Genomic DNA, 56,716 nt, shown 5'->3' on the forward strand with positions numbered 1-56,716 from the left:
CGGGAGTCACCCCCACCCGCACCTCAGCCCCCACTCTGGGCCAGCCCCCACGCACCCCGGCCCGCACTCCGCGGACGGCGACCGCCCCGGCCCTCTCCCCGTCAGCTCCCGCTCCAGCTGACCCCGACCCACCCGCGCCCGCGCTCCAGGCCGTGCCAGCAGCCAGCCCGACCCAGGTCCTCGACCCGCAACTCCCGTTCCAGCGCCGTCGGGAGTCACCCCCACCCGCACCTCCGCCCCCACTTTGTGTCGACCCCGGTCCGCCGACCCGCAACTCCCGCTCCAGCCGCGTCGGGAATCACACCCACCCGCACCTCAGCCCCCAACTCTGTACCGGCCCCCACCCGACCCCGGCCCTCACCCCGTCAGCTCCCGCTCCAGCGGGGTGCGGAAGCGGGGCGTGACACGGGTCGTGCCCAGCCACTCCCGCAACCGCTCCGCCTCGGCCGAGATTGCCGTCTGTGCCTCCCCGCCCACCCCGGAGGAATCCAGCAGGCGCCACACGATCTCCCCGTCAGGGCGCTGCGCCCACCCCCCGACCACCCGTCCGTCCCACCACACCGTCGGCCCCACGTTCCCGCTCCGGTCGAACAACGCCCCCCGCAGCGACGGCGCCAGATACCAGTCCCGCCCCTGCCACCCCATCGCCGTGGGATCCAGCCCCGGCAACAGCGCCGCCCACGGCCGCCGCGGCTCCGCCACCGGCCCGGCGTCCCCGGCGACGACATATCCGGTGCCCTCGTCCAGCCCCACCGCCTCCGCCCCGATCGCCGCCAGCGCCCGCCGCACCTCGGTCACCCGCCACCCCGTCCACCACTTCAGATCCGCCTCCGTGGCAGGCCCGCACACCGCCAGCCACCGCCGCAGCAGCTCCGCCTGTGCCCCGGCAGGGTCCAGCTCGGGATGCTCCGGCGCCGGCGCCCACCGGAACTGCGTCGACGTCCACGAGCCGAGCGGCCGCCCCCGTACGACCTTCCCCTCGATCCCCAGCACCCTCAGCAGCCGCGACGAAACGGTGTGCACCCCCTCGTAGCTCTTCCCGGCCGCGTACACGAACTGCTCCCGCAACCGCGGCTCGTCCCGGGCCAGTTCGGCCGCCGTCGCCTCCCCGCGCCGCGCCAGCGCGGACAGCGCCGACGCCTCCACCTCCCGCAGCCACTCCGCGTCCGGCGCCTCCGCCTTCGCCATGTCCTTGACCAGCGAGGCGCGTTCCCGGGCGGCGACCGCGAGCCCGGTGGAGGCGTGCACGACGGCGGTCAGCTCGGTCGGGAACACGAACACCGTGTGCCGCATGCCGTGCATCCGCACCAGTGAACGGTCCTCGTACAGCGCCTGCTCCGTACCGGCGACGGTCTTCGCCGGGTCCGCCAGCCGCGCCCCGACGGCGAGGAACACCGTCGCCGGATCGGTACCGTGCAGCGCCACCAGCGACCCGGCGACCTCCTCCGGACTCCCCGCCCGCGCCTCCCCGGCCAGCCGATGCCGCACCGCCAGCCGGGCCCGCCGCTCGGCCACCCCGATGTACCGCGGCCCGCCGTCACCCATGTCCGACCTCCACCCGTCACAGCCGTCACCACATCCTGACGGAAGCCACTGACAGTCCCGGCGGGGCGAGTCCGGACAAGGGGCCTAGACCTGCGCCGTCACGCGGGCTCCGTCTTCCGCGTCGCCGCCGCGATGGCCTCCCGCAGATGGTCCTCGTCGGCCTTGCTGAGCGAGGTCTGCACCAACTCACCGCCGTACGGCGTCAGTTGCGGGATCACCTTGTCGTCGGCCGCCTTCTTCACCAGTACGAACAGCGCGGCGGCACCCGGCCGCAGATTCGCGCTGAGGTCCTTCATGAAGTCGTCGTTGATGCCCGTGTCGGTGACCGCGCCCCCGGCCGCACCGGCCGCCGCGCCCACCGCCGCCCCCAGCAGCGGGGCCAGGAAGAGCAGTCCGATCACACCGCCCCACAGCGCACCGCCGGCCGCGCCCACGGCCGTGTGGTTGACCGCCTGATGCAGTTTGATCTTTCCGTCCTGGTGGCGCTCGACGACCACCGCGTCCTCCAGCTCCACCAGATGCTGCTTGGACAGCTCGAACAGCTTGTCGCGGACCTGGCTCGCGGTGGCGACGTCCTTATAGGCGATGACGAAGAGATCGCTCATGGTGGGGCACCCCTTGTTTCCCGTACGGCATCGTCCCGCACGTCCGTATTGCGGCATTTGCGCAATCGATCCGACTCTAGGCCGGTGGAAAAGGGGATGCACGCCGAGTGCTCGGCTCCCTAGCCTGGACTAATCTCAGCCACCCACGCCCATGGAGGGGAGGCCGTCATGGGCACCATCGTTCTTTCCGGGACCGTCGTCCTGGTTGTCATGGGATTCGGGAACCCTCTCTACTGGCTCGCCGCCGTCGCCGTGCTCTTCCTGTACGTGCGGTACGGGCGCGTCGCGTCGCCGACCCCCCGGTCGGGCGGCGGATCCGGCTCGATGCCGTCGGACTACCGCGCGTACCGGCAGCGTCGTGACACGCAGGCCAAGTGGGAGCGCCGCTACCGCCGCGAGCGGCCCATGCAGTTCCGCCGCCAGGACCGCGGCCGTAACAGCTGAGAGCCGGTCAGAAGTTGGAGATCACGCTGGTGATCACCTGCTCGATCGTATCGGCGTCACGTGCGTCGTACGCCTGCCCGTCGCCGGCGTCCGCGATCCGCTGGAGCACGCTCCTGCCCCTTCGGTCGCGGTCGTCGGCCTCGCTGCCGTAGGCGATGGTGAAGACACGCACCAGAGGCTTGGACGTGTCCCCGATGCGCCGCAGCAGCTCCTCCTCGGTCAGACTGCCCCGGTCCTCGTTGCGGCCGTCGGTGAGCAGGACGATCGCGTTGATGGCGCTCGGGTCGTAGTCCGCCCGCATGGCCTTGGCCGCCGCGTCCAGCGTGTCGTACAGACCGGTCGCGCCCTCCGCCGCCAAGGCCCGGAAGTTCTCGGACAGCAGCTTGCTCCGAGTGCCGTCGGGCAGTTTCTGGTGGTAGGGGCCGAGCGGGACGAGTTCCCGGTAGTCCGTGCCGCCGCCCAGATCCTCGGCGTCGGAGAACTTCCACAGCCCGACCTTGTCCGACCCGGTGAACTCTCCGAACAGCTCGGTGTCCGCTCGCTTCAGACGCTGCAGTTTGCTCTGCTTCGTGCCCCGGATCTCGTCGTTCATCGACCCCGAGGTGTCGATGACGAGGAGCACATTGGCGGGCCGGCGCAGCACGGGCCAGATGTCCAGCAGGTGCTTGAGCACGTCGTCCTCGGGCGTGGACAGAGGGTCGAGTCGGGTCTTGGGCAGGACTCCGTGAGCCTCGTCGATGAGCGGGGAGTTCTTCGGGACCGCACCCTCGTGGGTGCGGAAGCCGTAGGGCGCGAAGTCACGGGTGAAGGTCTCGGGGGCGTGCAGGTAGGTGAGGAAGTCGTCGGCCACCGCCTCCTTCGCCGCGGTCATGCCGTTCAGCTTGATGTAGGGGTGGTCGGAGAACAGGATGCCGTCCGTCGGATAGAACGACACCAGCGGCGTCTCCGGCTTGGTGGTCTTCGCGCACTCATTCTCCCCGCTGAGCGCGCCGCACGGGTAGCCCGCGTTGTAGGCCGCCACGGTGTTCTCCTCCAGCGTGACGGCGGAGATGTACGACATGGCCTTGAGGTCGCTCTCCTCGTCGGCCCGGCGGAGATTGGCGGTGAAAGTCAGCGTGGTGTCGCCGTAGTGCACCGCAGACCGCTCGATGTCCTTGACGAACGCGCGGTTGCCGGAGTCGTCGAGGCGGGCCTCGCTCAGCTCGCCGCTGGTGCCGGTCGCGGCGTAGAAGGCGCCGATCGTCGCGTTGAGCCCAGAGGTGGAGTACTCGGGATTGGTCTTGCCGAGTGTGAAGTCCCCCCACTCCGGCTTGCCCCGGTCCTTCTGACCCCAGAACCCCTTGGCGTTCCTCGACCATCCGGCCAGTTCACTCCAGCTGAACCGGTTCTCCGGCCACTCCAGCACCTCGCCCATCGGCTGGGGCATGGCGATGGTGAGCGGACTCGTGATGATCGGCTCCGCCCGCTCCGGGAACAGGCCCTTGGTCTTGCCCGTCGCGTTCGTCCGGGCCAACGACAGCCACGCGCCCCCGGCCGGCGACCACACGTCCGGCCGCGGCCCGTCGTCCTCCTCCCAGCCCCGGGCCAGTGCCCGCATCGCCTCGCCCGAGTTCGTGTCGCCGACGACGACCTCCACGCACGCGCCGCCACTGCGCCGGGGACCGTAGGTCTGCGCGGCGCGCCGCAAGGATTCCGACTTGTCGACGGAAGCGGCGATGCGCAGTGCGGTGTCGGCCTTGTCGCAGCTCGCCAGGGAGGCGGAGGGCGGCTGGTCGTCGTCGGCCGTCGAGTCACCGCTGCCGCAGGACTGCACCGCCACGACGGCGATCACCGTCGCCGTGGCGACCAGCGGCACCCCCCACAGCAGCCGCCGCCGACGCGCGCCGGAGACGGCCCGCCTCCGCGGAGCCCTGGGCGGGACGGGAGGCCGGCCCGGCTTCCGGGGCATCCGTAAGGACAGGGTCGCGGCGGGGCGGGCAGCCTGAGCGGACGGCTCGATCTCGAGCGCGAGGAGGATACGTACGGCCACGTGCGCCGCGTTGAGCGCGGCGTCCTGCTGCCCGCCGGCCGCCTCCAGCCCCTTCTTCTCCCCGTCCGCCAGGTCGCTGATCCCACGGATGAGGAGCCACTTGAGCCCCGTGGAGGCACGGCTCTGGACCGCCCGGGCGAAACCGGCGCCCTCCGTCTCGATCGCCGCCGTGTCCTCGTAATGCGTCCGGATGATCCCGTGCTCGGGGGCGTACGAGGAATCGATCACCGTGTCCCCGGACGCGATCGGCTTGACATGGATGCGGCCGGTGAGCAGCGGGGCCAGCTCGTGCGCCACCTGTTCCGCGGTGCTGAGGACCTCACCCGGGGGTTCCCAGCTCCTGGGTCGGGCGTGGAATCCCTGTTCCGACTGCTTGCCCCGCTGGTAGTCGTACACGATGTCGGCGATGACGACGTCCCGGGGGACGGCGTCCTTGCGGCCGGCGGCGATGCCGACGAAGAAGGCGGCGTCCGGCTGCACCTTGGCCAGCCAGCTGCTCACCGCCGTGGCGGTCGTGGTGTTGCCGGTCCCGGTCTTGGCCAGGTACACCCGCCAGAGGACCCGGCCGCTCAGCTCGTAGACGGCCGCGCGCGTTCCGCCGTCCAGTTCGTCGGGCCCGGTTTTTGTCGCACCGGCCTCCGTGAGATGGGCTTCGACCTTCAGGTACTCCACATCAAGGGCCGTGAAGATTATCGCTGTGCGGGTACGGGCCACTGCCACCGAACCAACCGATCATGAGGCGGACTGGGAAGCGGATCGCCCAAATGGCGAAGCAACATCATGCAGCCCAATGCCGCTGCGAGGCACGGGGATCGGCCGAAGCGCCCGCCAAAGAAGCCGCTTCTTAATAACCCGCCCGGAATCCGCTGTACCCGAGCAGCACGATGATCGCCGCGACGCTCCCCAGGACCACGGCGGTGGATATCCAGGACCGCCGCCGGCTGTGCCGCACCGGGTCCGGATCGCCCCGGAACGGCACGGGACCGGGCGGGTTCTCCTTCCACCGGGCGGCCAGCATCCGCGCCCGTGCGGACGGCTCCTTGTGCGCGGCCGCGTCCGCCCACATGATGTCGAACTCCCGCTCGCCGTCGTCCCGTTCGGACATCCCCGTAGCCCTTCTCGAACAGCCGTACCCCCACGATACGACGACGCCCCCGCCCTGAGAAACAGGAACGGGGGCGCCGGCACAACGGCTCAGGCGTCGATCACACGTCGAAGTACAGCTCGAACTCGTGCGGGTGCGGACGCAGCTGGAGCGGGGCGATCTCGTTGGCGCGCTTGAAGTCGATCCACGTCTCGATCAGGTCGGACGTGAAGACGTCACCGGCGAGCAGGAACTCGTGGTCGCGCTCCAGGGAGTCGAGGACGGCCGGGAGGGAGGTCGGGACCTGGGCGACGTTCGCGTGCTCCTCGGGAGCCAGCTCGTACAGGTCCTTGTCGATCGGCTCGGCCGGCTCGATCTTGTTCTTGATGCCGTCCAGGCCCGCGAGGAGCAGGGCCGAGAAGGCCAGGTACGGGTTGCCGGAGGAGTCGGGCGCGCGGAACTCGACGCGCTTGGCCTTCGGGTTGGAGCCCGTGATCGGGATGCGCATGGCAGCGGAGCGGTTGCGCTGCGAGTACACCAGGTTGATCGGCGCCTCGAAGCCCGGCACCAGGCGGTGGTAGGAGTTCACCGTCGGGTTGGTGAAGGCCAGCAGCGACGGGGCGTGCTTGAGGATGCCGCCGATGTAGTAGCGCGCCATGTCCGACAGGCCCGCGTAGCCGGCCTCGTCGTAGAACAGCGGGTCGCCGTTGCTCCACAGCGACTGGTGGACGTGCATGCCCGAGCCGTTGTCACCGAAGATCGGCTTCGGCATGAAGGTCGCGGTCTTGCCGTTGCGCCAGGCCACGTTCTTCACGATGTACTTGAAGAGCTGGAGGTCGTCGGCCGCGGCGAGCAGCGTGTTGAACTTGTAGTTGATCTCGGCCTGGCCGGCGGTGCCCACCTCGTGGTGCTGGCGCTCGACCTTCAGGCCCTGCTTGTCCAGCTCCAGGGAGATCTCGGCGCGCAGGTCGGCGAAGTGGTCGACCGGCGGGACCGGGAAGTAGCCGCCCTTGTAGCGGACCTTGTAGCCGCGGTTGTCCTCCAGCGCACCGGTGTTCCAGGCGCCCGCCTCGGAGTCGATGTGGTAGAAGGACTCGTTCGCGGAGGTCGCGAAGCGGACCGAGTCGAAGACGTAGAACTCGGCCTCGGGACCGAAGTACGCGGTGTCCGCGATACCGGTCGAGGCGAGGTAGGCCTCCGCCTTCTTCGCCACGTTCCGCGGGTCACGGGAGTACTGCTCGCCCGTGATCGGGTCGTGGATGAAGAAGTTGACGTTCAGCGTCTTGTCGCGGCGGAACGGGTCGACCCGGGCGGTCGACAGGTCCGCGCGCAGCGCCATGTCGGACTCGTGGATGGCCTGGAAGCCGCGGATCGACGACCCGTCGAAGGCGAGCTCCTCGTCCGGGTCGAACGCCTCGACGGGCACCGTGAAGTGCTGCATGACGCCCGGCAGGTCGCAGAAGCGGACGTCGACGAACTTGACCTCCTCGTCCGCGATGAACTTCTTGGCCTCGTCGGCGTTCTGGAACATCCAGCTCCTCCTACTCCCGACGGTCCGTGCCGGGGTGGTAGTTCGTTCGTGCGGCCAGTGCGGTGGCACACGCTGACCTCGACCCTAGGGACGCGTGATTTCTCTGGCGTGACCCATTTGTTTCGCACAAGTTAACCGGCCCTCGTTCCACCGTAGCCCCGACGCACCCCGACTGTCCTCGGTCATATGGGGGCGCAGTACCGTGGACGGGTGGACAACAGGCAAGCAATCGGATCGTGGCTCTCCGGGCCCCGCGCGGCCATGGAGGACGCCGGTATCGACCTCGGATACCGGGGTGAGCAACTCGGTCTGCCCGAGCACGGGCCCGGTTCCATCGCCCGTCCGGGCAGGCGCCTGGGCGCCCTCGCCGTGGACTGGGGCCTGTGTCTCTTGATCGCATACGGCCTGATCACGGAGGGCTACGACAGCACCACCGGCAACTGGGCGCTGCTGATCCTGTTCGTGATGAGCGCCCTGACCCTCGGCAGCGTCGGCTTCACGCCCGGCAAGCGCCTGTTCGGTCTGCGGGTGCTCGCCCTGGACACCGGCCGGGTCAATCCGCTGCGCGCCCTGCTGCGCACGGTCCTGCTCTGCCTCGCCGTCCCGGCCCTGATCTGGGACCGCGACGGCCGCGGCCTGCACGACCGGCTGGCCCGCACGGTCGAGGTCCGGATCTGACGCCGGTCGGGTGACCGTCGCGGCGGTCACGGCCCGGGGTCCCCGCCACGTCGAATGTTGTTCGAAACACTGCCGCCAACTCTGGCGGAGGTGGTTGGACAGTGTCGTACGACAGCACGTCGACGATCGTGGACCGGGCGACCGAGGTCGCCGACATCGCGGCCCGGCACAGCGAGGAGGCCGAGGCCGCACGGCGGCTCTCGCCCCAGGTGGTGCACGCGGTGCGGGACGCCGGTTTCGCCCGGCACTTCGTTCCCCTCGCCCACGGCGGCACGGCCGGCGGCTTCACCGAACTGACCTCGGCGGTCTTCCGGGTCGGCGAGGGCTGCACCTCCGCGGCCTGGGCGGCCTCCCTGGCGGCCTACGCCGGACGCTACGCGGCGTTCCTGCCCGAGCGGGGGCAGGCGGAGATCTGGGCGGCCGGACCCGACGCCCTGCTCGCCGCGGCGCTGATGCCGTCCGGCACCGCCCGCCGCGTCGACGGCGGCTGGCGGCTGAGCGGTGAGTGGAAGTACATCAGCGGGGTGCACTTCGCCGACTGGGCGCTCGCCTGCGCGCCCGTCCCCGACGAGCCGTCGGCGGACCCCGAGGGGCGGCCCGAGGTGCGGTACTTCGCGGTGCCGCGGGACGACTTCACCATCGCCGACAGCTGGTACTCCGTGGGCATGCGGGGCACCGGCAGCGACACCCTGGTGCTCTCCGACGTCTTCGTGCCCGGGCACCGCACCCTGGCCCGCTCCGCCGTCCACGCCGGCCGCGCCCCCGCCTCGGACGCCCGCTGCCACATCGTGCCGATGTACGCCGTGAACGCGCTGCCCTTCGCCGCCCCGCTGGTCGGCGCCGTGCGGGGCGCCATGCGGGCCTGGGTCGAGCGGACCGGATCACGGGTCGACCGGCGGGGGAGGGCCGTACGGGAGATGCCCTCGGCGCAGGTCTCGCTGGCCCGCTCGGCCGCCGAGGCGGACGCCGCGGAACTCCTCGTCCGGCGTACCGCGGCGGTCGCCGACGGAACGGAGTCCCCGGCCGAGGGCGAGGCGGCGGTCCGCGGGGCCCGGGACCTGGCGCTGGCGGTGGAACTGCTGGTCTCGGCCGTCGACCGGGTCTTCCGCAGCAGCGGAACCTCCGGCCAGTCCTCGACCGACCCGGTGCAGCGCTTCTGGCGGGACGTGAACAGCGCCGCCTCCCACGTGGCGCTCTCCTTCGAGTCCACGGGCGCCGCCTACGGTGCCTGGGCCCTGTCCGACCGGAGCTGACGTCCGGTTGCCGGGGCGGCGGGGCTCGCGGATAGTCGCGTCATGACCGAGCTGGACACAGACATACCGGACACGACGCTGGCATCCGAGGTGGCATCCGAGGAGTTCCGGGCCGCGATGGGCCGCTTCCCCTCGGGTGTCGTGGTGGTGACCACCCGGTGCCCGGACGGCACCCCCCGCGGCTTCACCGCGAGCTCGTTCTGCTCGGTGTCGCTGGAGCCGCCGATGGTCCTGGTGTGCCTGGCGGACTCGGCCGACTCGGCCGCGTCCTTCGCCCGCTGCGACCGCTTCGCGGTGAGCGTGCTCTCCCCGGTCCACCGCCCGCTCGCGGAGCGCTTCGCCACCAGGGGCGCCGACAAGTTCGGCTCCGCCGGACTGCGGCTGAGCCCCGGCGGACTGCCGACGGTCGAGCGGGCCCCGTCCGTGCTGGAATGCGCCGTACACGCACGTCACCCGGCCGGGGACCATACGGTCCTGATCGGCCGGGTGACGGGTGTACGACTGGGTGAAGGAGCCCCGATGGTCTATTACGACCGGTCCTTCAGAACGCTGGCCTGAGGCTCAGCGGGCCTCAGGCTCAGCGGGCCTTCGGGCCGCCCTTGGGAAGCTTCATGCCCTTGGGCATCGGCCCCTTCGGCAGCGGCATGTTGCTCATCAGGTCGCCCATGGCCTTCAGGCGGTCGTTGGTCGCGGTCACCTGGGGGCCCGAGAGCACCCGCGGCAGCTTCAGCATGGTCGTCCGCAGCTTCTTCAGCTCGACCCGGCCCTCGCCGACGCCCACGATCAGATCGTGCACCGGCACGTCCGCCACGATGCGGTTCATCTTCCTCTTCTCGGCCGCCAGCAGGCTCTTCACCCGGTTCGGGTTGCCCTCGGCGACCAGCACGATCCCGGCCTTGCCGACCGCCCGGTGCACCACGTCCTGGCTGCGGTTCATCGCCACCGCGGGGGTGGTCGTCCAGCCCCGGCCGATGTTGTCCAGTACGGCGGCGGCCGCGCCCGGCTGGCCCTCCATCTGACCGAAGGCGGCCCGCTCGGCCCGCCGCCCGAACACGATCGCCGTGCCGAGGAAGGCGAGCAGCACTCCCAGGATGCCGAGGTAGATCGGGTGACCGATCAGGAAGCCGATCGCGAGAAAGACACCGAGGATGAGGAGGAAGACGCCCGCCAGCACGAAGCCGATCTTCTTGTCGGCCCTGCGAGTCATCTTGTACGTCAGGGCGATCTGCTTCAGACGCCCGGGGTTAGCGGCATCCGCCGCGCTGTCACTTCTCGCCATGGCACGAAGTCTACGTGGCCCCGTGAGCGCCGACGACGGCAGTGCCGGTCACCGAACGGTCAGGGACCGGGGGTGAGCACCCGCTCCAGGATCTGCTGCGCCTCGACCCGGTCCTTGGCCCGGCGGCGGTCCTCCAGGACGGACGTCCAGGCGTTGCGGCGGGCGGTGCGCTGGCCGCCGCTCAGGAGCAGCGACTCGACGGCACGGAGTGCAGTGCTGACGGACGGAATGGCGGTGGCGCGTACCGGCGCGGCCTGCATGGGTGAGGTCCCCCCTCGGAGTGGGTTCGGATGTACGTGATGTGAGTCCAGCGTCACTGTTTGGTGTTACCAGGGCGTGACCGGCCGGTCAAACGCGAATGAAGCCCCGAGGAGTGGCCCGAAAACGCCGACGCGGTCCTGAAGCGCCCCCATCTGCGGGGACACCCAGGACCGCGTCAATCGGCCGCTACCGGGCGGTAGTTGCTTGTGCGCAGGTTCACACGCGCACGGTGGCACCGCGTGCCGTCAGACCGCCTGCGAGGCGACGTACGAACCGCGCTTTTCCACGGCCATCTGGTACAGCCGTCCGGCGCGGTAGGACGAGCGCACCAGCGGCCCGGACATCACGCCGGAGAAGCCGATCTGCTCGGCCTCCTCCTTCAGCTCCACGAACTCGTGCGGCTTGACCCAGCGTTCCACGGGGTGGTGGCGCACGGAGGGGCGCAGGTACTGGGTGATGGTGATCAGCTCGCAGCCGGCCTCGTGCAGCTGCCGCAGCGCCTCGCTGACCTCCTCGCGGGTCTCGCCCATGCCGAGGATCAGGTTCGACTTGGTCACCAGGCCGAAGTCGCGGGCCTCGGTGATGACCTTCAGGGAGCGCTCGTAGCGGAAGCCGGGACGGATGCGCTTGAAGATCCGCGGGACGGTCTCGACGTTGTGCGCGAAGACCTCGGGGCGGGACTCGAAGACCTGCCGCAGCAGCTCCGGCACGGCGTTGAAGTCGGGGGCCAGCAGCTCGACCTTGGTGCGGCCGGCCTCGCGGCCCGCGGTCTGCTGGTGGATCTGGCGGACCGTCTCGGCGTACAGCCAGGCGCCGCCGTCCTCCAGGTCGTCGCGGGCGACGCCGGTGATGGTGGCGTAGTTCAGGTCCATGGTGACCACGGACTCACCCACGCGGCGCGGCTCGTCGCGGTCGAGGGCCTCGGGCTTGCCGGTGTCGATCTGGCAGAAGTCACAGCGCCGGGTGCACTGGTCGCCGCCGATGAGGAAGGTCGCCTCGCGGTCCTCCCAGCACTCGTAGATGTTGGGACAGCCGGCTTCCTGGCAGACCGTGTGCAGGCCCTCGCTCTTCACGAGGTTCTGCATCTTGGTGTACTCGGGACCCATTTTCGCCCGGGTCTTGATCCACTCGGGCTTGCGCTCGATGGGGGTCTGGGCGTTCCGGACCTCAAGGCGCAGCATCTTGCGTCCGTCGGGTGTGACTGCGGACACATCGGCTCCCTGTAGCTTCGATTCTTCGGCGTACACCAGGGTACGCCCGTGTTTACTCAGCCCTGCTGTCAGGCCAACCCCACGGCCCGATGGCGGATTCCCGGCGTCAGACGGCCGCCCGCTCGATCTCCCGCGGCTTCAGCTCCGCGTTCCGCAGCACGTCGGTCAGGTGCCGCTCGACGACCGGCAGCACCTCGCCGATGGTCACGTCCCGGCCCAGCTCGGCGGCGAGGGAGGCGACGCCCGCGTCCCGGATGCCGCACGGGATGATGCGGTCGAACCACTTGTTGTCGGGGTTCACGTTCAGCGCGAAGCCGTGCATCGTGACGCCCTTGGCGACCCGGATGCCGATCGCGGCGATCTTGCGGTCCTCGCGGCGCTGGCCCGCGTTGGACGGGGCGTACTCGGGGCCGTTCAGCCGCGGGTCGAACTCCTCGTCCTGCAGCCGGGGGTCGAAGTCGAGCGAGAGGCCGCCGAGCACGGGACGCTGCTCGACCGGGTCGCCGAGCACCCACACTCCGCTGCGGCCCTCGACGCGGGTGGTCTCCAGGCCGAACTCCGCGCAGGTGCGGATCAGGGCCTCCTCCAGCCGCCGTACATGCGCCACGACGTCCACCGGGCGCGGGAGCTTCTGGATCGGGTAGCCGACCAGCTGGCCCGGGCCGTGCCAGGTGATCTTGCCGCCGCGGTCCACGTCGATCACCGGGGTGCCGTCCAGCGGCCGCTCGTTGTCCGCCGTGCGCCGGCCGGCCGTGTAGACCGGCGGGTGTTCGAGGAACAGCACGGTGTCGGGGATCTCGTCGGCGAACCGGGCCGCGTGCACCCGGCGCTGCTCGTCCCACGCCTCCTGGTACTCGACGGCGTTCGCTCCGAACCCCATCCGGACGAACCGCAACTCACTCACGGCAAGCGCCTCCCTGGACGTCGTAAGGCACGAAGGGTGCCTACGCCACTGTACGACTGCCGGTCGAGCGTCAGTCTTGCGGCCAATCCTCACACGATCGGATGAACGGGTGACGAAATGTGCGATGGCCTGCTCACTCTCCGCTACATTCGCGCCGTTCACTGAGGCCATAAGGGCTGCTCACAGGCAATCCGGGCAAGTCAGAGGCCTGGAAGGCAGGAGACCGCACCGCAGATGACGGAACGACCCGCGCAGCGCACCCCCAACCGCCAGCTCGCCGCGCTCATCGCAGAAGCGGGGTTCTCCAACGCGGGTCTCGCCCGTCGCGTGGACCAGCTCGGACTCGAACACGGGCTGGACCTGAGATACGACAAGACATCCGTGACCCGCTGGCTGCGCGGACAGCAGCCGCGCGGCACCACCCCCGCCCTGATCGCCGAGGTCTTCACCCGCCGCCTCGGCCGCCGGCTCACCGCCCAGGACCTCGGCCTGGACGCCTGCGCCCCCGTCTACGCGGGCCTGGAGTTCGCCGCGACCCCCGAGGAGGCCGTCGACATCGTCAGCGGGCTGTGGCGCAAGGACTCCGGCAGCCATGCCGAGCTGCGCAAGATCGCCTTCACCCCGGCCGGACTGGTGGTGCCGAGCCGGGACTGGCTGATCGGCCGGCCCGACGACCGGGTCGCGCACGGCGAGGCGCCGGTCCGGGTGCCGGTGCAGAACCGCCCCTCGGTGCCCCGGCAGCGCGGCGCCGAGCGCGGCCCCGGCCAGAAGGTCACCGCCGGCGACATCAACGCCCTGCGCTCGGTCGGTGAGCTCTTCCGCACCCTGGACAACATGTACGGCGGCGGCCACGCCCGCCAGGCCCTCGTGCGCTACCTGGAGCACGAGTGCGAGCCGATGCTGCGCGGCACCTACGGCGAGCAGACCGGCCGCCGCCTGTTCGCCGCGGCCGCCGACCTGACCCGGCTCGCGGGCTGGACGTCGTACGACATCGCAGCCCACGGGCTCGCGCAGCGGTACTACGTCCAGTCGCTGCGGCTGGCCCAGGCGGCCGGGGACCGGGCGTACGGCTCGTACGTGCTGGTCACCATGAGCCGGCAGGCCGTCTACCTCGGGCACGGGCGGGAGGCGGTGCAGCTCGCGCGGGTGGCCCAGCAGGGCGTCGGCACGACCGCCCCGCCCACCGTCCAGGCCCTGCTGCACGCGGCCGAGGCCCGCGGGCACGGGGTGCTGGGGGAGGTACGGGCCTGTACGGCGTCCCTGGCCCGCGCCGAGCGCGCCCTGGAGGCGGCGCGGCCCGGCGACGAGGTGCCGCACTGGGCCCGGTTCTTCGACGAGGCGCAGCTGGCCGACGAGCTCGGCCACTGCCACCGCGACCTGCAGCAGTTCCGGGCGGCGGCGCAGCACGCCGAGCGCTCCCTGCAGCTGCGGGCCCCCGCCTTCGCCCGCAGCCGCCTGTTCTGCCGCGTGGTCCTCGCCACCGCACGCCTGGGCCTCGGCGAACTCGACCAGGCGTGCGCGCTGGGCGTGGAGGCCGCGGGCCAGGCGGCGGAGATGCGGTCGGTACGGGCGGTGGAGTACATCCGGGACTTCGAGCGAAGGCTGGAGCCGTACAAGGACGCCGCCCCGGTGCGCGGGTACCGGGACAGGGTGGCCGCGCTGGGGTAGGCCGGCCGGCCCGCCTCAGGCCGCCTGGGCCGTCGGCAGGGGGTCCGCCCGGTGCAGGGAGCCGGTCACTCCCAGGTCGCTCACGATCGACCCCGCCGCGCGGCGGGCCGAGTGCAGGGCGCCCTGGACGGTGCTGGTGTCCCGGTGGTCGCCGCAGACGTACAGGCCCGCCAGCAGGCGCACCGGGCGGTGCGGGTCGTGCGGGGGGCGCATGGACGGCACCGCGTCCGCCGTGTGGTGGACCGCCAGGGTCTCCCAGCGGGTGGTGGACGTGCCGTACAGGCGGGCCAGATGCCTGCGGACCGCCGTGTCGAGGTCCGCGGGCGGTGCGCCGAGCACCGTCGACGACACCAGGGCGCGGCCCGCCGGGGCCCGGGCCGGGTCCACCGCGCTGGCCACCGCCGTGTGCGCCACCGGGCCGCCCCGGTCGGCGTCGAGGAGCAGTGCGGCGCCGCTCGACGGCGGCTCGTCCGTCGTGTGGTGGACGACCGTCACCGGATGGAAGTCCGGGACCCGCAGCCCGGGCAGCAGGCCGGCGGCGGTGCGTGCGCCGGTGGCGAGGAGCACGGCACGGCAGCGGTACACCCCGTGCTCCGCGGTGGTCACCGAGGTCGTGGAGACCGAGGTGACCCGCACCCCGGTGTGCACGGTCCCGGCGGGCAGGGACCGGGCGAGCAGCCGGGGCAGGGTCTCCGCGCCTCCCTCCGGCACGCACAGCCGCCCCCTGGCGAAGGAGTGCAGCGCCAGGTCCGCGCACCGGCTGGAGACCGTCAGCTCCGGATCGCCCAGCAGGGCCGAGAGCAGCGGCCGTACGAAGTTGTCGACCGTGCGGGCGGGCAGGGCTCGGGCCGTCAGCGACCGCCCGGCCGTCGACTCCGGGCGGGCCAGCAGGCGGGCGGCCGGGGTGCCCGCGAGCCGGGCCAGCGCGGCGGCGAGCCGCGCCTGGTCGACCGCCGTGCCCAGCGGCGCACGGGGCGCCGACGTCGGCCGGGGGGCGCTCGCCAGGGCGCGCACCGTGTGGAGTGCGCCCCTTGCGCCACCGTGGGATGCCGGAGCGCCGACGCGATGGTGGCGTCCGTCGCTGTGCAGCAGGATGTCGGGGGCGAAGGTGCGCAGGGCGAGCGCGTCGAGTCCCGGGGTCAGTCTCAGCTCGGGGTACGACGTGGACATCAGCTGCCCGACGCGGTCGAGCCGGAAGCCGTCCACCTTCTCGGTCGACATGCGGCCGCCCACCTCATGGGCGGCCTCCAGGACTGTGACGCTCACTCCTGCACTGATCAGCCGTTGCGCCGCCGCGAGGCCGGCGATCCCGGCTCCCACCACGACGACGTCCGCCTGGTACGCGGGCTCAAGCACGTGCCCCTCCTCGAGGTTGCGCGGCCGGTGGAGACGTCATGCCCCCAACAGGCTCCGGGGATACCCGAGTTCGGGTCGAGGTTAGGGCGGCAATCGGTCAGCGGAAGTCGCGCATCGACAGGGCACGGTCGCACAACGGTCGCATGCGGGCGGCGAACCGGGCTCACCTCGTCACAGCGCGGCCCGTACGGCCGCCTCCGCATCGGGGAACGCGAAGCTGAACCCCGACTCCAGCAGCCGCTTCGGCACCACCCGTGCGCTGCCGAGCACATCCCCGGCCATCTCCCCGAGCACCGTCCGCAACACCGGCGCCGGCACCGCGAACAGCGTCGGCCGGCGCAGCACCCGCCCCATCACCTCGGTGATCTCACGGTTCGTCAGCGGCTCGGGCGCGGTCACGTTGAACGGCCCCGACAGCCCGTCGGCCGCCATCAGATGCCGGATCGCCGCCACCTCGTCGTGCAGCGAGACGTACGACCAGTACTGGCTCCCGTCGCCCATCCGCCCGCCGAGCCCCGCCTTGAACAACGGGAACAGCCGCGCCCAGGCCCCGCCCTGCCGGGCCACCACGAGCCCCGTGCGCACGAACACCGTCCGCACCCCCGCCCGCTCGGCCGGCGCCGCCGCGCCCTCCCACGCCACGCACACCTCGGGCAGGAAACCGGTCCCGGGCGGCGCGCTCTCGTCGACGGCCCGGTCGCCGGTCTCGCCGTAGTAGCCGATCGCACTGCCGTTGACGAAGACCCGCGGCGGCTCGGGCAGCGCCGCCATGGCCTCGGCGAGCGTCGCCGTGCCCCGCACCCGGCTGTCCCGGATCCGCCGCTTGTACGCGTCCGTCCAGCGCCGCCCGCCCACCCCGGCCCCCGCGAAGTTGAGCACCGCGGCGCACCCGGCGAGCCCGGCCGGATCGACGTACCCGGCCTCGGGGTCCCAGCGGACCTCGTCCTTCGCCCGCGCCGCGCGCCGCACCAGGCGCACCACCTCGTGCCCGTCCGCCCTCAGGGACCGGACCACGGCGCCGCCGATGAGCCCGGACGCGCCGGCCACCACGATCTTCGAGTGTTCCATGGCCCCATCCTCCGCCCGCCGCCCTGCCTGCCCGGTCAGCCCGGTCCGCCGCCGCCGTAGGGTGACCCGCATGTCCGAGTCCCGACAGCCGCACCTACGCATCGCCACGCCCGCCGACGAGGAGCGGCTGGCCCGGCTCGACCGTGACACCTGGTCGACGCTGCACGCGGTCACGCCCCGCCCGCAACCGCCGTACCGCGCCTTCTTCGACGAGCGCCACCTCCCCGAGGACTACCTGGTCGCCGAGCTCGACCGCCGCCTCGTCGGTTACATCCGGCTCGCCTTCCCCACCCCGCTCGCCTCGAACGCGCACGTCCGGCAGATCCAGGGCCTCGCCGTGTCCGAGGAGGCGCGCGGCCTGGGGGTGGGGCGCGCGCTGATCCGGGCGGCCGTGGCGGAGGCCCGCCGCCGCGGCGCCCGCCGCCTCACCCTGCGCGTCCTCGGCCACAACACCCCGGCCCGGAAGCTCTACGAGTCCGAGGGCTTCGTGGTGGAGGGCGTCCTGCCCGAGGAGTTCTGCCTGGACGGCGTCTACGTCGACGACGTCGCCATGGGCCGCGCGCTCTGATCTCTACGGCGCCCTGACCTCTACGAGGTTCTGGTCTGCACCGGGTTCTGGTCTCTACGGCGTGATCAGCTCGCCCGTGTCCACCGCCCGTGTCGCCTCTGCCGCCCGCCCGGCCTCCTCGGCGACCTCGTCCGCGGTCAGCACATAGCCGGTCTCGGCGTCGGAGGTGGAGCGGGCGAAGACCACGCCGTACACCCGGCCCTCCGTGGTCAGCAGGGGGCCGCCGGAGTTGCCCGGGCGGACGGTGGAGCGGATCGAGTAGATCTCACGGGTCACGGTCTCGTCGTTGTAGATGTTCCGGCCCGTCGCCTGCACCCGGTTGGCGACCGTGGCCGCCTGGAGGTTCAGGGCGCCGTCCTGGGGATAACCGGCGACCACCGCCGAGTCGCCCCGCGCCGCGCTGTCGTCCCACTTCAGCACCGGCGCGCTCAGCTCGGGCACGTACAGCACCGCCACGTCCTTGCCCGGGTCGAACAGCACCACCCGGGCGTCGTACGCCGGACCCACCCCGCCCACCCGCACGCTCGGCTCGTCGATGCCGGCCACCACATGGGCGTTGGTCATCACATGCCGCGCCGCGTACACGAAACCGCTGCCCTCGCGGCCCTGGGAGCCCGAGACGCCCTCGATCTTGACCGTGCTCCGCTGGGCGGCGTCGGTGGCGGCGGCGGTGACGCTGTCGCCGGTGGGCCGGGCGACCTCGGCGGCCGACTCGTTCTCGAACGGGTTGAACACCTGCGGGAAGCCTGCCTCGGTGAGCGCCGAGGTGGCCCCCGAGAACCAGGCCGGGGTGGTGTCCGGCATCGCGTCCTGCACCGTCCCCAGCACCCGGGAGTCCCGGATCGCCGAGGTCAGCAGCGCCGAGGAGGACGCGGCCAGCACGCTCGCCGCGACCCAGGCCACGATCAGCACGGCCACCGAGTTGGCCACCGCCCCGCCGATGCCGTCGGCCACCCGCAGTGGACCCCGGTCCAGCTCCCGGCGCAGCCGCAGCGCGAGACGCCCCGCCAGCTCGTGCCCCACCGCCGCCGGGACCAGCACCGTCAGCACCGCGGTCACCGTCGCCGCGGTCGTCCCCGGCGTCACCAGCTCCATCACCCACGGCAGCACCCACACACCGATGACCGCGCCGCCCACGAACCCGGCGAGCGAGACGCACCCGGCGACCAGACCACGCCGGTAGCCGGAGGCCGCGTAGGCGAGGATCGCGAGCAACAGCAGGATGTCGAGCAGGTCCACGGAGCCGCCTTTCTCTCGGACCATCCAGTACGCACGGAACAGGTCCTGTGATCAGCCACGCGCGCGTGTACCCGGAAAACGCCGCAGACCATGATGATGGTTCCACCGGGTGGCAGAGCACACATCGCGGGCTGAGCGGATCCGTCGGACAGTGGGTCCATGCGTGTCTTCCGACCGGCCTTCCGAAGAACGCGGGGGGCACGAAGGCGTCGTCCCGGCCGAATACCCCGTCCGGCGCTCGCCGCACTCGGCTGTCTGCCGGGGCTCGCCGCCGTCACCGCCCTCGCCCTGTGCGCGAGCGGCGTGGAGCGCCCCGCGGCCGGGCGCGCCCTCGCGGCCCGTCCCGCCGCCCTGCACAGCGCCACCCGGCCGCCCATCGTGCCGCGCTCGGCCTGGCTCGACGAGGACACCCGGCGCTCCCAGCCGCCACCGCGCTACGACGACGAGGTCGTGGCCGTCTTCGTCCACCACACCGACTCGCCCAACGCCTACGACTGCGCCGAGGCGCCCCGCATCCTCCGCTACCTGTACACCGGCCAGACCGGCTCCCGGGACTGGGACGACATCGGCTACAACTTCCTCGTCGACCGCTGCGGCACCATCTACGAGGGCCGCGCCGGAGGCGTCGCCCGCGCCGTCACCGGCGCCCACACCCAGGGCTTCAACCACCGCACCGCCGGGATCGCCGCCCTCGGCACCTTCACGGCCGGAGCGGAGGTGCCCCAGGCCATGACGGACTCCATCGCCGCGCTCGCCGCCTGGAAACTGGGCCTGTCCGGCACCGACCCGCGCGCCGAGGTCCGCCTGGTCTCCAGCAACAGCCTCAGCCGCTATCCGCGCGGCACCCGCGCCACCCTGCACGCCCTCGCGGGGCACCGGGACGGCTACATGACCAGCTGCCCCGGCGCGGCCCTCAGCGCCCGGCTGCCCCAGATCCGGCAACTGGCGGCCCACCTCCAGGGCCGCCACTGAGCCTGCCGGGACCGCTCTCACAGGAACGCCACAGCGGGCGCGCAGGGCGCTCAGATCCCGCCGCCCTAGCGTCGTGCCCACAAGCCGACCGGAGGTGGGGACACATGAGGAGCAGCAGTCGGATGTGGACGGTGGTCTGCGCGGTCACGACCGTCGTTCTGGGACCGGCGGCCGTCACGGCATCGGCCCTCGAACAGGCCAACGCGGCACCGCAGCACCACACGGTGAAGGTGAAGGCCGAGGCCGCGCAGGCGTACCTCCCCTCGGACCCGAACCGCCGCAGGGTCTAGGCGCGTTCTAGGCGCGGAAGCGTTCCCAGAGCCTGGGGTAGCGCTCGGCCAGGGCCGGCTCGTTCTCGAAGTCGACCGGGGTGCCCTGCGGTTCCGTGGCGGCGGGCGGGATGCCGAGGTCCGGGGCGACGGTGCCGGTGAGCTGTTCGTAGGCCTCGTCGGCCGCGTAGCCGAGCTCCTCGCCGTCGCCGTCGTACTCCTCGTCGAACTCGTCCAGGAGGTCGGCCAGCGAGTCGGGGTCGTGCACCGCGCCCTCGTACACCTCCCGGCCCTGGCCGATCAGCCAGCACCGGAAGAAGTCGAAGGCGTCGTCGCTCGCGCCGTCCAGCAGCACCCATGCGGCGCCCCACAGATCCCAGGTGTAGGCGCGGTTGTAGCGGGCCTCGAAGTGGCGGGCGAAGTCCAGGACCATCTCGGGGTCCAGCTGGAGCAGCCGGTCCACCAGCAGGTCCGCCTGCTCCTCGGGGTCGCCCTCGGCGGCCTCGCGCGTGGCGTCCACCAGCTCCCAGAACTCCGTCTCGTCCATCACGGGTCCAGCATCGGCCCTTGACGGGTGGGGCGCACGTGGAGTGGGGCGGATTGTTATCGGGCGTCCGCGGTTGTTATCGCGCCTGTTCCGTGCCGTACAGGGCGGCCAGCCTTCGCGCGTCCGCCGCGAAGCGCGCCCGCAGGGAGTCGGGGGCCAGCACCTCGGCCTCCGGACCCAGCGACGCGAGCTGGCTGTGCGCGACCTCCTCGGACTCCACCGGCACCGTCACGCGCACCCACCCGTCCCCGTCCGGCTCACCGGCCCGCGCGAGCGCTTCCCGCGCGGACAGCGGATCGAGGAGGTACGGCAGCCTGCGCGCCCCGTCCGGGGACAGCCGTACCACCACCTCCGCGCGCAGCAGGGACCGCGCGAACTGCTCGGCCCGCTCCTCCCAGAAGGCGGGCAGCTCGAACTCCTCGTCCCGCTCGAACCGCTCCTCCCCGGCCTCCACGGCGGCGAACCGGTCGATGCGGTAGACGCGGTACGACCCGCGCCCGGCGACCCGCGCGCACAGGTACCAGACCCCCGCCTTCAGCACGAGCCCGTACGGCTCCAGCTCCCGCCGCACCTCGCCCTCGCCCCGCCGGTACACCGCCACCACCCGGCGGTCGTCCCACACGGCCTCCGCGACGGCGGGCAGCAGCGCGGGCGTCTCGGGCTCCTTGAACCAGTTCGGCGCGTCCAGATGGAACCGCTGCGAGGCGGTCCGGGACGCGTCCCTGAGGGAGGGCAGCAGCGCGGCGGACACCTTCAGGCGTGCGGCGGAGGCGGCGTCGTCGAGGCCCATCTCCCGGAGCGCACCGGGCACCCCGCTCAGGAACAGCGCCTCGGCCTCGCTGCGGTGCAGCCCCGTCAGCCGCGTCCGGTACCCCCCGATCAGCCGGTACCCCCCGGCCCGCCCCCGGTCCGCGTAGACCGGCACCCCCGCCTCCGACAGCGCCTGCGCGTCCCGCGTCACGGTCCGCTCGGACACCTCCAGCTCCCGGGCCAGCTCGGCGGCGGTCATGGAGGGCCGGGACTGCAGGAGCAGGACCATCTTGATCAGGCGGGCGGCGCGCATACGGCCATCATGCAGGAGGCCCCCACCGAGGTGGGGGCCTCCTCCTTGACGCCCTGTCCTGCGGGCCGTTGTCCTACAGGCCTGGTCCTACAGGCCGTACTTGGCGCGCGCTTCCTTCACCGCCGTGGCCTGCGTCTCGCCGCGCTTGGCGAGCTGGGCCAGGGCCGCGACCACGATGGACTCGGCGTCGACACCGAAGTGGCGGCGGGCCGCCTCACGGGTGTCGGAGAGACCGAAGCCGTCCGCGCCCAGCGAGGACCAGTCCTGCTCGACCCACTGCGCGATCTGGTCCGGGACCTGCCGCATGTAGTCGGAGACCGCCAGCACCGGGCCCTCGGCGCCCTGCAGCGCCTGCCGGACGTACGGCACCCGCTCCTCGCCCCGCAGCAGCGCCGCGTCCGCCTCCAGGGCGTCGCGCCGCAGCTCGGTCCAGGACGTCGCCGACCAGACGTCGGCCGCGACCCCCCACTCCTCGGCGAGCATCCGCTGCGCCTTCAGCGCCCAGTGGATCGCCGTACCGGAGCCCAGCAGCTGGATGCGCGGGGCGTTCGCCGGCACGGTCACACCCGCCGACTCGGCCGTGTTGAAGCGGTACAGGCCCTTGACGATGCCCTCGTCGATACCGAGCCCGGACGGCTTCGCGGGCTGCGGCAGCGGCTCGTTGTAGACGGTCAGGTAGTAGAAGACGTTCGGGTCCTCGCCGGGCGCCGCCTCGCCGTACATCCGGCGCAGACCGTCCTTGACGATGGCCGCGACCTCGTAGGCGAAGGCCGGGTCGTACGTCAGGGCCGCCGGGTTCGTCGCCGCGATCACCGGCGAGTGGCCGTCGGCGTGCTGCAGACCCTCACCGGTCAGCGTCGTCCGGCCGGCGGTGGCGCCGATCAGGAAGCCGCGGCCGAGCTGGTCGCCGAGCTGCCACATCTGGTCGGCCGTGCGCTGCCAGCCGAACATCGAGTAGAAGATGTAGAACGGGATCATCGCCTCACCGTGCGTGGAGTACGCGGTGGACGCGGCGATGAAGTCGGCCATCGAACCGGCCTCGGTGATCCCCTCGTTGAGGATCTGGCCGTTCTTGGCCTCCTTGTAGTACATCAGCTGGTCACGGTCGACCGGCTCGTACGTCTGGCCCTTGGGCGAGTAGATGCCCAGGGACGGGAAGAGGCTCTCCATGCCGAAGGTGCGCGCCTCGTCGGGGACGATCGGCACCCAGCGCTTGCCCGACTCCTTGTCGCGGACCAGGTCCTTGACGAGCCGCACAAAGGCCATCGTGGTGGCCACGTTCTGGGAACCCGACCCCTTGTCGAAGGAGGCGAAGGCCTTCTCGGCGGGCGCGGGCAGCGGGGCCAGCGCGTGCGTACGGCGGGCCGGGGCCGGGCCGCCGAGGGCCGCTCGGCGCTCCTGGAGGTACCGGACCTCGGGGGAGTCGGCGCCGGGGTGGCCGTAGGGGACCTGGCCGTCGACGAAGTCGCTGTCCTTGATGGGCAGTTCAAGAAGGTCACGCATCGTCTTGAACTCGTCCACCGTCAGCTTCTTCATCTGGTGGTTGGCGTTCTTCGACGCGAAGCCCTCGCCGAGGGTGTGGCCCTTGACGGTCTGGGCCAGGATCACGGTCGGCGCGCCCTTGAACTCGACGGCGGCCTTGTAGGCGGCGTACACCTTGCGCGCCTCGTGACCACCGCGGGAGAGGTGGAAGCACTCCAGGATCTTGTCGTCGCTCAGCAGCTTCGCCATCTCCACGAGCGCCGGGTCCTTGCCGAAGAAGTCCTGGCGGATGTAGGCGGCGTCACGCGTCTGGTACGTCTGCACCTGCGCGTCCGGTACCTCGCGGAGCCGGCGTACCAGCGCGCCGGTGGTGTCGAGCCGGAACAGCTCGTCCCACGCCGTACCCCACAGCGTCTTGATGACATTCCAGCCGGCGCCGCGGAACTGGGCCTCCAGCTCCTGCACGATCTTGAAGTTGGCGCGGACCGGGCCGTCGAGGCGCTGCAGGTTGCAGTTGATGACGAAGGTGAGGTTGTCCAGCTCCTCGCGGGCGGCGAGCGCGAGGGCCGCCGTCGACTCGGGCTCGTCCATCTCACCGTCGCCGAGGAACGCCCACACGTGCGAGGCGGAGACGTCCTTGATGCCGCGGTGGGTGAGGTACCGGTTGAAGCGCGCCTGGTAGATGGCGGAGAGCGGACCGAGACCCATGGAGACGGTCGGGAACTCCCACAGCCAGGGAAGGCGGCGCGGGTGCGGGTACGACGGGAGGCCGTCGCCGCCGGACTCCTGGCGGAAGCGGTCGAGGTGGTGCTCGTTCAGCCGGCCGTCGAGGAAGGCGCGGGCGTAGATACCGGGGGAGGCGTGCCCCTGGATGTAGAGCTGGTCACCGGAGCCATCCGCCTCCTTCCCCTTGAAGAAGTGGTTGAAGCCGGTCTCGTACAGCCACGCGGCGGAGGCGAAGGTGGCGATATGACCGCCGACGCCGTACTTCGAGCCGCGGGTCACCATGGCGGCCGCGTTCCAGCGGTTCCAGGCGGTGATCCTGCGCTCCATCTCCTCGTCACCGGGGACGGCCGTCTCCGCGGCGGTGGGGATGGTGTTCAGGTAGTCGGTTTCCAGCAGCTTGGGCAGCGCGATGCCGGTGCCCTCCGCGCGCTCCAGGGTGCGGCGCATCAGGTAAGCCGCACGGTGCGGGCCGGCCGCCTTGGCGACCGCGTCGAGGGAGGCCTGCCATTCGGCGGTCTCCTCCGGGTCCCGGTCGTGGAGCTGGTCGAGCTCGCTCGGCTGGATGGCGTTGGGGTCGGTCATGTCGCCGCCTTCCTCAGTCGAAGGGGGTTCCCTCATCGGTAAGGGTTCGGGGGTGCCCTTGGTCTTTGGCAGGACAGGGCGTGGGTCTCGGTTCAGACCCGTCGGCGACTGTAACTCCCTGATCGATGATCGATCAAAGGGTTGAAGGAGAAAACCTCTCGATAACGAGAAAGTCGGCACGGGGTGCCTCGCCCGGAGACACCGGGTGCCGTCTGTTTATGCAGGTCGGACGACGTATGAGCGGGGGTCCGCTCAGGGCTCGTGGCGCGGGGCGCAGCCGAGGACGTGCGCCTTGACCAGCTCCGCGATCCGCGGGTCCCGCCGCCGGAACGCCTGCACCAGCTCCTCGTGCTCCTCGGCGTACGACTGCTGGACGGTCCCCAGCCAGCGAATGGAGAGGGCGGTGAAGACCTCGATGCCGAGCCCTTCCCAGGTGTGCAGCAGGACGGAATTCCCGGCGGCCCGCACCATCTCCCGGTGGAAACCGACGGTGTGCCGCACCTGCCCCGTCCCGTCGGCGTTCCGGTCCGCCTCGTACAGCGCGGCGACGTGCGGCTCCAGCGCGGAACAGTCCTCCGCGAGCCGCGCGGCCGCCAGCTCCGCGGCGATGGCCTCGAGACCGGCCCGTACCGGGTAGCTCTCCTCGAGATCGGCGGCGGTCAGATTCCTCACCCGTACGCCCTTGTTGGGCGCCGACTCGATCAGCCGCAGCGACTCCAGCTCCCGCAGCGCCTCGCGCACCGGCGTCTGGCTGACCTCCAGCTCGGTCGCGATCCGCCGCTCCACGATCCGCTCGCCCGGCTGCCAGCGTCCGCTGATGATCCCTTCCAGGATGTGCTCGCGGATCTGTTCGCGCAGCGAGTGGACGACGGGCGCGGTCATGAGGGCTCCTTAGGGCGCGCGTTTGACGCTTAGACAATACGGCCGCCCTTGCGTCGGGGGAGGGCGCACAGGGGGGCTTTCACGCAGGTGAGACGAGGCTTACACGGCGTGTGGCGGGGGTGGTGGGCGGCGGTGGCGTCCGCGGGACGGAGTCGCACATCGAGGCCGCCCGCGTCCCTCGGGGCGTCGCAGTCGGCCTTCCGCAACGGCGGCGCCCCGCCCGGAAGATTTCCGGACGGGGCGCCGTACAGGCAGAAAAGCCCAGGTGGGTTACAGGCCGAGCTCGACCTCGAACTCGCCCGCCTCCAGGATCGCCTTGACCGCCGTCAGGTAGCGGGCCGCGTCGGCGCCGTCCACCAGGCGGTGGTCGTAGGAGAGGGTCAGGTACGTCATGTCGCGGACGCCGATGACCGGGCCATCCTCCGTCTCGATGACGGCCGGGCGCTTGACCGTGGCGCCGATGCCGAGGATCGCGACCTGGCCCGGCGGCACGATGATCGTGTCGAAGAGCGCGCCGCGCGAACCCGTGTTGGAGATGGTGAAGGTCGCGCCCGACAGCTCGTCCGGCGTGATCTTGTTGGCCCGGACCTTGCCCGCCAGGTCGGCGGTGGCCTTGGCGATGCCGGCGAGGTTGAGATCACCGGCGTTCTTGATGACCGGGGTCATCAGGCCCTTCTCGGAGTCCACCGCGATACCGATGTGCTCGGTGTCGAAGTAGGTGATGGTCCCCTCGGCCTCGTTGATCTTGGCGTTGACCGGCGCGTGGGCCTTCAGCGCCTGGGCCGCGGCCTTGACGAAGAACGGCATCGGGGAGAGCTTGACGCCCTCCCGGGCCGCGAACGCGTCCTTGGCGCGGGCGCGCAGCTTCATCAGGCGGGTGACGTCGACCTCGACGACCGAGGACAGCTGCGCCTGCTCGTGCAGCGCCTTGACCATGTTGTCGCCGATGACCTTGCGGATGCGGGGCATCTTGACGGTCTGGCCGCGGAGCGGGGAAGCCTCCAGCGCCGGAGCCTTCTTGGCGGCGGCGGCCGGAGCCGCGGCGGCCGGAGCCGGAGCGGCGGTCTTCGCGGCCTCGGCGGCGGCGATGACGTCCTGCTTGCGGATGCGACCGCCGACGCCGGTGCCCTTGACGGAGGCCAGGTCGACGCTGTTCTCGGCGGCGAGCTTGCGCACCAGCGGGGTGACGTAGGCGCCCTCGTCGGTGGCCTGCGCGGCGGGCGCCGGAGCGGCCGGAGCGGGGGCGGCCTGGGCCGGGGCGGCAGGAGCGGCCGGCGCGGGGGCCGGGGCAGCGGCCTGAGCCGGGGCGGCCTGGGCCGGAGCGGCGGGGGCGGCCGGAGCAGCCGGAGCCTGAGCCGGGGCGGCCGGGGCGGGGGCCGGGGCGGCCTGGGCCGGAGCGGGCTCGGGCTCGGGCTCCGGAGCGGCAGCCGGGGCCGGGGCCTCGGGAGCCGGGGCAGCGGCCGGAGCCGCACCCGGCGCGCCGATGACGGCGAGCTTGGCGCCGACCTCGGCCGTCTCGTCCTCGCCGACCGTGATCTCCAGCAGCACACCGGAGGTGGGCGCCGGGATCTCGGTGTCGACCTTGTCGGTGGAGACCTCGAGCAGCGGCTCGTCGGCCTCGACGCTGTCCCCGACCGACTTCAGCCAGCGGGTGACGGTGCCCTCGGTGACGGACTCACCGAGCGCGGGCAGGACGACGTCGGTGCCCTCGGCGGAGCCGGAGCCGGCAGCGGCCTCGGCGGTGGGAGCCGGGGCCGGAGCCGCCTGCTCCGTGGACGGCTGGGCGGCCGGGGCCGGCTCGGGAGCCGGCGGGGCCGCCTCCTCGGCGGCCGGGGCTTCGGCGGCCGGGGCTTCGGCGGCAGCGGGCGCGCCCGTGCCGTCGTCGATGACGGCCAGCTCGGCGCCGACCTCGACGGTCTCGTCCTCGGCGACCTTGATGGAGGCCAGGACACCGGCGGCAGGCGAAGGGATCTCGGTGTCGACCTTGTCGGTCGAGACTTCGAGCAGCGGCTCGTCGGCCTCGACGCGCTCGCCCTCGGCCTTCAGCCAGCGGGTGACAGTGCCCTCGGTGACGCTCTCGCCGAGCGCCGGAAGGGTTACGGAAACCGGCATGGTTTCGGTTGCTCCTAACGGATTGCGGAAGTCTGTGTCGTCGCTTCGTCGACCGAGGGATCAGTCGTGCGAGTGCAGCGGCTTGCCCGCGAGGGCCAGGTGGGCCTCACCCATCGCCTCGTTCTGCGTCGGGTGGGCGTGGATGAGCTGGGCGACCTCGGCGGGCAGCGCTTCCCAGTTGTAGATCAGCTGAGCCTCGCCGACCTGCTCGCCCATGCGGTCGCCGACCATGTGGACGCCGACCACGGCACCGTCCTTCACCTGGACGAGCTTGATCTCGCCCGCGGTGTTGAGGATCTTGCTCTTTCCGTTGCCCGCCAGGTTGTACTTCAGAGCGACGACCTTGTCCGCGCCGTAGATCTCCTTGGCCTTGGCCTCGGTGATGCCGACGGAGGCGACCTCCGGGTGGCAGTAGGTCACCCGCGGGACACCGTCGTAGTCGATCGGGACGGTCTTCAGACCGGCCAGACGCTCCGCCACCAGGATGCCCTCGGCGAAGCCGACGTGCGCGAGCTGGAGGGTCGGGACGAGGTCACCGACGGCGGAGATGGTCGGAACGTTGGTGCGCATGTACTCGTCGACCAGGACGTAGCCGCGGTCCATGGCGACGCCCTGCTCCTCGTAGCCCAGGCCCTGGGAGACGGGGCCGCGGCCGACGGCCACCAGCAGCAGCTCGGCCTCGAACTCCTTGCCGTCGGCGAGGGTGACCTTGACACCGTCCTGGGTGTACTCGGCCTTCGAGAAGAAGGTGCCCAGGTTGAACTTGATGCCGCGCTTGCGGAACGCGCGCTCGAGCAGCTTGGAGGAGTTCTCGTCCTCGACCGGGACGAGGTGCTTGAGGCCCTCGATGACGGTGACGTCCGTACCGAAGGACTTCCAGGCGGAGGCGAACTCGACGCCGATGACACCGCCGCCGAGGACGATCGCCGACTTCGGCACCCGGTCCAGGACGAGGGCGTGGTCCGAGGAGATGATGCGGTTGCCGTCGATCTCCAGGCCCGGCAGCGACTTCGGCACGGAGCCGGTCGCGAGCAGGACGTGGCGGCCCTGGACACGGCGGCCGCCCACGTCGACGGAGGTCGGCGAGGAGAGGCGGCCCTCACCCTCGATGTACGTCACCTTGCGGGAGGCGATGAGCCCCTGGAGCCCCTTGTACAGGCCGGCGATGACGCCGTCCTTGTACTTGTGGACGGCCGGGACGTCGATGCCCTCGAAGGTGGCCTTCACGCCGAACTGCTCGCTCTCGCGGGCCTGGTCGGCGATCTCACCCGCGTGCAGCAGGGCCTTGGTGGGGATGCAGCCCCGGTGCAGGCAGGTGCCGCCGACCTTGTCCTTCTCGATCAGGGCGACGTCCAGGCCCAGCTGCGCCCCGCGCAGGGCCGCGGCGTAACCACCGCTACCACCGCCGAGGATCACTAGGTCGAAAACGGTGCTGGCGTCGTTCGCCACGTCACGTCCTCCATGCATGTGCGCCACGCCGGTCTCCAGTGACCGGTCGGCGGCTGGTGTCCGGCCGCTCTTTGCTTTCGGCCCTTCGGTGGGGGCCCTGTCCTGCCGAGCCCCATCTTCGCACTTGTCGCCATCGGGCGAGACGCCGGGCCGACGTGTGAGACACCACACGCGGCGGTGATCCACCCGTCCTCGAGCGGCGGGGCCTCGCGCTACCCGCGAGCGAGGCCCCGCCGGACCGGATCAGCCCAGGTCGCCGGCGGCCGTGAGCTCGGCGAGCCGCACCAGCGTGCGGACACCGGAGCCCGTGCCGCCCTTCGGCGTGTAGCCGAACGGCCCCTGCTCGTTGAAGGCCGGGCCCGCGATGTCGAGGTGCGCCCAGGTGATGCCGTCGCCGACGAACTCCCGCAGGAAGAGGCCCGCGACCAGGCCGCCGCCCATCCGCTCGCCCATGTTCGCGATGTCCGCGGTGGGGGAGTCCATCCCCTTGCGCAGGTGGTCCGGCAGCGGCATCGGCCAGGACGCCTCGCCGACCTCCTCGGCGGCCTCCACGATCGCCGTACGGAAGGCGTCGTCGTTGGCCATGACGCCGAACGTCCGGTTGCCCAGCGCCAGCACCATCGCGCCGGTCAGCGTCGCCACGTCGACGATCGCGTCCGGCTTCTCCTGCGAGGCCGCCCACAGGGCGTCCGCCAGGACCAGCCGGCCCTCGGCGTCGGTGTTGAGCACCTCGACGGTCTTGCCGCTGTACATCCGCAGCACGTCACCCGGGCGGGTGGCGGAGCCGGAGGGCATGTTCTCGGCCAGCGCCAGCCAGCCGGTGACGTTGACCGGCAGACCCAGCCGCGCCACGGCCACGACGGCCGCGAACACCGCCGCCGCCCCGCTCATGTCGCACTTCATCGTCTCGTTGTGCCCGGCGGGCTTCAGCGAGATGCCGCCCGAGTCGTAGGTGATGCCCTTGCCCACGAACGCGAGGTGCTTCTTCGCCTTCGAGTGCGTGTACGACAGCTTCACCAGCCGAGGGCCCGCCGCGGATCCGGCGCCGACGCCGAGGATGCCGCCGTAGCCGCCCTTCTGGAGGGCCTTCTCGTCGAGCACCTGCACCTTGATGCCGTGCTCCTTGGCCGCCACCTGGGCGACCGCGGCGAACGCCTCCGGGTCGAGGTCGTTCGGCGGGGTGTTGATCAGGTCACGGGCGCGGTTGAGCTCCTCGGTGACGGCGGCGGCCCGCTCGAGCGCGGCCTTGAACGCCTTGTCCCGCGGCTTCCCGCCGAGCAGGATGACCTCGCCGAGCGGCCCCTTGCCCTTGCCGTCCTCGCCGCTGTCCTTGTACGCGTCGAAGGAGTACGCGCCGAGCAGCGCGCCCTCCGCGACGGCACCGGCGTCCGCGGCGTCGGCGAGGGGAAGAGCGAAGGCGGCCTTCTTCAAGCCGGCCAGCGCACGCGCCGCCGCACCCGCGGCCTTGCGCAGCGCCTCCGCGCCGTACCCGGCGTCCTTCTCGGGCTCCGCGCCGAGGCCGACGGCCACCACGAGGGGGGCCTTGAAGCCGGACGGGGCCGGGAGCTTGGTCACCTCGCCCTCGCCGCCGGAGGCACCGAGGGTCTCCAGGACGCCGGCGAGCCTGCCGTCGTAGGCCTTGTCCAGGGCTTCGGCGCCCGGGGCGACCACGGGGCCCTTGGCGCCCTTGGCGACACCGATCACGATCGCGTCGGCCCGCAGGCCGGGCGCCGCGGCGGTGCTGTGAGTGAGAGCAGTCACGGTGGTGAAATCTCGCTTCCGATGTGAAGTTGCAGTGGCCGAGAGGTGTGGGTCGACCGGGCCCGAGGGCCGACCCTATTCGGCTGAACGGGTGCGGGCTCAGCGGGGCCTTCCCCGGTGCGGCTGACACTCGGGACGAGCCTACGCGCGTACGGTCCGTTCGCTCATTCCTGCGGGCGTTCACCTGTCGGTGGCGTCATGGCCATTACCGGCCCTCACTCCCGGTGAGCTGAGACACACTCATCGCGTTCCGGTGAGCCGGTGGCTCGCCGCTTCGCATGATTTCCAAGGATCCTCCCCGATTCGGTTCCGTCCAGGGGGGTCTTCTGGGGGAGGGGACGACACATGGCGCACCGTGCGCGCAGATGGAGAAGGACCGCAGCCGCCCTGACGGTCGTGGGAGTCATGACGCTGGGACCGGGGGTGCCCGGCGCCTCGGCGGCCGTGGATCCGCGCGTCGACCTGAGGGTGCTGGTGGTGGACGACGGCGGCAGCGCCGTGCGGGCCATCGCCGCCCAGTTGCGCGGCACCGGCATCCCGTATACGACGATCGACCTGAACGACTCGGCACGCCCGGCGGTGACCGCCGCGTTCCTCAGCGACACGGTCGGCGGCCGCCCGCGCGCCAGGTTCCAGGGCGTCGTCCTGCCGAACGAGGCCCCGTTCGGCAGCGGTTCCGCCGAGCAGACCGCGCTGGAGACCTACGAGCGGACCTACGGCATCCCGCAGGTCGACGCCTACACCTGGGCGCACCCCGGCGTCGGCCTCGACTACACATCCGAGGGCGGCTGGTCCGGCAGCCTCGACGGACGCCAGGCCGCCGTCACCGACGCGGGGAAGTCCTCGTCCTTCGGCTACCTCGACGGCGCGTTCCGGTTCGAGGACAACGCCCCCACGATCCAGGAGAGTTACGGCTACGTCGCCCGCCCCCGCGCCGGCTTCACCAGCTACGTCGACGTCCCCGTGCCCGACGGCACCGGGCGCGGCAGCCTGATCGGGGAGTACGCCCACGACGGGCGCCGCGAGCTGGTGGTGACCTTCGCCTACAACCAGCACCAGCAGCAGTTCCGGGTGCTGGCCCGCGGCATCGTGGAGTGGCTGACCCAGGGCGTGCACCTGGGCCAGGACCGCAACTACTTCGCGGTGCACGTCGACGACGTCTTCGCCCCCGACGCCCGCTGGGACTCCGAGCGCAACTGCACCCCCGGCGACATCGACTGCGTCGGCGGCGGCGAGGAGACCGACCCGATCCGGATGACGGCCGAGGACGCGGTGTACGCCGCCCAGTGGCAGCGCACCCACGGCTTCACCATGGACATGGTCTTCAACGCCGGTTCCGGCGAGGAGTGGAAGACCGAGCGCGGCGGCACCGACCCGCTCGCCGCCCGGATGCTCGCCGACAAGGCGCAGTACCGCTGGATCAACCACACCTGGACCCACCCCTTCCTCGGCTGCGTCCAGGACACCTCCACCGTGCCGTGGAGCTGCGCGAAGAACACCGACGGCTCGACGAAGTACATGAGCCGCGCCGAGATCGCCGCGCAGATCCGCGACAACCACAACTGGGCCGTGGCCAAGGGCCTCCCCGTCGACCGCACCGAGCTGGTCACCGGCGAGCACTCCGGGCTGAAGACGCTCCCGCAGCAGCCCGCCGACAACCCCAACCTGGCCGGCGCCCTCGCCGACAACGGCGTGAAGTGGATCGCCTCGGACAACTCCCGTGAGCCCGAGCAGCGAACGGTGGGCGCCGCGCTGACCGTGCCCCGGCACCCGATGAACGTGTACTACAACACCGGCACCGAGGCCGAGATGGCCGACGAGTACAACTGGATCTACGCCTCCGCGGAGGACGGCGGCAGCGGTGTCTGCGCGACCAACCCCGCCTCCACCTGCCTCGACGAGCCCCTGGACCCGGCCACCGGCTTCGACGAGTACATCGTCCCGCAGGAGGCCCGTATCGCCCTCGGGCACGTGGTCGGCAACGACCCGCGCCCGCACTACGCCCACCAGTCCAACCTCGCCGAGGACCGGCTCCTCTACCCGGTGATGGAGAAGGTCCTGGCCGACTACCGGGCCCTGTTCGCCGACAACACCCCGGTGGAGAACCTCACCCAGAAGGCCATCGGCACCGAGCTCCAGCGCCGCGCGGCCTGGCGTACGGCGGTGGCGGACAACCGGGTCACGGCGTACCGCATCGGCACGACCGTGACGGTGAGCGCCCCGTCGGGAACCCAGATTCCGGTGACGGCACCGGAGGGCACCAGGAAGCAACTGGTGCTCGGCACCACCGTGTTCGGCACGCCGTACGCGGGCGAGCGCTCGGCCTGGACCACACCGGCGACGCTGCAGTCGGCGCTCACGCTGAAGCTTCCGTCGGCCTGAGCCGGCCCGCGCACCCCGGAACCTGACCACCCGGGGTGCGCGGTCGGTCCGTAAGACCCGTTCCGCAGGGGGGAACTCACGCATGAGGCGATCGGGCCTTCATGTCACCATGCTCACCGAAGGCACCTACCCGCACGTCCACGGCGGCGTCAGCACCTGGTGCGACCAGCTCGTCAAGGGCATGCCGGAGGTCGACTTCGACATCGTCTCGCTCACCGGCAGCGGCCGCGAACCCGTCACGTGGGAGCTGCCGCCCAACGTCCGCCGGCACACCTCGGTGCCGACCTGGGGGCCGCGTCCGGGACACCGGCGGGCGCCGAGCGGCCGGGCCCGCCGCCGCTTCCTCGACTCCTACGAGCGCTTCCTGCTCTCCTTCCTGGACCCAGAGGCCGGCTGCGACTTCGGGGAGGCGCTGTACGAGCTGGCCCGGCTCGCCCGTGCCGGACAGCTGTCCGCGGCGCTGCGCTCCGAGTCCGCGCTGCGGTCGCTGCTGTGGATCTGGACGATGCCGCATCTGCCGACGGCCGCCGCCGGGCCCACCGTGCACGACGCGCTCACCGCGACCGACCTGCTGGAACACGCGCTGCGCCCGCTGGGCACCCGGATCCCGGAGGACTCGGTGGCGCACGCGGTGAGCAGCGGACTGGCCACGCTGCCCGCGCTCGCCGCCCACCGACTGGACGGCGTGCCGTTCCTCCTCACCGAGCACGGCATCTATCTGCGCGAGCGCTACCTGGGCTACCGCAGCGCCGAACAGCGCTGGCCCGTGAAGGCGTTCATGCTCGGCTTCTACCGTGAACTCAATTCACACGGGTACCGGGCGGCCGACCTGATCACACCGTGCAACCAGTACAACCGCCGCTGGGAGGAGCGCGGCGGCGCCGACGCCGGCAAGATCCGCACGGTCTACAACGGCGTCGACCCGCACGCCTTCCCGCACGCGGGCCCCGAGCCCGACATCCCCACCCTCACCTGGTGCGGCCGGGTCGACCCCATCAAGGACCTGGAGACCCTGCTCCACGCCTACGCCATGGTCCGCGCCGAACTCCCCGAGACCCGGCTGCGGCTGTTCGGCCCGGTCCCGCCCGGCGGCGAGGCGTACCGGACGAGACTGGAGAAGCTCGCCGCCGAACTCGGCGTCACCGACGGCCTCACCTTCGAGGGCCGCATCACCGAGGTCTGGCGCGCCTACGCCGCCGGACACGTCGTCATGCTGTCGTCGATCTCCGAGGGCTTCCCGTTCTCGATCATCGAGGCCATGTCCTGCGGCCGTACGACGGTCTCGACGGACGTCGGGGGAGTGCGCGAGGCGGTCGGCGACACCGGACTGGTCGTCCCGCCGCGCGAGCCGGAGAAGATGGCCGCGGCCGCCCTCACCCTGCTCAGGGACGACGAACGCCGCCTGGCCCTGGGCGAGCTGTCCCGGCAGCGGGTGATCGACCGGTTCACCCTGCGCCGTTCCGTGGACGCCTTCCGGACGATCTACCAGGAACTCGCGGGCCTGCCCGAGGTGTACGAGCCGACCGTCGAGACCGTCGCCGACTGGACCCTCGAACTGCGCGACCCCTGGTACGAGAAGGTCGCGACGGACGGGACCGACTGGTGAGCGGCGGCCTCCGGATGCCTCCGGGCGCCCCCGGCACCCTGCCCGTGATCCCCCGGCAGCGCACCCCCGGCTGGGCGGGGCCCGATCCGGTCGACGAACTCGCCGAACGGCTCGACGACTTCGTCGCCGCCGCCGTCCACCCCGACGAGATCGCCGCGCTGCTGGAATCCGACGGCCTCTCGGACGACCAGATACGCGAGCGCTACGGCGTCAGGAACTCCTTCGCGCTGGCGGAGGAGCTGTACGAGCGGGTGGCCCGCCGGTACCCCGAGCCCGAGGGACCCGCCCCCGACCCGTGGCGGGCCGGCCTCCTGGGCTGTCTCCTGCGGGGCGTCGTCTTCGCCCTGCCCGGCTTCGGCCACGTCCTGGGCGCCCCCCTGCTCGTGGGCCCGCCGGGCGACCACGGCCTCCCGGCGGGCACGGTTCCGCTGCTGGCCGCCGCCCTGTTCGGCTGGGCCTGGAACCAGGGTCTCGCGCACCGGGCGTACACCTGGCTGGGCCTGGGCGACAGGGCCGCGGCCCGGCGCTCCCTGCTGCTGGGCGGGCCGGCCGGAGCGCTGCTGGGCGCCCTGATGGCCCTGCTCGCCGCCGGTACGGCGGCCCCGGCGGCGGTCGCCTTCGCGGCGGGGCAGTCCTGCTACCTGGGCGCGGCGACGGCCCTGCTGGTGCTGGGCCGCGAACGGGCCCTGCTGGCGGCCCTGTCGCCGATGACGGCCGGGGCGGTCCTGGCGCTGGTCCACCCGGTGCCGGACGCGGCCCGGCTGACGCTGCTCCTCGGCTCGGCGGCCGCGGTGGCGGTACTGGCCGTGCTGGCGGCGGCACCGCGCGGCGACACCCCGACGGCGGCCCCGGAGCCGGGCACCGTCCCCCTGGCCGCCTCCCTCCCCTACGCCCTCTTCGGGCTCAGCACTGGTGTTCTGGTGGTGTACGCGGCCCTCGGCGACGTCCTCGCGGGCGACGGGCACTCCGCCGTGGCCGCCCCCGCCGCCGTGGCCCTCACCCTCAGCATGGGCCCCGCAGAATGGCTCCTGCACCGCTTCCGCAGCCGCGGCCTCGCCGGGCTGCGGGCCAGCAGCACCCCGAGGGCGTTCCGGCGCACGACCGCCCGCACGGTCGCCGTCTGCCTCGCCGCCTACCTGGCCGCCCTGCTCACGCTCAACCTCGCCACCACCGCCCTGTGGCCGCACGCTCCCGCCGTCTCGGGCCTCCGGCTCGCCGGACTGCTCCTGCTCGGCGTGGTGATGTGGACGGGCCTGCTGCTCCAGTCGTTCGGCGCGGTCACCGGCGCCGCCCTGATCTGCCTCCTGGCCGCCCTGGCCCACACGCTCGCCCTGGTCACCCACACCGGGGGCCCGCACACCGTGGGCGTGGCGGTGTACGGGGCGGCGGCCGTGGCGCAGTCCGCACTGGTGTGCGTTTTGCTGGGAAGGGCAACCGCCCACAGATGAAGAACCTGCTGGTGCCCTACTACGAGCACCCCGCCGTCCGCCCGGCGGAGTGGGACGCGGTCGTCGCCGCCGCGCCCCGCCTCTACGGCGTGATCCTCAACCCGGCCAGCGGCCCCGGCGACCGCCCCGACCCGGCCTTCGCCGGCCTCGCCGCCCGGCTGCGCGCGGCGGACGTCCGGGTCCTCGGCTACACCGACACGGGATACGGCCACCGGCCCCACGCCGACGTGCTCCGCGACCTCACCCGGCACCGCGACTGGTACGGCACCGACGGCGCCTTCTTCGACCAAGTAGCCACCGGCCGGGAGGAGTTCGCGCACTACCAGCGGCTCGCGGTCGCGGCCTGGGGCCTCGGCAGCGCCACCCTCGTCCTCAACCACGGCACCCCACCGCACCTCTCCTACGGCCGCATCGCCGACGTGCTGGTCACCTTCGAGGGCACCTGGTCGACGTACCGCGAACTCCCCGCGCGGCAGGAGAGCTACGGCGCCGGGGTGCGCGTATGCCATCTGCTGTACGGCGTCCCGGCGGGCGTCGACGCGGAGCGGCCGGCGCGGGCGCGTGGGGCCACCGTGCACTGTGCGGTGCCCGGAGTGGGGGATCATCCCTGGGGTACGTTGCCGCACACCTTGGAGCCCGCCCGGTGAGACGCCTGTACCCGCTGGCCGCCCTGTCCGTCCTGCTGCTCGCGGGCTGCACCACCGCCTCCGACGGCAAGCCGCCGGGCGCCCGCTGGCAGCCCCGCCCCGGCACGGACTGGCAGTGGCAGCTGAGCGGACGCCTGGACACTGCCGTCGACGTGCCGGTCTACGACATCGACGGCTTCGACCACTCGGAGCGGACGGTCGAGGGCCTGCACCGGGACGGCCGCAAGGTGATCTGCTACCTGTCCACCGGCGCCTGGGAGGAGTTCCGCCCGGACGCTGAGGAGTTCCCCGACGAGGTGCTGGGCCGGGGCAACGGCTGGGAGGGCGAGCGCTGGCTGGACATCCGCCGTACGGACGTACTGGAGCCGCTGATGGCGGCCCGGCTCGACATGTGCCGGGACAAGGGCTTCGACGCGGTCGAGCCGGACAACATGGACGGCTACCGCAACCGCACCGGCTTCCCGCTCACCGCCCGCGACCAGCTCCGCTACAACCGCCTGATCGCGAAGCTGGCCCACGACCGGGGCCTCGCCGTCGGCCTGAAGAACGACCTGGACCAGATCCCGGAACTGGTGGGGGACTTCGACTTCGCGGTGAACGAGCAGTGCGCGCAGTACGGCGAGTGCGGCGCGCTGAAGCCGTTCATCGACGCGGACAAGGCGGTCTTCCACGTCGAGTACGAACTGCCGACCAGCCGCTTCTGCACCGACTCCCGTCGCCTGGGCCTGAGTTCGCTGCTGAAGAAGTACGAGCTGGGGGCGTGGCGCGAGCCCTGCTAGAGGCCGAGCGTCAGCACGACGAGGGCCCCGGTGGCGGCGGTCTCCGCGACCCCGCCGAAGACATCGCCGGTGACCCCGCCGAAGCGCCGGACACAGCGCCGCAGGAGCAGTTCGGCGACGGCGAGGGCGGCGAGGACGGCGAGGAGGGTGCGTACGGCGTCACCGGCGCCCAGGAGCGCCCCGGCGGCGCCCGCGCCCAGGGCGACGGCGACGGTCACGCCCACCGCCGACCGCACCGGCACCACCCCGGCGACGGCCGCGCCGAGCCCCTCCGGCCGGGCGGCGGGCACCCCGGCACGGGCGGCGAGGGTGAGCGCCAGCCGGGCGGCGACGGCGCAGACGAGGGCGGCGAGGGCGCCGCGGGCCCAGGAGTCGGCGTAGAGCTGCGCGAGGGCGGCGACCTGGGCGAGCAGGACGAACAGCAGGGTGATGACGCCGAAGGGCCCGATGTCCGACTGCTTCATGATCCGCAGGGCGTCCTCGGCGGGCTTGCCGCTGCCGAGCCCGTCGGCGGTGTCGGCGAGGCCGTCGAGATGCAGCCCCCGGGTGAGCAGAGCGGGCACGGCGGCGGAGGCGACGGCGGCGAGCAGCGGCCCGGCGCCGAGGCGGAGCAGCACCAGCCCCAGGGCGCCCGCGAGCGCCCCGACGACCAGCCCGACCACCGGAGCGCCGAGCATGCCGCCGCGCGCGGCGTCCCGGTCCCACCGCTCGACCCCGACCGGGAGAACGGTGAGGGTGCCGAAGGCGAAACGGAGGCCGTGGAGGGCGGGAGCGCGGGACATCCGGGCAGGCTAGCCGCACCACTCCCACGGCCCAACACCGGCCGCGGCCCCGTCCCGTGCCGGGCACACTCGCCCCATGGGGTCATGGCTGGAGCGCAACATCATCGAACCGGGCAAGCTGCCCCTGCTCCTCGCCCTCACCGCCTTCGTGCTCACCTTCGTCGTCACCCGGCTCGTCACCCGCCTCATCCGGGCGGGCAAGGGCCCCTTCGGCAACGTCCAGGCCGGCGGGGTGCACATCCACCACGTCGTCCCCGGCGTGATCCTCACCGTCCTCGGCGGGTTCGGCGCGGTCGCGAGCGGCCGGAACGGTTTCGGCGCGGCCCTGTGGGCCGTGGTGTTCGGCATCGGCGCCGGACTGGTCCTGGACGAGTTCGCGCTGATCCTGCACCTGGCCGACGTCTACTGGACCGAGGAGGGCCGCCGGAGCGTCGAGGTCGTCGTCCTCACCGCCGCCCTGGTCGGCCTCGTCCTCTCCGGCTTCGCACCGTTCGGCGTCAACGACCTCAGCGAGGACGAAGTCCAGGGCCGGGGCAGCGTGATCTGGACCGTCGCCGTGAACTTCCTCTTCTCCCTGGTGGCCCTCTCCAAGGGCAAGACCTTCCTGGCCGTCTTCGGGGTGATCATCCCCGTCATCGCCCTGATCGGCGCCCTCCGCCTGGCCCGCCCCGGCTCCCTGTGGTCCCGCCGCTTCTACACCCGCCGCCCCCGCGCCCGCGCCAAATCCACCCTCCGGGCCACCCGCCACGACAAACGCTGGTCAGGCCCCACCAGAACCCTCCAGAACTGGATCGGCGGCACACCGGACCCGGACACCGGCCACACCCCGGACGACCGCTGACGGCGGCCGGGCAGGGTCAGTTTTCGGGCTTTTCCAGGTCCTCTTGGGCCGGTTCCGGCAGTGTGTCTTGCGTCGCTTCCGGCGGTGCCTGCTGCGTCGTTTCCGGTAGCTCCGCTGCCAGGGATGCCGCCGCCTGGACCATGGGGAGGGCCAGCAGGGCTCCCAGTCCTTCGCCGACCTTCACGCCCTGGCTGAGCAGGGGCTCCAGGGCCATCCGGTCCAGGGCCTTCGCCTGGCCGGGCTCGCCGCTGTCGTGGGCCGCCAGCCACCAGTCCGGCGCCCGGAACGCCACCCGCTGGCCCACCAGCGCACACGCGGCCACGACGACGCCGTCCAGGATCACCGGCATCTTCCGCACCGCGCTCTGCAGCAGGAAGCCGGTGATCGCGGCGAGGTCGGCCCCGCCCGTCGTCGCCAGCAGCTGCAACTGGTCCCCGAGCACCGGCCGGGCCCGCCGCAGCGCGTCCCGGATCGCCGCGCACTTGCGCATCCAGGCCAGGTCGTCGATGGCTAGCCCACCCCGCCCGGTCACCACGGACGCGTCCGTCCCGCACAGCGCGGCGACCAGCACGCCCGCCGCCGTCGTACCGCCCACGCTCACATCGCCGAGCACGACCAGATCCGTACCCGAGTCGGCCTCTTCGTCGGCGATCCGGACGCCGACCCGGAAGGCTGCCTCCGCCTCCTCCAGGGTCAGCGCGTCCTCGATGTCGATGCGCCCACTGCCACGCCGCACCCGGTGCCGTACGACGTCCTCGGGCAGGGTCTCGGGGTCGCAGTCGAGACCCAGGTCCACGACCCGCACCGGAACACCCAGCCGCCGGGCGAGCACCGACACCGGCCGGCCGCCCTCCAGGACGTCCCGCACCAACTGCCCCGCGCTGCCCGCGGCCCGCGCCGAGACACCCAGCTCGGCGATCCCGTGGTCACCGGCGAACAGCACCACCCGCGGTCGTTCCACCGGCCGCACCGGCGCGACGCCCTGCGCCGCGGCCAGCCACTCACCCAGGTCGTCGAGGCGGCCCAGCGACCCGGGCGGCACGATCTGACGCTCCCGGCGCGCCTCGGCGTCGCGGCGGACCCCGCCGTCGGGGCGCTCGATCAGATCGGTGAAGTCGTCGAGATTAAGCGAGCTCATTCGCCGAACAGTACCGGCCTCGGTCGAACGGATCGCCGCCACATCGCGGCCACGTCGTTGCACCCGAGATCGCGATCCCATACGTTCCGTTTTGCAGCTAAATGTCGTATCTCTCTCGCGCCCGGAGCCGCCCATGTCCGCCCTCTTCCACGGCACGGACCTTCGCGCCCCGCAGCGCGACGACTGTCCCTGGTGCGGCTCGACCCGACTGCGCACCCGCCTGCGCACCGACGGCTTCACGCTCGACGCCTGCGGCGACTGCGCCCACGCCTTCCAGAACCCCGGCCTCCTCCACTACCCGCACCAGGACCGACCGCGCCGCGGCCGCCTGCTGGCCACCGCCCGCGCGATGCTGCGCTTCCCGGAACCGGAGAGCTGGCTGGACGTCGGCACCGGTGACGCGGCGTTCCCCGAGGCGGCCAAGGAGTTCTTCCCCTACACCTCCTTCGACGGCGTGGACATCACCTCCCGCGTGGAGTGGGCCCGAGCCGCGGGCCACCTGGAGGAGGCCTACACCGGCGAGCTGACCGAACCCCACCTCACGGCACATCTGCGCGCCCGCTACGACGTGGTGAGCGTCCTGCACCACCTGCACCGCACCCCCGAGCCCCGCGAACAGCTCCGGGCGGCCCTGACGGCCCTGCGCCCCGGCGGCCACCTGCTGCTGGAACTCCCCGACCCCGACAGCGCGTTCGCCGCACTCCTCGGCCGCTGGTGGCACCCCCGCACCCGCCCCGGCCACCTCCTGCCCCGCTCCAACCTCCGCGCGGAACTGGCGGAACAGTCCTGCACGGTCGTCACCACGACCCGCTGCGACTACTCCCGGGCGTACCGGATCATCGCCCGCAAGCAGCCCGCGTAGCCGTCACCCCGACCGTCACCCCCGCAACGTCACCGCCTGGCCCGCCACCACCAGCAGCACGTGCTCGCACTCACCCGCGAACGCCGCGTTCAGCCGCCCCAGTTCATCCCGGTACCGCCGCCCCGACGCCGTCGCCGGCACGATCCCGGACCCCACCTCGTTGGAGACCGCCACCACGGTCCGCCGCGTGCCGCGCACCGCCTGCGTCAACTCCCGCACCCGTTCCCTGAGCGCCCGTTCCCCGCCGTCCGCCCACACCGCGTCGTCCCACGCCCCCACGGCGTCCATCGCGTCCGTCAGCCACAGCGACAGGCAGTCGATCAGCAGCGGCGAGCCGTCCTCGGCCAGCAGCGGCACCAGGTCGCAGGTCTCCGTCGTACGCCAGGACCCGGGCCGCCGCTCCCGGTGCGCCGTCACCCGGGCCGTCCACTCGGAGTCCCCGCCACGCAGCCCACCGGTGGCGACGTACAGCACGTCCGGGAACGCCTCCAGCCGCCGTTCCGCCTCCACCGACTTCCCGGACCGCGCCCCGCCCAGCACCAGGGTCCGCCGCGGCACGTCCGGCACCTCCTCGTACGCCCCCACCACCAGCGTCGTCCCGTCCGGCACCGCCCGCGCCCCCAAGGAGGCCAACCGCCGCCGCACCTCGGCCCCCGGCGGCACGTCATGGTCCAGGTGGACGGCGATCACATCCGTCGTCGGCCGGACCGCCCCCACCGCCCGCAACCGGGCCAGCGCGTCCGGCCGCCCCAGCACATCGGCGACGACCATGTCGTACGCCCCGCTGTCGCCGTTCTCGAGCCCGGCCGGCGCGCTGCCGGGCGGCAGATACAGCAGCCGCTGCCCGTCGGGCCCGGTCACCGCGTACCCCGTGCCCCCCGCGTCCATCGCCATGGCCCGCACCCGGTGCCCCGTCAGCAGCGCCAGCTCCCGCCCGTCCGGCACCCGGCCCGGCGCGGGCAGCCCGGCGGGCACCTCGACGGCCGGTCCGTCGTGCGGATGCGACAGCAGCACCTGCCGTACGCCCGCCAGGGAACGCCCCGCCCGGGCGGCCGCGAACGCCGCCCCGGGCGTCAGGTCCAGCAGCAGGGCCCCGTCCACGAGCAACGCGGTCGCGGCCCGGGCGGCCGGACCCAGCGCGGTGGCGCAGGCCGCGCAGGGGCATTCGGGACGGGGGAGGCCCGCGGGGGCGCCGGTGCCGAGCAGAGTCAGTTCCACGGACTGATTTTCACCGGTCAGGATGCAACCCGCGCGACTGGGGCGCCCTCACAGGGGTACGGGGGACCGCGCGACCGGCCCCCACCCGCCCCCAGATCACCAACCGCCTCGATCTTGTTCGCGGCGGCTTGCGCAGCCAATAGGCTGACGTGGACCACAGCTCACCTAGGAGGCCCCGCATGGCAGCTTGGATCTGGCGCTTCGAGAAGGCCGACGGGACGGAGACCGCTCCCGCCGTGGAGCCGGAGGAGTTCACCACCCAGGGAGACGCCGAGTCCTGGATCGGCGAGGTGTGGAAGGACCTGGTGGCGGGCGGCGTGGACCAGGTACGGCTGTTCGAGGACGCCACGGAGATCTACGGCCCGATGAGCCTGCACGCCGACGAGGCGTAGCTCCGAGCGGCGGCGCCGGAGAGCGGGGCGCCCGCAGGTGCCCCGCCCTCGCCGTCACTGCTCGCCCAGCGTCACGTCCACCGTCCGCTCGCGGCCGTCCCGGGTGTACGTCACCGTCGTCCGCTCACCCGGCTTCTCCGCCGCGAGCGCCTCGGTCAGCGAGGTGATGGTCGTGATCTCCGCGTCGCCCAGCCGGACGATGATGTCGTCGGGCCGGATCCCGGCCCGGTCCGCCGCGCCGTCCTCCCTGACCTCGACCACGTCGACGCCGACGGCCCGGTACTCGGCGTCCACGACGGTCCGCGCGGTGATGCCGAGCGCCGCCCGCCCCGAGTCCGTGACCCGGCCGTCCTCGATGATCTGGTCCGCGATCGTCCTCACCATCGACGCCGGGATCGCGAACCCGATCCCGGGCGCCGCGCTGTCCCCGAGACCGGGATCGGTGGCGGCGAGCGTCGGGATGCCGATGACCTCGCTGTCCAGGTTCACCAGGGCGCCTCCGCTGTTCCCGGGGTTGATCGCGGCCGACGTCTGCACCATGTTGCCGATCGTCGCGCCCGTGCCACCCCCGGAGCGGCTTTCGGTGACGGTCCGCCCGGTCGCCGAGACGATGCCCTGGGTGACACTGGAGGAGAGGCCGAGCGGCGAGCCCATCGCCAGGACGATCTGGCCGACCTCGACCTTCGCGGAGTCCCCGAACCGGGCCGCCTTCAGCCCGTCGGGGGACCGGTCCAGCTTGATGACCGCGAGGTCCTGCTCGGGGTAGGAGTACACGAGCCGGGCGGAGAGCTCCTCCTCGCTGTTGGCGGTCGTCACCCGGAACGTCCGCCCGTCCCCGACAACATGCGCGTTGGTGACGACGTGCCCCCGGCCGTCGTAGACCACCCCCGACCCCAGATCGTTGCCGGCCTGGATCTGCACCACCGACGGCAGGACGTCCTCGATCACCTTCCGGTAATCGTCCTGGAGATCGTTCGCCGCGGCGGGAACCGCGGCCTGCGTCGTCGTGGCGTCCGCCTTCGCCCCGGAGCCGGACCCCGAACCGGTGCACCCGGAGAGCAGGGCGGCGGAACACAGCAGCACGGCGGCGCCGAGCCGCGAGCGGGCACGGGAAGCGTTCATGCCCCCGAGTCTCACGTCGCCGGGCAGGTCCGGCCTTCGGTGCACACCCGAACGGGGTTCAGCCCCGTACCCCGCACAGGTGCAGCAGCGCCGCCAGGCCGCGGTAGGGATCCGTGCGTCCCGCCCGCTCCTCGGCCGCCAGCAGCGTCTCCACGTCGGCCGGGATCGGCGCGTCGTCCGCCGCGGTGTCGGTGAAGACCCGTACGCCGTACCAGGACTGCAGCGGGGCACCGATGCCGGCGAGGGTCGCGGTGAGGGTGGAGAGGCGGTCGGCCCGTACGTCCAGGCCCAGCGGGATGGGGGTCCCCCTGTTCGAGTCTGTTCGAGGATGGGGGAGGTAGGCGGTGGTGTCGAAGGCGGCCAGCGCCCCGGCCCAGTCGCCGGACAGGCCGGGCCGCATCGCCAGCGCGTCGCCGTTGCGGACCAGCAGCGAGAGCAGGCCGCCCGGGGCGAGCACCCGGGCCAGACCCGCCAGCAGCGGATCGGGTTCCTCCACGTACATCAGCACACCGTGGCAGAGCACCACGTCGAAGCTGCCCGGCAGGAAGTGCGCCCCGGTCTCCCGGCCGTCCCCCTCGATGACCCGCATGCGCTCGCGGATCCCCTCCGGCTCGCCCGCCAGCGCCTGCCGCGCCGCGGCGATCATCGTCGCGTCCTGCTCCAGGCCGGTCACCTGGTGCCCGGCCCGCGCCAGGCGCAGGGACTGAGTGCCCTGGCCCATCCCGACGTCGAGGATCCGCAGGCGCCGCCCGACCGGGAAGCGCCCGGCTATCTGCTCATCGAGCTGCCGGGCCATCAGCTCCTGCCGTACGACGTCCCGCAGACCACCCGGCTTGGTCAGCCAGGCATGCGCCGCGCCCCCGGAGAACGGCGTCGTGCTCAGGGCCGCTCCCCGCGCTTGACCTGCGGCTTGGGCAGCCGCAGCCGGCGCATCTGGAGGGACCGCATCAGGGCGTAGGCGACGGCGCCGCGCTTGTTGTCGTCCGGGTAGCGCTCGTTCAGCTGCTTCTTGAGGCGGTAACCGGTGACGATCGAGTCGAGCACGATCAGCACGATCACGACCAGCCACAGCAGCAGCGCGATGCTCTGCATCGCGCCCACCCGGACCATGCTCAGCACGAGGATGATCACGGCCATCGGGAGGAAGAACTCCGCGACGTTGAAGCGCGAGTCGACGAAGTCGCGCGCGAAGCGGCGCACCGGGCCCTTGTCACGGGCCGGCAGATACCGCTCGTCGCCGTTGGCCAGCGCCTCGCGCTGCCGGCTCAGAGCCTGCCGGCGCTCCTCGCGCTGACGCTTGGCGGCCTCCTTGCGCGTGGTCGGCGTATGGGCGACGCTGCGCCGCTGGGACTGGGCCTCACTGCGCTTGGGCGTGGGCCTGCCCTTCGGGGCCTGCGGGTCGCGGGGCTGATTGGAGTCGGTCAGGGTCGCCTTGTCGGCGACCGATGCCTTCTCATCCTTGGCACGGCTACGGAACACAAAACCCAAGGGTACGGGGTCGTCGCGCATGGACCCCAGCCCGGTGGGGAACGAATCGGCAACACCGGTCGTCCTGTAGGGGACAGAGGGGACGTTGCATGCGTTTCCGGGAACCCCGGGGAACACCTACTCCCTACGCCGGAGCCCGAGCGCACGCAGTCGTCCTTGGGGATGAGCGCATCCGTCCCCGAACAGTGCGGTAATGGATGCAGGGCCCGTACTGTGGGTTCTGTCGCAGGTGCTGGAGCTGGAGTCGTCAGAAGGGGGCGCGCGAAGCCCATGAGCGGTGTCATGAAGCGTATGGGGATGATCTTCCGCGCGAAGGCGAACAAGGCCCTTGACCGGGCCGAGGACCCGCGCGAAACCCTCGATTACTCGTACCAGAAGCAGCTGGAACTGCTCCAGAAGGTGCGCCGCGGAGTCGCGGACGTGGCGACCAGCCGCAAGCGCCTGGAGCTCCAGCTCAACCAGCTCCAGTCGCAGTCGTCGAAGCTGGAGGACCAGGGCCGCAAAGCGCTCGCGCTGGGCCGGGAGGACCTGGCCCGCGAGGCGCTGTCCCGGCGGGCGGCGCTCCAGCAGCAGGTGACCGACCTGGAGACCCAGCACGCCACCCTCCAGGGCGAGGAGGAGAAGCTGACCCTCGCCGCCCAGCGACTCCAGGCCAAGGTCGACGCCTTCCGCACGAAGAAGGAGACCATCAAGGCCACCTACACCGCCGCCCAGGCCCAGACCCGGATCGGCGAGGCCTTCTCCGGCATCTCCGAGGAGATGGGCGACGTGGGCCTGGCGATCCAGCGCGCCGAGGACAAGACCGCCCAGCTCCAGGCGCGGGCCGGTGCCATCGACGAACTCCTCGCCTCCGGTGCCCTCGACGACCAGTCCGGCATGCACAAGGACGACATCCAGGCCGAGCTGGACCGGCTCTCCGGCGGCACCGACGTGGAGCTGGAACTGCAGCGCATGAAGGCGGAGCTGGCCGGGGGCGCGTCCGGGCAGCAGGCCCTGGAGGGCGGCAACGGCCAGTCCCAGTCCCAGCAGCAGCCGCAGGACACCCCGCGCTTCGACAAGCAGTAGGCCCACGCCGAGGAGGGCGACATGATCGTACGGATCATGGGGGAGGGGCAGGTGAGACTGGCGGACAGCCACCTCGCCGAACTCAACGAACTCGACAACGATCTGCTGGCCGAGATGGACAGCGGCGACGGCCCCGGCTTCCGCCGCACCCTCCAGGCCCTGCTGACCCGGGTCCGGGAACTGGGCGACCCTCTCCCGGACGACTCCCTCGAACCCTCGGAACTGATCCTCCCGTCCCCGGACGCCACCATCGAGGAAGTCCGGGAACTGCTCAGCGACGACGGTCTGATCCCGGGGTGACCAAGGGGGCTTCCCGGTGTGGGTCCGGTTTCCCCGGACCCCGCGTACCGTAAGCAGCCGTGAACACCCTCGACCGCGCCAGAGCCCACCTCAAAGCGCATCCCCTCGCACTGGACGCGGCGCTCGCCACCGGCGTCCTGATCTGCATGGTGGCCGGCTCGTTCGTGGACCCGCACGGCGAGGACGGCGTCACCTGGGGCCTGCGCACCCCGGACGCCCCCAGCATCGTCCTCATGGCCGTCGGCGCCGGCGCCCTGGTCTTCCGCCGCCGCGCCCCCCGGACCGTCCTCGCCGTCGCCGGCACCCTCTCCGTCATCGAGAGCGTCACCGGCGACCCGCGCGCCCCCGTCGCCATGTCCGCGGTCGTCGCGCTCTACACCGTCGCCTCCACCACCGACCGGCACACCGCCTGGCGGCTCGGCCTGCTCACCATGACCGTCCTGACCGGCGTCGCCATGCTCGCCGGCCCCCTGCCCTGGTACGCCCAGGAGAACCTCGCGATCTTCGCCTGGACCGGCATGGCCGCCACCGCCGGCGACGCCATCCGCAGCCGCCGCGCCTTCGTCGACGCCATCCAGGAACGCGCGGAACGCGCCGAGCGCACCCGGGAGGAAGAGGCCCGCCGCCGGGTCGCGGAGGAACGCCTGCGGATCGCCCGCGACCTGCACGACGTCGTCGCCCACCACATCGCCCTGGTCAATGTGCAGGCCGGGGTCGCCGCCCACGTCATGGACAAGCGCCCCGACCAGGCCAAGGAGGCGCTGGCGCACGTACGCGAGGCCAGCCGCTCCGCGCTCAACGAACTCCGCGCCACCGTCGGACTGCTGAGACAGTCCGGCGACCCCGAGGCACCCACCGAACCCGCGCCCGGCCTGGACCGCCTCGACGAACTCGTCGGCACCTTCCGCAGCGCGGGCCTCCAGGTCGAGGTCGCCCGCGCCGACCAGGGCACCACACTGCCCGCCGCCGTGGACCTCGCCGCCTACCGGGTCATCCAGGAAGCCCTCACCAATGTGCAGAAGCACGCGGGCAACGAGGCGAAGGCCGAGGTCAGCGTCGTCCGCGTGGGACCCCAGGTGGAGATCACGGTGCTGGACGACGGCCGCCACGACGAGCAGGCCCCGCCCTCCGGCGGCGGCCACGGGCTGCTCGGCATGCGCGAACGCGTCACCGCCCTGCGCGGCACCCTGACCACCGGTCCCCGCTACGGCGGCGGCTTCCGGGTGCATGCGATCCTGCCGGTCAAGACCCGTGCCGCCGCCACGGGAGAGCCGGGGGAGACCGTATGACCATCCGTGTCCTGCTCGCCGACGACCAGGCGCTGCTGCGCAGCGCCTTCCGCGTGCTGGTGGACTCCGAACCCGACATGGAGGTCGTGGGCGAGGCGTCCGACGGGGCCCAGGCGGTGGCGCTGGCCAAGGAGCAGCGCGCCGACGTCGTCCTGATGGACATCCGGATGCCCGGCACCGACGGTCTCGCCGCCACCCGCATGATCAGCGCCGACCCGTCCCTCGCCCAGGTCCGCGTGGTCATACTGACCACCTTCGAGGTCGACGACTATGTCGTGCAGTCGCTGCGGGCGGGCGCCTCCGGCTTCCTCGGCAAGGGCTCCGAGCCGGACGAACTGCTGAACGCCATCCGGGTCGCCGCCGGCGGCGAGGCCCTGCTCTCCCCGGCCGCCACCAAGGGCCTGATCGCCCGCTTCCTCGCGCAGGGCGGACCGGGCGACGACGAGCGGGAACCGGCCCGCGCGGAACGGCTCGACGCGCTCACCGTGCGCGAGCGCGAGGTGCTGGTGCAGGTCGCCGGCGGCCACTCCAACGACGAGATCGCCGAGCGCCTGGAAGTCAGCCCGCTGACCGTGAAGACCCACGTCAACCGGGCCATGGCCAAGCTGGGCGCGCGGGACCGGGCCCAGCTCGTGGTGATCGCGTACGAGTCGGGCCTGGTCCGTCCGAGGGTGGACTGAGCGACGCGGGCGCGTACTGCGCCGGGAGTATGCGCGGCGTGAGGAACAGCACCTCGGGGCTACGAATGAGGGGTTCCGGATGGCTCAGGGTGTAGGAGCCGCTCTGCTCGACAGAAGAGAGACCCTGATCCCATGTCCTGGCTGTCCAGATTCAGCCTCGCGCAACGAGCCCTCGTCGGGCTCATGTCGATCATCGCGCTCGCCTTCGGAGCGATCGCCATACCCCAGCTCAAGCAGCAGCTGCTGCCGTCCATAGAACTGCCCATGGTGTCCGTGCTCGCCCCCTACCAAGGCGCCTCCCCGGATGTGGTGGAGAAGCAGGTCGTGGAGCCCATCGAGGACAGCCTCGAAGGCGTCGACGCCATCACCGGCGTCACCTCCACCGCCAGCGAGGGCAACGCCCTGATCATGGCGTCCTTCGACTACGGCAACGACACCCAGCAGCTCGTCGCCGATGTCCAGCAGGCCGTCAACCGGGTCCGCGCCCAGCTGCCGGACGACGTCGACCCGCAGGTCGTCGCCGGTTCCACGGACGACATGCCGACCGTGGTGCTCGCCGTCACCGCCGACAAGGACCAGCAGGCCCTGGCGGACCAGCTGGACCGGACGGTCGTGCCGGACCTGAAGGACATCGACGGCGTCGGCCAGGTCACCGTCGACGGCGTGCGGGACCTCCAGGTCACCGTCACCCCGGACGACGCGAAGCTGGCCGCGGCCGGTCTGACCGTGCAGTCCCTCACCGAGGCCCTCCAGGCGGGCGGCGCCACCGTGCCGGCCGGCTCCTTCGACGAGGCCGGCGCCAACCGCACCGTGCAGGTCGGCGGCGGCTTCACCGCGCTGGACCAGATCGAGAACCTGCGGATCAAGGGCGACGGCAAGCCGGTCCGCCTCGGCGCGGTCGCGAAGGTCGAGCAGGAGCAGGCACCGGCCGACTCCCTGACCCGGACCAACGGCGAGCCGAGCCTCGCCGTCATGGTCACCATGGACCGCGACGGCTGCGCGGTCGCGATCTCCGACGCGGTGGACGACAAGCTCGCGCAGATGCGCGAGGACCTTGGCGCCGGTGCCGAGGTGACCGTCGTCAGCGACCAGGGCCCGGCGGTGGCGAAGGCCATCGACGGCCTGACCACCGAGGGCGCGCTCGGCCTGCTCTTCGCGGTCCTGGTCATCCTGGTCTTCCTGGCGTCGATCCGCTCCACGCTGGTCACCGCGGTGTCCATCCCGCTGTCGGTGGTGCTCGCGCTGATCGTGCTGTGGACGCGGGACCTGTCCCTGAACATGCTGACGCTGGGCGCCCTGACCATCGCCATCGGCCGGGTCGTGGACGACTCGATCGTGGTCCTGGAGAACATCAAGCGCCACCTCGGCTACGGCGAGGAGCGCGAGGAGGCCATCCTCAAGGCGGTCCGCGAGGTGGCGGGCGCGGTGACGTCCTCCACCCTCACCACGGTCGCCGTGTTCCTGCCGATCGGCCTGACCGGCGGCATGGTGGGCGAGCTGTTCGGCTCGTTCAGCCTGACCGTGACCGCGGCCCTGCTGGCGTCGCTGCTCGTCTCGCTGACGGTCGTACCCGTGCTGTCGTACTGGTTCCTGCGCGCCCCCAAGGGCACCCCCGAGGACGCCGAGGAAGGCCGCCGCCGGGCGGAGGAGAAGGAGGCGAAGAGCCGCCTGCAGCGCCTGTACGTCCCCGTCCTGCGCTTCGCGACGCGGCGCCGCCTGACCAGCGTGGCCCTCGCGGTCGTCGTCCTCATCGGCACCTTCGCCATGGCGCCGCTGCTGAAGACGAACTTCTTCGACCAGGGCGAGCAGGAAGTCCTCACCGTCAAGCAGGAGTTGAAGCCCGGCACCAGCCTGGCCGCGACCGACGCCCAGGCACGGAAGATCGAGCGGCTGCTCGGGGACACCGAGGGCGTCAAGGACTACCAGGTCACCATCGGCTCGTCCGGTTTCATGGCGGCCTTCGGCGGCGGCACGGACACCAACCAGGCGTCCTACTCGGTGATGCTGGAGGACTCCGCGTCCTCCGAGGAGGTCACCGACCGCATCGAGGACGGCCTGAAGAAGCTCGACGGCGTCGGCACCACGACCGTCGCCGCCGGTGACGGCTTCGGCAGCCAGGACCTGAGCGTCGTGGTGAAGGCGGCGGACGCCGGGGTCCTGCGCGCGGCCGCGGAGGAGGTCCGCAAGGAGGTGGCGGGCCTGGACGACGTCACCGACGTCACCAGCGACCTGTCGCAGAGCGTCCCGCGGATCTCGGTGCGCGCCAACGGCAAGGCGGCGGCGGCCGGTTTCACCGACGCCACCCTCGGCGCGGCGGTCGCCCAGGCGGTGCGCGGCACCACCGCGGCGCAGGCCACCCTGGACGACACCGAGCGCGATGTCGTGATCAGGACGGCGAAGCCCGCGCGGACCCTCGACGAGCTCGGGGACCTCCGCCTGGGCCCGGTGCGGCTGTCCGACGTGGCGACGGTGAAGCTCGTCGACGGACCGGTGTCGATGACCCGGATCGACGGCCAGCGGGCCGCGACGATCACGGCGAAGCCGACCGGTGACAACACCGGCGCGGTCAGCGCGGATCTCCAGTCGAGGATCAACGGCCTGGACCTGCCCGCGGGCGCCACGGCCGAGATCGGCGGGGTCTCCGAGGACCAGGACGAGGCGTTCGCCAACCTGGGCCTGGCCATGCTGGCGGCCATCGCGATCGTCTTCATGCTGCTGGTGGCGACCTTCCGCTCGCTGGTCCAGCCGCTGATCCTGCTGGTCTCGATCCCCTTCGCGGCCACCGGCGCGATCGGCCTGCTGGTCGCCACCGGCACCCCGATGGGCGTTCCCGCGATGATCGGCATGCTGATGCTGATCGGCATCGTGGTGACCAACGCGATCGTGCTGATCGACCTGATCAACCAGTACCGCAGGCAGGGCTACGGCGTGGTCGAGGCCGTGCTGGAAGGCGGCCGGCACCGGCTGCGCCCCATCCTGATGACGGCCCTGGCGACGATCTTCGCCCTGCTGCCGATGGCGCTCGGCGTCACCGGCGAGGGCGGCTTCATCGCCCAGCCGCTCGCGGTGGTGGTGATCGGCGGTCTGATCACCTCGACCCTGCTCACCCTGCTCCTCGTCCCGACGCTCTACACGATGCTGGAGCTGCGCAAGGAACGCCGGGCGAAGAAGCGCGCGGCGAAGCGGGAGCAGCAGGCGGAGGTACCGGACCGGCCGGAACCCGTGAAGGTGTGACCGAAGCGGCCGGGTCCCGTCCATGGCGGAACGGGACCCGGCCGTATCCTGTGCCCTCAACGGACGTACGGGGGAGAGGGATCGGGGCGTGCCACTGCACAGGGACGATCCGAAGTCGGTCGGCGGGTACCGGCTGGTCGACCGGCTGGGAGCCGGCGGCATGGGCGTCGTCTACCGGGGAAGGTCGCGCTCCGGCCGCGAGGTCGCGGTCAAGGTGGTGCACGCCCAGTACGCCGAGGACCCGGTCTTCCGCACCCGCTTCCGGCAGGAGATCGCCGCCGTCCGCAAGGTGAGCGGCGCCTTCACCGCGCCGGTCGTGGACGCCGACCCGGAGGCGGCCCGGCCCTGGATGGCGACGCAGTACGTGCCGGGGCGCTCGCTCGCCGAGCGGATCCGCGAGCTGGGCCCGCTGCCGGAGTCCGAACTGCGGCGGCTGGCGCTGGGGCTGGTCGAGGCGCTGCGGGACATCCACCGGGCGGGAGTGGTGCACCGCGACCTCAAGCCCGCCAACGTCCTGATGGCCGACGACGGCCCCCGCGTCATCGACTTCGGCATCTCCCGCGCCGCCGGGAACAACACCCTCACCGAGACCGGCCAGATGATCGGCACCCCGCCGTTCATGTCCCCGGAACAGCTGACGGACGCCCGCTCGGTGGGCCCCGCCTCGGACGTCTTCTCGCTCGGCGCGCTGCTGGTGTACACCCTGACCGGCCGGGGCCCCTTCGACGCGGACAGCCCCTATCTGACGGCGTACCGGGTGATCCACGACGAGCCCGTGCTGGACGGCGTGAGCGAGCCGCTGCGGGCGATCCTGGAGCGCTGTCTGACGAAGGAGCCCGCGGACCGGCCCGGACTGGACGAGCTGGCCGGACAGTTCGCTCAGCTGCGGCCCGACGCCTCGGCGGAGGCCCCGACCACGGTGCCGTTGCGCTCGGAGGCGGCGGCGGTGCAGCTGACCCGGGCCGAGCCGGACCCCGGGTCCGGCCCCCGGCGCGTGCGCGGGCTGCTGTGGGCCACTACAGGCACGGTGGGCGCCCTCGCCCTCGGCCTGACGGCGTATCTGCTGACCGGACCCTCCGCCGGGGACGACGGCACCCGGGCGGGCTCCGCCGCGCCCGCCCGGTGGGCGCCCCCGCCGGCCGGCTGGCGGCCCTGGCAGACGACGGTGTACGCCCCCGCCGAGCGCGGCGAGGAAAAGGGACGTGACCTGGTGGCTGAGGGGCCGGACAGCGGCCCGGAGTGCCGGCTGTACGAGGGCTCCGTCTACTGCGCGGGCGACGGGGTGCTGCCCGTGCGGGTGGACGGGCTCACCGGGCGCACCGACTGGCGGGCGGACGTGGCCCGACCGGCCCGGGGCAAGGTGTCGTACGTCTACGAGTTCCTCGGCGTCGTCGACGACGCGATGCTGGTCGAGCACCGGCCCCAGATGGGGCAGGACAGCATGGGCTCGGTCGCCGCCTTCGACACGGACACCGGGAAACGGCTCTGGCAGCGCGCGGTGAACACCCGATGGACCCGCCCGCACCTCTCCGGCGACCTCCTGATCCTGCCCGACGGCGGCGAGGGCGGTTCGGTGACCGCCCGCTCGGCCCGCACCGGCACCGGGCGCTGGACGACGCCGCTCCCGAAGGGGCAGTACTGCTATGCGGCGACCACCGTGGCGGACCTCTACCTGGAGTGCGTCCCGGGCATCACGGCCACCGACGACATGCTGCTCGTGGGGTTCGACCGCTCCGACGGCTCCACGCGGCGCCTGACGGTGCCCCACCGCGGCACCCTCGCCGGGATGCAGGACGGTCACCTGCTCTACCTCGACCCGGCCGCGAACGAGGACGGGCACGTCCTCGCGGGCGACGAGGGGCCCTTCTCCCGGATCCGGCTGGTGCACCCGGACACCGGCGCCGGGACGACGACCGAGCTGGCGGCGGACTTCGAGGGCAAGGTGACCCTGGCGGAGGGCACGCTGTGGTTCACCGGCTCCTCCGGCCGGGTGACCGCGGTGTCGGTCCGCACGGGCAAGCAGCTGTGGCGGAAGTCGACGAGCCTGGAACAGCCGGGCGCCGTCACCCACGACCCGCGCGCCGGCGTGGTCTACGTGTCCAGCGCCAGCGGCCGGGTCGCCGCCCTGGACGCCGGGAAGGGCACGCTGCTGTGGGAGACCCTGCCGCGTGCCCGGTGGGTGGCGGGCCGGTCGGCCCCGCTGCCCGAGGTACTGCGCCGGCGGGGCGCCCTGGTCGTCGCCACCCCGGCCGGCGACCTCTTCACCCTCGACCCCGCCCACCCCGACCGGAAACCGGTGCCGGGGTGAGCGGGGTCGCCGTCAGGGCCTGACGGGCTACGGCAGCGCCAGCATCCGCTCCAGCGCCAGTTTCGCGAACGCCTCGGTCTCCTTGTCGACCTCGATGCGGTTGACGAGGTTGCCCTCGGCCAGGGACTCCAGGGCCCAGACCAGGTGCGGGAGGTCGATGCGGTTCATGGTCGAGCAGAAGCAGACCGTCTTGTCGAGGAAGACGATCTCCTTGCCCTCCGGCGCGAAACGGTTCGCCAGACGGCGGACCAGGTTCAGCTCGGTGCCGATCGCCCACTTGGAACCGGCCGGGGCCGCCTCCAGCGCCTTGATGATGTACTCGGTCGAACCGACGTAGTCCGCCGCGGCCACGACCTCGTGCTTGCACTCGGGGTGGACCAGGACGTTGACGCCCGGGATGCGCTCGCGGACGTCGTTGACCGAGTCCAGCGAGAAGCGGCCGTGCACCGAGCAGTGGCCGCGCCACAGGATCATCCGGGCGTCGCGCAGCTGCTGTGCGGTCAGGCCGCCGTTCGGCTTGTGCGGGTTGTAGACGACACAGTCGTCGAGCGACATGCCCAGGTCCCGTACGGCGGTGTTGCGGCCCAGGTGCTGGTCCGGCAGGAAGAGAACCTTCTCGCCCTGCTCGAACGCCCAGTCCAGGGCCCGCTTCGCGTTGGACGACGTACAGATCAGGCCACCGTGCTTGCCGGTGAAGGCCTTGATGTCGGCGGACGAGTTCATGTACGCCACCGGGACGACCTGTTCGGCTATCCCGGCCTCGGTCAGCACGTCCCAGCACTCGGCGACCTGCTCGGCCGTGGCCATGTCGGCCATGGAGCAGCCGGCCGCGAGGTCGGGCAGGACCACCTTCTGGTCGTCGCCGGTCAGGATGTCCGCGGACTCCGCCATGAAGTGCACGCCGCAGAACACGATGTACTCGGCCTCGGGGCGGGCGGCCGCGTCCCGGGCCAGCTTGAAGGAGTCGCCGGTGACGTCCGCGAACTGGATGACCTCGTCGCGCTGGTAGTGGTGGCCGAGCACGAACACCTTGTCGCCGAGCTTCTCCTTGGCCGCGCGGGCACGCTCGACCAGGTCCGGGTCGGACGGCGAGGGGAGGTCGCCGGGGCACTCCACACCGCGCTCGCTCCTGGGGTCGGCCTCACGGCCGAGGAGCAGCAGGGCGAGGGGCGTCGGCTGTACGTCGAGCTCCTGGGTCTGGGCGGTGGTCACGACACGCACCCTTTCTGTTCTGCGGTTCAGCGGCCCGGCGGGGCCGGGTCGGTGGGGTCACCATCTGGCTTTTCGTCGAAATGACGCTATCTATCATAACCGCTTCACGTCAGTTTGACGATGGGCATAGCGTCCATGTGACGTGAATCCCTGTGAGCGGTCTTTCATTCCCGAAAGAGCCGTTTTCCGCTCCGCGGCCGGTGTGCGAGCATGAAGAAGGAACCGCACGAACCGGTAAGACAAGCGCCCCGCCCGGAATGAATCCGGGGCCGCGCAGGTTGCAACCGTCGGCAAGCAGTCTCCGTACAACCCGGGAGAGATGTAGATGTCCGTATCGGACGAGACCAGCACCGTCACCGACGGCATCGTCCTGACCGACGCCGCCGCGTCCAAGGTCAAGGCCCTGCTCGACCAGGAAGGCCGCGACGACCTGGCCCTGCGCGTCGCCGTCCAGCCCGGCGGCTGCTCCGGCCTGCGCTACCAGCTCTTCTTCGACGAGCGCTCCCTCGACGGCGACGTGGTGAAGGACTTCGACGGCGTCAAGGTCGTCACCGACCGGATGAGCGCCCCGTACCTGGGCGGCGCCACCATCGACTTCGTCGACACCATCGAGAAGCAGGGCTTCACGATCGACAACCCGAACGCGACCGGCTCCTGCGCCTGCGGCGACTCCTTCAACTGACAGGCAGCACCCGTCATGACGGCGGCGCCCCCGGACGACCGGGGGACGCCGCCGTCGGCGCGTCCGGCCCCGCTACCGCGCCGAGGTCTCCGGCAGCCGGGCGCCCGGCTTCTCCAGCGGGATCGCTTCGCCGTCCGGGCCGACGACCTTCCGATCGCCGAGCGGCTCGTCCAGTCGCACCGTGCGGTGGTACACCTTGGCGACCAGGATGCAGACCTTGTCGGCCCGAGGGGTCTCGGTCACCGTGACCGTCACCGCGTCCCCGTTCTCGCGCGCGCTGACGTCGTAGTCGGCGCACACCCCGCCGGTGAAGGCGACGGTGAGCTCCCTGCCCTCGCTGGTGTAGCCGTCGGCGCTCATCTCGCGGGTGGTCCGCTCGTCGTCCGGCCCGGTCGGCCGCGGGCTCGGCTGCTCGGTCGGCGGCCCGGACGGCGCCGTCGAGGCCAGGAACCTCGGGTCGATCGCCGGATGGGTCACCGTGAAGCTGTCCTGCGCGCCCGGCGCCCGGACCCGGAACAGCCAGGACGGCACGAGCGCCTGGCGGGCGTCCACATGGTGCGCGGCCAGGCCGAACACGGCCTTCTCGACCGTGATGGTGTCCTTCTTCCCGGCCTCCCCGCACGCCGCCTCGTCCTCCAGCGGTACGGGACTGGCGCAGCCCCCGATGCCCGCG

At 72.2% G+C, this 56,716-nt stretch carries 50 protein-coding genes (1 of these 50 cut by a window edge); 23 read left to right on the forward strand and 27 right to left on the reverse strand.

The window, feature by feature from the left end:
* Nucleotides 1-357: 357 nt before the first annotated feature.
* On the reverse strand, nt 358-1,545 hold the full coding sequence (locus tag ACFYW5_RS20430) for a winged helix DNA-binding domain-containing protein (RefSeq protein WP_389418439.1): 1,188 nt from the start codon (nt 1,543-1,545) through the stop codon (nt 358-360).
* Between the two features lie 98 nt (nt 1,546-1,643).
* Entirely contained in the window at nt 1,644-2,150 is a 507-nt protein-coding gene (locus ACFYW5_RS20435; protein WP_389418440.1) for a DUF1269 domain-containing protein, read from the reverse strand.
* A gap of 168 nt (nt 2,151-2,318) precedes the next feature.
* Here ACFYW5_RS20435 and ACFYW5_RS20440 point away from each other — a divergent pair, with 168 nt between their 5' ends.
* A complete protein-coding gene (locus ACFYW5_RS20440) occupies nt 2,319-2,594 on the forward strand; it encodes a hypothetical protein (protein ID WP_389418441.1) in 276 nt (91 codons plus the stop codon).
* Nucleotides 2,595-2,601: 7 nt separating this feature from the next.
* Here the strand turns inward: ACFYW5_RS20440 and ACFYW5_RS20445 are convergent, their stop codons facing one another.
* From ACFYW5_RS20445 to glnA, 3 genes are all read right to left on the reverse strand, one after another.
* Complete coding sequence (locus ACFYW5_RS20445) at nt 2,602-5,295, reverse strand: substrate-binding domain-containing protein (protein ID WP_389418442.1); 2,694 nt, start codon at nt 5,293-5,295, stop codon at nt 2,602-2,604.
* Nucleotides 5,296-5,467: 172 nt separating this feature from the next.
* Nucleotides 5,468-5,728: a hypothetical protein gene (locus ACFYW5_RS20450; RefSeq protein ID WP_389418443.1), complete on the reverse strand. Its 261-nt coding sequence runs from the start codon at nt 5,726-5,728 to the stop codon at nt 5,468-5,470.
* 100 nt (nt 5,729-5,828) lie between these two features.
* Complete coding sequence (gene glnA, locus ACFYW5_RS20455; protein WP_250070264.1) at nt 5,829-7,238, reverse strand: type I glutamate--ammonia ligase; 1,410 nt, start codon at nt 7,236-7,238, stop codon at nt 5,829-5,831.
* A 210-nt stretch (nt 7,239-7,448) separates the two neighbouring features.
* Here glnA and ACFYW5_RS20460 point away from each other — a divergent pair, with 210 nt between their 5' ends.
* The 3 genes from ACFYW5_RS20460 (at nt 7,449) to ACFYW5_RS20470 (ending at nt 9,727) form a co-directional block, all read left to right on the forward strand.
* Nucleotides 7,449-7,916 carry an RDD family protein gene (locus tag ACFYW5_RS20460; RefSeq protein ID WP_389418444.1) on the forward strand — a complete coding sequence of 156 codons (468 nt, stop codon included), beginning with the start codon at nt 7,449-7,451 and terminating at the stop codon, nt 7,914-7,916.
* A 101-nt stretch (nt 7,917-8,017) separates the two neighbouring features.
* Nucleotides 8,018-9,169, forward strand: a complete 1,152-nt coding sequence (locus ACFYW5_RS20465; RefSeq protein ID WP_389418445.1) for an acyl-CoA dehydrogenase family protein — start codon at nt 8,018-8,020, stop codon at nt 9,167-9,169.
* 42 nt (nt 9,170-9,211) lie between these two features.
* On the forward strand, nt 9,212-9,727 hold the full coding sequence (locus tag ACFYW5_RS20470) for a flavin reductase family protein (protein WP_389418446.1): 516 nt from the start codon (nt 9,212-9,214) through the stop codon (nt 9,725-9,727).
* A gap of 19 nt (nt 9,728-9,746) precedes the next feature.
* Here the strand turns inward: ACFYW5_RS20470 and ACFYW5_RS20475 are convergent, their stop codons facing one another.
* The 4 genes from ACFYW5_RS20475 to lipB all read right to left on the reverse strand — a co-directional run bounded on the left by ACFYW5_RS20475 (nt 9,747) and on the right by lipB (nt 12,824).
* The gene (locus ACFYW5_RS20475; RefSeq protein ID WP_389418447.1) at nt 9,747-10,448 is read right to left on the reverse strand and encodes a DUF4191 domain-containing protein; all 702 of its coding nucleotides are present in this window, start codon (nt 10,446-10,448) and stop codon (nt 9,747-9,749) included.
* 59 nt (nt 10,449-10,507) lie between these two features.
* On the reverse strand, nt 10,508-10,708 hold the full coding sequence (locus tag ACFYW5_RS20480; protein ID WP_389418448.1) for a hypothetical protein: 201 nt from the start codon (nt 10,706-10,708) through the stop codon (nt 10,508-10,510).
* 246 nt (nt 10,709-10,954) lie between these two features.
* The gene (lipA, locus tag ACFYW5_RS20485) at nt 10,955-11,920 is read right to left on the reverse strand and encodes a lipoyl synthase (protein ID WP_389418449.1); all 966 of its coding nucleotides are present in this window, start codon (nt 11,918-11,920) and stop codon (nt 10,955-10,957) included.
* A gap of 106 nt (nt 11,921-12,026) precedes the next feature.
* Nucleotides 12,027-12,824: a lipoyl(octanoyl) transferase LipB gene (lipB, locus tag ACFYW5_RS20490; protein WP_389418450.1), complete on the reverse strand. Its 798-nt coding sequence runs from the start codon at nt 12,822-12,824 to the stop codon at nt 12,027-12,029.
* Nucleotides 12,825-13,058: 234 nt separating this feature from the next.
* On the opposite strand from lipB, the gene ACFYW5_RS20495 reads away from it, so the two are divergent.
* Nucleotides 13,059-14,492 carry a regulator gene (locus ACFYW5_RS20495; RefSeq protein ID WP_389418451.1) on the forward strand — a complete coding sequence of 478 codons (1,434 nt, stop codon included), beginning with the start codon at nt 13,059-13,061 and terminating at the stop codon, nt 14,490-14,492.
* A gap of 15 nt (nt 14,493-14,507) precedes the next feature.
* Here the strand turns inward: ACFYW5_RS20495 and ACFYW5_RS20500 are convergent, their stop codons facing one another.
* Together ACFYW5_RS20500 and ACFYW5_RS20505 are read right to left on the reverse strand one after the other, a co-directional pair.
* Nucleotides 14,508-15,848: an NAD(P)/FAD-dependent oxidoreductase gene (locus ACFYW5_RS20500; RefSeq protein ID WP_389418452.1), complete on the reverse strand. Its 1,341-nt coding sequence runs from the start codon at nt 15,846-15,848 to the stop codon at nt 14,508-14,510.
* Nucleotides 15,849-16,019: 171 nt separating this feature from the next.
* Nucleotides 16,020-16,916 carry a TIGR01777 family oxidoreductase gene (locus tag ACFYW5_RS20505; protein WP_389418453.1) on the reverse strand — a complete coding sequence of 299 codons (897 nt, stop codon included), beginning with the start codon at nt 16,914-16,916 and terminating at the stop codon, nt 16,020-16,022.
* 70 nt (nt 16,917-16,986) lie between these two features.
* On the opposite strand from ACFYW5_RS20505, the gene ACFYW5_RS20510 reads away from it, so the two are divergent.
* The gene (locus ACFYW5_RS20510; protein WP_389418454.1) at nt 16,987-17,484 is read left to right on the forward strand and encodes a GNAT family N-acetyltransferase; all 498 of its coding nucleotides are present in this window, start codon (nt 16,987-16,989) and stop codon (nt 17,482-17,484) included.
* A 54-nt stretch (nt 17,485-17,538) separates the two neighbouring features.
* Here ACFYW5_RS20510 and ACFYW5_RS20515 read toward each other — a convergent pair whose 3' ends face one another.
* Nucleotides 17,539-18,723, reverse strand: a complete 1,185-nt coding sequence (locus ACFYW5_RS20515; protein ID WP_389418455.1) for a MarP family serine protease — start codon at nt 18,721-18,723, stop codon at nt 17,539-17,541.
* Between the two features lie 159 nt (nt 18,724-18,882).
* On the opposite strand from ACFYW5_RS20515, the gene ACFYW5_RS20520 reads away from it, so the two are divergent.
* Both ACFYW5_RS20520 and ACFYW5_RS20525 read left to right on the forward strand, forming a co-directional pair.
* Nucleotides 18,883-19,695 carry a peptidoglycan recognition protein gene (locus ACFYW5_RS20520; RefSeq protein ID WP_389418456.1) on the forward strand — a complete coding sequence of 271 codons (813 nt, stop codon included), beginning with the start codon at nt 18,883-18,885 and terminating at the stop codon, nt 19,693-19,695.
* A gap of 104 nt (nt 19,696-19,799) precedes the next feature.
* Nucleotides 19,800-19,985 carry a hypothetical protein gene (locus ACFYW5_RS20525; protein ID WP_389418457.1) on the forward strand — a complete coding sequence of 62 codons (186 nt, stop codon included), beginning with the start codon at nt 19,800-19,802 and terminating at the stop codon, nt 19,983-19,985.
* 7 nt (nt 19,986-19,992) lie between these two features.
* On the opposite strand, the gene ACFYW5_RS20530 is transcribed toward ACFYW5_RS20525, so the two are convergent.
* From ACFYW5_RS20530 to ACFYW5_RS20560, 7 genes are all read right to left on the reverse strand, one after another.
* Nucleotides 19,993-20,511 carry a DUF4240 domain-containing protein gene (locus tag ACFYW5_RS20530; protein WP_389418864.1) on the reverse strand — a complete coding sequence of 173 codons (519 nt, stop codon included), beginning with the start codon at nt 20,509-20,511 and terminating at the stop codon, nt 19,993-19,995.
* 76 nt (nt 20,512-20,587) lie between these two features.
* Nucleotides 20,588-21,574 (reverse strand): helix-turn-helix transcriptional regulator, encoded by a 987-nt coding sequence (locus ACFYW5_RS20535; RefSeq protein WP_389418458.1) that lies wholly within the window; start codon nt 21,572-21,574, stop codon nt 20,588-20,590.
* Nucleotides 21,575-21,661: 87 nt separating this feature from the next.
* On the reverse strand, nt 21,662-24,364 hold the full coding sequence (aceE, locus tag ACFYW5_RS20540; protein WP_389418459.1) for a pyruvate dehydrogenase (acetyl-transferring), homodimeric type: 2,703 nt from the start codon (nt 24,362-24,364) through the stop codon (nt 21,662-21,664).
* A 252-nt stretch (nt 24,365-24,616) separates the two neighbouring features.
* Nucleotides 24,617-25,246 carry a GntR family transcriptional regulator gene (locus ACFYW5_RS20545; protein WP_389418460.1) on the reverse strand — a complete coding sequence of 210 codons (630 nt, stop codon included), beginning with the start codon at nt 25,244-25,246 and terminating at the stop codon, nt 24,617-24,619.
* 270 nt (nt 25,247-25,516) lie between these two features.
* Nucleotides 25,517-27,358 carry a 2-oxoglutarate dehydrogenase, E2 component, dihydrolipoamide succinyltransferase gene (gene sucB / locus ACFYW5_RS20550; protein ID WP_389418461.1) on the reverse strand — a complete coding sequence of 614 codons (1,842 nt, stop codon included), beginning with the start codon at nt 27,356-27,358 and terminating at the stop codon, nt 25,517-25,519.
* A gap of 60 nt (nt 27,359-27,418) precedes the next feature.
* Nucleotides 27,419-28,807 (reverse strand): dihydrolipoyl dehydrogenase, encoded by a 1,389-nt coding sequence (gene lpdA / locus ACFYW5_RS20555; protein ID WP_389418462.1) that lies wholly within the window; start codon nt 28,805-28,807, stop codon nt 27,419-27,421.
* A 243-nt stretch (nt 28,808-29,050) separates the two neighbouring features.
* The gene (locus ACFYW5_RS20560) at nt 29,051-30,568 is read right to left on the reverse strand and encodes a leucyl aminopeptidase (protein WP_389418463.1); all 1,518 of its coding nucleotides are present in this window, start codon (nt 30,566-30,568) and stop codon (nt 29,051-29,053) included.
* A gap of 345 nt (nt 30,569-30,913) precedes the next feature.
* Between ACFYW5_RS20560 and ACFYW5_RS20565 the strand changes: the two genes are divergently transcribed.
* From ACFYW5_RS20565 to ACFYW5_RS20585, 5 genes are all read left to right on the forward strand, one after another.
* Complete coding sequence (locus ACFYW5_RS20565; protein WP_389418464.1) at nt 30,914-32,950, forward strand: hypothetical protein; 2,037 nt, start codon at nt 30,914-30,916, stop codon at nt 32,948-32,950.
* Nucleotides 32,951-33,032: 82 nt separating this feature from the next.
* Nucleotides 33,033-34,556, forward strand: coding sequence for a GT4 family glycosyltransferase PelF (pelF, locus tag ACFYW5_RS20570; protein WP_389418465.1), 1,524 nt, complete (start codon nt 33,033-33,035; stop codon nt 34,554-34,556).
* Nucleotides 34,553-36,004 (forward strand): hypothetical protein, encoded by a 1,452-nt coding sequence (locus ACFYW5_RS20575; protein WP_389418466.1) that lies wholly within the window; start codon nt 34,553-34,555, stop codon nt 36,002-36,004. The genes pelF and ACFYW5_RS20575 overlap by 4 nt, the downstream gene beginning before the upstream one ends.
* Entirely contained in the window at nt 36,001-36,651 is a 651-nt protein-coding gene (locus ACFYW5_RS20580) for a spherulation-specific family 4 protein (protein ID WP_389418467.1), read from the forward strand. The genes ACFYW5_RS20575 and ACFYW5_RS20580 overlap by 4 nt, the downstream gene beginning before the upstream one ends.
* On the forward strand, nt 36,648-37,430 hold the full coding sequence (locus tag ACFYW5_RS20585) for an endo alpha-1,4 polygalactosaminidase (RefSeq protein ID WP_389418468.1): 783 nt from the start codon (nt 36,648-36,650) through the stop codon (nt 37,428-37,430). Before ACFYW5_RS20580 ends, ACFYW5_RS20585 begins: the two co-directional genes overlap by 4 nt.
* Here ACFYW5_RS20585 and ACFYW5_RS20590 read toward each other — a convergent pair.
* On the reverse strand, nt 37,427-38,212 hold the full coding sequence (locus ACFYW5_RS20590; protein ID WP_389418469.1) for an adenosylcobinamide-GDP ribazoletransferase: 786 nt from the start codon (nt 38,210-38,212) through the stop codon (nt 37,427-37,429). The genes ACFYW5_RS20585 and ACFYW5_RS20590 overlap by 4 nt on opposite strands.
* 76 nt (nt 38,213-38,288) lie before the next feature.
* On the opposite strand from ACFYW5_RS20590, the gene ACFYW5_RS20595 reads away from it, so the two are divergent.
* Nucleotides 38,289-39,053: a hypothetical protein gene (locus ACFYW5_RS20595; protein WP_389418470.1), complete on the forward strand. Its 765-nt coding sequence runs from the start codon at nt 38,289-38,291 to the stop codon at nt 39,051-39,053.
* A 16-nt stretch (nt 39,054-39,069) separates the two neighbouring features.
* Here the strand turns inward: ACFYW5_RS20595 and cobT are convergent, their stop codons facing one another.
* Nucleotides 39,070-40,191: a nicotinate-nucleotide--dimethylbenzimidazole phosphoribosyltransferase gene (gene cobT / locus ACFYW5_RS20600; protein ID WP_389418471.1), complete on the reverse strand. Its 1,122-nt coding sequence runs from the start codon at nt 40,189-40,191 to the stop codon at nt 39,070-39,072.
* A 133-nt stretch (nt 40,192-40,324) separates the two neighbouring features.
* On the opposite strand from cobT, the gene ACFYW5_RS20605 reads away from it, so the two are divergent.
* Entirely contained in the window at nt 40,325-41,053 is a 729-nt protein-coding gene (locus ACFYW5_RS20605) for a class I SAM-dependent methyltransferase (protein WP_389418472.1), read from the forward strand.
* A gap of 15 nt (nt 41,054-41,068) precedes the next feature.
* On the opposite strand, the gene ACFYW5_RS20610 is transcribed toward ACFYW5_RS20605, so the two are convergent.
* Nucleotides 41,069-42,271 (reverse strand): bifunctional adenosylcobinamide kinase/adenosylcobinamide-phosphate guanylyltransferase, encoded by a 1,203-nt coding sequence (locus tag ACFYW5_RS20610; protein WP_389418473.1) that lies wholly within the window; start codon nt 42,269-42,271, stop codon nt 41,069-41,071.
* Nucleotides 42,272-42,450: 179 nt separating this feature from the next.
* On the opposite strand from ACFYW5_RS20610, the gene ACFYW5_RS20615 reads away from it, so the two are divergent.
* A complete protein-coding gene (locus tag ACFYW5_RS20615; RefSeq protein WP_389418474.1) occupies nt 42,451-42,663 on the forward strand; it encodes a hypothetical protein in 213 nt (70 codons plus the stop codon).
* A 54-nt stretch (nt 42,664-42,717) separates the two neighbouring features.
* Here the strand turns inward: ACFYW5_RS20615 and ACFYW5_RS20620 are convergent, their stop codons facing one another.
* The 3 genes from ACFYW5_RS20620 to ACFYW5_RS20630 form a co-directional block, all read right to left on the reverse strand.
* Nucleotides 42,718-43,785: a S1C family serine protease gene (locus ACFYW5_RS20620; protein WP_389418475.1), complete on the reverse strand. Its 1,068-nt coding sequence runs from the start codon at nt 43,783-43,785 to the stop codon at nt 42,718-42,720.
* Between the two features lie 58 nt (nt 43,786-43,843).
* Nucleotides 43,844-44,581 (reverse strand): class I SAM-dependent methyltransferase, encoded by a 738-nt coding sequence (locus tag ACFYW5_RS20625; protein ID WP_389418476.1) that lies wholly within the window; start codon nt 44,579-44,581, stop codon nt 43,844-43,846.
* Between the two features lie 83 nt (nt 44,582-44,664).
* The gene (locus ACFYW5_RS20630) at nt 44,665-45,294 is read right to left on the reverse strand and encodes a DUF3043 domain-containing protein (protein WP_389418477.1); all 630 of its coding nucleotides are present in this window, start codon (nt 45,292-45,294) and stop codon (nt 44,665-44,667) included.
* A gap of 276 nt (nt 45,295-45,570) precedes the next feature.
* Between ACFYW5_RS20630 and ACFYW5_RS20635 the strand changes: the two genes are divergently transcribed.
* The 6 genes from ACFYW5_RS20635 (at nt 45,571) to ACFYW5_RS20660 (ending at nt 54,149) form a co-directional block, all read left to right on the forward strand.
* The gene (locus ACFYW5_RS20635) at nt 45,571-46,338 is read left to right on the forward strand and encodes a PspA/IM30 family protein (protein ID WP_389418865.1); all 768 of its coding nucleotides are present in this window, start codon (nt 45,571-45,573) and stop codon (nt 46,336-46,338) included.
* Between the two features lie 21 nt (nt 46,339-46,359).
* Nucleotides 46,360-46,638, forward strand: a complete 279-nt coding sequence (locus ACFYW5_RS20640) for a hypothetical protein (protein ID WP_389418478.1) — start codon at nt 46,360-46,362, stop codon at nt 46,636-46,638.
* A 59-nt stretch (nt 46,639-46,697) separates the two neighbouring features.
* On the forward strand, nt 46,698-47,927 hold the full coding sequence (locus tag ACFYW5_RS20645; protein WP_389418479.1) for a sensor histidine kinase: 1,230 nt from the start codon (nt 46,698-46,700) through the stop codon (nt 47,925-47,927).
* Nucleotides 47,924-48,607 carry a response regulator gene (locus tag ACFYW5_RS20650; RefSeq protein ID WP_389418480.1) on the forward strand — a complete coding sequence of 228 codons (684 nt, stop codon included), beginning with the start codon at nt 47,924-47,926 and terminating at the stop codon, nt 48,605-48,607. The genes ACFYW5_RS20645 and ACFYW5_RS20650 overlap by 4 nt, the downstream gene beginning before the upstream one ends.
* 132 nt (nt 48,608-48,739) lie before the next feature.
* Nucleotides 48,740-51,841, forward strand: coding sequence for an efflux RND transporter permease subunit (locus ACFYW5_RS20655; protein ID WP_389418481.1), 3,102 nt, complete (start codon nt 48,740-48,742; stop codon nt 51,839-51,841).
* An 88-nt stretch (nt 51,842-51,929) separates the two neighbouring features.
* Entirely contained in the window at nt 51,930-54,149 is a 2,220-nt protein-coding gene (locus ACFYW5_RS20660; RefSeq protein ID WP_389418482.1) for a protein kinase, read from the forward strand.
* A 27-nt stretch (nt 54,150-54,176) separates the two neighbouring features.
* On the opposite strand, the gene nadA is transcribed toward ACFYW5_RS20660, so the two are convergent.
* Entirely contained in the window at nt 54,177-55,361 is a 1,185-nt protein-coding gene (gene nadA, locus ACFYW5_RS20665) for a quinolinate synthase NadA (RefSeq protein ID WP_389418483.1), read from the reverse strand.
* A gap of 325 nt (nt 55,362-55,686) precedes the next feature.
* Between nadA and erpA the strand changes: the two genes are divergently transcribed.
* The gene (gene erpA, locus ACFYW5_RS20670; RefSeq protein WP_389418484.1) at nt 55,687-56,043 is read left to right on the forward strand and encodes an iron-sulfur cluster insertion protein ErpA; all 357 of its coding nucleotides are present in this window, start codon (nt 55,687-55,689) and stop codon (nt 56,041-56,043) included.
* A 72-nt stretch (nt 56,044-56,115) separates the two neighbouring features.
* Here erpA and ACFYW5_RS20675 read toward each other — a convergent pair whose 3' ends face one another.
* Nucleotides 56,116-56,716, reverse strand: partial view of a hypothetical protein gene (locus tag ACFYW5_RS20675; RefSeq protein ID WP_389418485.1) — the final stretch only. Its footprint extends 971 nt past the window's final position; the window shows 601 of its 1,572 coding nt (coding positions 972-1,572); its start codon lies off the right edge, out of view — the gene reads right to left on this strand; its stop codon occupies nt 56,116-56,118.

Origin of the sequence: Streptomyces sp. NPDC002779 (genome assembly GCF_042888685.1) — a bacterium.
Lineage (GTDB): Bacteria > Actinomycetota > Actinomycetes > Streptomycetales > Streptomycetaceae > Streptomyces.

Coding starts and splice junctions, on each gene's coding strand:
- ACFYW5_RS20430 (WP_389418439.1), bottom strand. CDS start 1,545: ATGGGTGACGGCGGGCCGCGGTACATCGGGGTGGCCGAGCGGCGGGCC.
- ACFYW5_RS20435 (WP_389418440.1), bottom strand. CDS start 2,150: ATGAGCGATCTCTTCGTCATCGCCTATAAGGACGTCGCCACCGCGAGC.
- ACFYW5_RS20440 (WP_389418441.1), top strand. CDS start 2,319: ATGGGCACCATCGTTCTTTCCGGGACCGTCGTCCTGGTTGTCATGGGA.
- ACFYW5_RS20450 (WP_389418443.1), bottom strand. CDS start 5,728: ATGTCCGAACGGGACGACGGCGAGCGGGAGTTCGACATCATGTGGGCG.
- glnA (WP_250070264.1), bottom strand. CDS start 7,238: ATGTTCCAGAACGCCGACGAGGCCAAGAAGTTCATCGCGGACGAGGAG.
- ACFYW5_RS20470 (WP_389418446.1), top strand. CDS start 9,212: ATGACCGAGCTGGACACAGACATACCGGACACGACGCTGGCATCCGAG.
- ACFYW5_RS20475 (WP_389418447.1), bottom strand. CDS start 10,448: ATGGCGAGAAGTGACAGCGCGGCGGATGCCGCTAACCCCGGGCGTCTG.
- ACFYW5_RS20480 (WP_389418448.1), bottom strand. CDS start 10,708: ATGCAGGCCGCGCCGGTACGCGCCACCGCCATTCCGTCCGTCAGCACT.
- ACFYW5_RS20495 (WP_389418451.1), top strand. CDS start 13,059: ATGACGGAACGACCCGCGCAGCGCACCCCCAACCGCCAGCTCGCCGCG.
- ACFYW5_RS20505 (WP_389418453.1), bottom strand. CDS start 16,916: ATGGAACACTCGAAGATCGTGGTGGCCGGCGCGTCCGGGCTCATCGGC.
- ACFYW5_RS20510 (WP_389418454.1), top strand. CDS start 16,987: ATGTCCGAGTCCCGACAGCCGCACCTACGCATCGCCACGCCCGCCGAC.
- ACFYW5_RS20520 (WP_389418456.1), top strand. CDS start 18,883: ATGCGTGTCTTCCGACCGGCCTTCCGAAGAACGCGGGGGGCACGAAGG.
- ACFYW5_RS20525 (WP_389418457.1), top strand. CDS start 19,800: ATGAGGAGCAGCAGTCGGATGTGGACGGTGGTCTGCGCGGTCACGACC.
- ACFYW5_RS20530 (WP_389418864.1), bottom strand. CDS start 20,511: ATGGACGAGACGGAGTTCTGGGAGCTGGTGGACGCCACGCGCGAGGCC.
- ACFYW5_RS20535 (WP_389418458.1), bottom strand. CDS start 21,574: ATGCGCGCCGCCCGCCTGATCAAGATGGTCCTGCTCCTGCAGTCCCGG.
- aceE (WP_389418459.1), bottom strand. CDS start 24,364: ATGACCGACCCCAACGCCATCCAGCCGAGCGAGCTCGACCAGCTCCAC.
- ACFYW5_RS20545 (WP_389418460.1), bottom strand. CDS start 25,246: ATGACCGCGCCCGTCGTCCACTCGCTGCGCGAACAGATCCGCGAGCAC.
- sucB (WP_389418461.1), bottom strand. CDS start 27,358: ATGCCGGTTTCCGTAACCCTTCCGGCGCTCGGCGAGAGCGTCACCGAG.
- ACFYW5_RS20565 (WP_389418464.1), top strand. CDS start 30,914: ATGGCGCACCGTGCGCGCAGATGGAGAAGGACCGCAGCCGCCCTGACG.
- pelF (WP_389418465.1), top strand. CDS start 33,033: ATGAGGCGATCGGGCCTTCATGTCACCATGCTCACCGAAGGCACCTAC.
- ACFYW5_RS20580 (WP_389418467.1), top strand. CDS start 36,001: ATGAAGAACCTGCTGGTGCCCTACTACGAGCACCCCGCCGTCCGCCCG.
- ACFYW5_RS20590 (WP_389418469.1), bottom strand. CDS start 38,212: ATGTCCCGCGCTCCCGCCCTCCACGGCCTCCGTTTCGCCTTCGGCACC.
- ACFYW5_RS20595 (WP_389418470.1), top strand. CDS start 38,289: ATGGGGTCATGGCTGGAGCGCAACATCATCGAACCGGGCAAGCTGCCC.
- cobT (WP_389418471.1), bottom strand. CDS start 40,191: ATGAGCTCGCTTAATCTCGACGACTTCACCGATCTGATCGAGCGCCCC.
- ACFYW5_RS20605 (WP_389418472.1), top strand. CDS start 40,325: ATGTCCGCCCTCTTCCACGGCACGGACCTTCGCGCCCCGCAGCGCGAC.
- ACFYW5_RS20615 (WP_389418474.1), top strand. CDS start 42,451: ATGGCAGCTTGGATCTGGCGCTTCGAGAAGGCCGACGGGACGGAGACC.
- ACFYW5_RS20620 (WP_389418475.1), bottom strand. CDS start 43,785: ATGAACGCTTCCCGTGCCCGCTCGCGGCTCGGCGCCGCCGTGCTGCTG.
- ACFYW5_RS20625 (WP_389418476.1), bottom strand. CDS start 44,581: ATGGCCCGGCAGCTCGATGAGCAGATAGCCGGGCGCTTCCCGGTCGGG.
- ACFYW5_RS20630 (WP_389418477.1), bottom strand. CDS start 45,294: ATGCGCGACGACCCCGTACCCTTGGGTTTTGTGTTCCGTAGCCGTGCC.
- ACFYW5_RS20635 (WP_389418865.1), top strand. CDS start 45,571: ATGATCTTCCGCGCGAAGGCGAACAAGGCCCTTGACCGGGCCGAGGAC.
- ACFYW5_RS20640 (WP_389418478.1), top strand. CDS start 46,360: ATGATCGTACGGATCATGGGGGAGGGGCAGGTGAGACTGGCGGACAGC.
- ACFYW5_RS20650 (WP_389418480.1), top strand. CDS start 47,924: ATGACCATCCGTGTCCTGCTCGCCGACGACCAGGCGCTGCTGCGCAGC.
- ACFYW5_RS20655 (WP_389418481.1), top strand. CDS start 48,740: ATGTCCTGGCTGTCCAGATTCAGCCTCGCGCAACGAGCCCTCGTCGGG.
- erpA (WP_389418484.1), top strand. CDS start 55,687: ATGTCCGTATCGGACGAGACCAGCACCGTCACCGACGGCATCGTCCTG.